Annotated in this window: 54 protein-coding genes (1 of these 54 running past the window's edge); 36 read left to right on the forward strand and 18 right to left on the reverse strand. The window is 61.2% G+C overall.

From position 1 onward, the window contains the following. The 5 genes from ACTRWK_RS13585 to ACTRWK_RS13605 all read left to right on the forward strand — a co-directional run. Window positions 1-91: the 3' portion of an acyl-CoA dehydrogenase family protein gene (locus ACTRWK_RS13585; RefSeq protein ID WP_005851934.1), read on the forward strand. It extends 1,115 nt beyond the left edge of the window; the window shows 91 of its 1,206 coding nt (coding positions 1,116-1,206); its start codon lies beyond the left edge, outside the window; it ends in the stop codon at window positions 89-91. Then, a complete protein-coding gene (locus ACTRWK_RS13590; protein WP_037943574.1) occupies window positions 88-1,221 on the forward strand; it encodes an acyl-CoA dehydrogenase family protein in 1,134 nt (377 codons plus the stop codon). The genes ACTRWK_RS13585 and ACTRWK_RS13590 overlap by 4 nt, the downstream gene beginning before the upstream one ends. Beyond that, window positions 1,172-1,630: a PaaI family thioesterase gene (locus tag ACTRWK_RS13595; RefSeq protein WP_235208512.1), complete on the forward strand. Its 459-nt coding sequence runs from the start codon at window positions 1,172-1,174 to the stop codon at window positions 1,628-1,630. The genes ACTRWK_RS13590 and ACTRWK_RS13595 overlap by 50 nt, the downstream gene beginning before the upstream one ends. Beyond that, the gene (locus ACTRWK_RS13600) at window positions 1,627-2,400 is read left to right on the forward strand and encodes an oxepin-CoA hydrolase, alternative type (protein ID WP_037963500.1); all 774 of its coding nucleotides are present in this window, start codon (window positions 1,627-1,629) and stop codon (window positions 2,398-2,400) included. Before ACTRWK_RS13595 ends, ACTRWK_RS13600 begins: the two co-directional genes overlap by 4 nt. Window positions 2,401-2,484: 84 nt before the next feature. Beyond that, window positions 2,485-3,978 (forward strand): class I adenylate-forming enzyme family protein, encoded by a 1,494-nt coding sequence (locus ACTRWK_RS13605; RefSeq protein WP_462843954.1) that lies wholly within the window; start codon window positions 2,485-2,487, stop codon window positions 3,976-3,978. A 97-nt stretch (window positions 3,979-4,075) separates the two neighbouring features. Here the strand turns inward: ACTRWK_RS13605 and rpe are convergent, their stop codons facing one another. Then, window positions 4,076-4,765: a ribulose-phosphate 3-epimerase gene (gene rpe / locus ACTRWK_RS13610; RefSeq protein WP_005851944.1), complete on the reverse strand. Its 690-nt coding sequence runs from the start codon at window positions 4,763-4,765 to the stop codon at window positions 4,076-4,078. Window positions 4,766-5,006: 241 nt separating this feature from the next. Here rpe and ACTRWK_RS13615 point away from each other — a divergent pair, with 241 nt between their 5' ends. The 5 genes from ACTRWK_RS13615 (at window position 5,007) to ACTRWK_RS13635 (ending at window position 8,914) form a co-directional block, all read left to right on the forward strand. Continuing rightward, window positions 5,007-6,026, forward strand: a complete 1,020-nt coding sequence (locus ACTRWK_RS13615) for an ABC transporter substrate-binding protein (protein ID WP_289081482.1) — start codon at window positions 5,007-5,009, stop codon at window positions 6,024-6,026. A 69-nt stretch (window positions 6,027-6,095) separates the two neighbouring features. After that, window positions 6,096-6,863, forward strand: a complete 768-nt coding sequence (locus tag ACTRWK_RS13620; protein ID WP_289081483.1) for an ABC transporter ATP-binding protein — start codon at window positions 6,096-6,098, stop codon at window positions 6,861-6,863. After that, window positions 6,856-7,662: an ABC transporter permease gene (locus ACTRWK_RS13625; protein ID WP_174226599.1), complete on the forward strand. Its 807-nt coding sequence runs from the start codon at window positions 6,856-6,858 to the stop codon at window positions 7,660-7,662. The genes ACTRWK_RS13620 and ACTRWK_RS13625 overlap by 8 nt, the downstream gene beginning before the upstream one ends. A gap of 67 nt (window positions 7,663-7,729) precedes the next feature. Continuing rightward, window positions 7,730-7,945, forward strand: coding sequence for a hypervirulence associated TUDOR domain-containing protein (locus ACTRWK_RS13630; protein WP_289081484.1), 216 nt, complete (start codon window positions 7,730-7,732; stop codon window positions 7,943-7,945). A gap of 3 nt (window positions 7,946-7,948) precedes the next feature. Beyond that, window positions 7,949-8,914: a DNA topoisomerase IB gene (locus ACTRWK_RS13635; RefSeq protein WP_288960533.1), complete on the forward strand. Its 966-nt coding sequence runs from the start codon at window positions 7,949-7,951 to the stop codon at window positions 8,912-8,914. Between the two features lie 7 nt (window positions 8,915-8,921). Here the strand turns inward: ACTRWK_RS13635 and ACTRWK_RS13640 are convergent, their stop codons facing one another. Together ACTRWK_RS13640 and ACTRWK_RS13645 are read right to left on the reverse strand one after the other, a co-directional pair. After that, window positions 8,922-9,239, reverse strand: a complete 318-nt coding sequence (locus ACTRWK_RS13640) for an ArsR/SmtB family transcription factor (RefSeq protein WP_180829268.1) — start codon at window positions 9,237-9,239, stop codon at window positions 8,922-8,924. An 83-nt stretch (window positions 9,240-9,322) separates the two neighbouring features. Next, window positions 9,323-9,709, reverse strand: coding sequence for a thioredoxin domain-containing protein (locus tag ACTRWK_RS13645; protein ID WP_037943592.1), 387 nt, complete (start codon window positions 9,707-9,709; stop codon window positions 9,323-9,325). Between the two features lie 71 nt (window positions 9,710-9,780). Here ACTRWK_RS13645 and ACTRWK_RS13650 point away from each other — a divergent pair, with 71 nt between their 5' ends. The 14 genes from ACTRWK_RS13650 (at window position 9,781) to ACTRWK_RS13715 (ending at window position 24,058) form a co-directional block, all read left to right on the forward strand. Next, a complete protein-coding gene (locus ACTRWK_RS13650) occupies window positions 9,781-10,521 on the forward strand; it encodes a cytochrome c biogenesis CcdA family protein (protein ID WP_260004978.1) in 741 nt (246 codons plus the stop codon). 18 nt (window positions 10,522-10,539) lie between these two features. Beyond that, window positions 10,540-11,112, forward strand: a complete 573-nt coding sequence (locus tag ACTRWK_RS13655) for a thioredoxin family protein (RefSeq protein WP_260004979.1) — start codon at window positions 10,540-10,542, stop codon at window positions 11,110-11,112. A gap of 119 nt (window positions 11,113-11,231) precedes the next feature. Beyond that, window positions 11,232-11,708: a sulfur oxidation c-type cytochrome SoxX gene (gene soxX / locus ACTRWK_RS13660; RefSeq protein WP_074635260.1), complete on the forward strand. Its 477-nt coding sequence runs from the start codon at window positions 11,232-11,234 to the stop codon at window positions 11,706-11,708. 38 nt (window positions 11,709-11,746) lie between these two features. After that, window positions 11,747-12,166, forward strand: a complete 420-nt coding sequence (soxY, locus tag ACTRWK_RS13665) for a thiosulfate oxidation carrier protein SoxY (RefSeq protein ID WP_037943596.1) — start codon at window positions 11,747-11,749, stop codon at window positions 12,164-12,166. An 18-nt stretch (window positions 12,167-12,184) separates the two neighbouring features. After that, on the forward strand, window positions 12,185-12,514 hold the full coding sequence (gene soxZ / locus ACTRWK_RS13670) for a thiosulfate oxidation carrier complex protein SoxZ (RefSeq protein WP_180828841.1): 330 nt from the start codon (window positions 12,185-12,187) through the stop codon (window positions 12,512-12,514). 27 nt (window positions 12,515-12,541) lie between these two features. Then, entirely contained in the window at window positions 12,542-13,396 is an 855-nt protein-coding gene (soxA, locus tag ACTRWK_RS13675) for a sulfur oxidation c-type cytochrome SoxA (RefSeq protein WP_289081485.1), read from the forward strand. Window positions 13,397-13,492: 96 nt separating this feature from the next. After that, a complete protein-coding gene (gene soxB / locus ACTRWK_RS13680; protein WP_289081486.1) occupies window positions 13,493-15,196 on the forward strand; it encodes a thiosulfohydrolase SoxB in 1,704 nt (567 codons plus the stop codon). A gap of 24 nt (window positions 15,197-15,220) precedes the next feature. Further along, on the forward strand, window positions 15,221-16,483 hold the full coding sequence (gene soxC, locus ACTRWK_RS13685; RefSeq protein ID WP_289081487.1) for a sulfite dehydrogenase: 1,263 nt from the start codon (window positions 15,221-15,223) through the stop codon (window positions 16,481-16,483). Then, a complete protein-coding gene (locus ACTRWK_RS13690) occupies window positions 16,467-17,492 on the forward strand; it encodes a c-type cytochrome (protein WP_289081488.1) in 1,026 nt (341 codons plus the stop codon). Before soxC ends, ACTRWK_RS13690 begins: the two co-directional genes overlap by 17 nt. A 72-nt stretch (window positions 17,493-17,564) precedes the next feature. Further along, complete coding sequence (locus tag ACTRWK_RS13695) at window positions 17,565-18,002, forward strand: DUF302 domain-containing protein (protein ID WP_005851974.1); 438 nt, start codon at window positions 17,565-17,567, stop codon at window positions 18,000-18,002. Window positions 18,003-18,185: 183 nt separating this feature from the next. Next, window positions 18,186-19,070, forward strand: coding sequence for an MBL fold metallo-hydrolase (locus tag ACTRWK_RS13700; RefSeq protein WP_051577563.1), 885 nt, complete (start codon window positions 18,186-18,188; stop codon window positions 19,068-19,070). Between the two features lie 4 nt (window positions 19,071-19,074). Next, a complete protein-coding gene (locus tag ACTRWK_RS13705) occupies window positions 19,075-20,802 on the forward strand; it encodes a SulP family inorganic anion transporter (RefSeq protein ID WP_289081489.1) in 1,728 nt (575 codons plus the stop codon). Between the two features lie 101 nt (window positions 20,803-20,903). Then, complete coding sequence (locus ACTRWK_RS13710) at window positions 20,904-22,472, forward strand: class I adenylate-forming enzyme family protein (RefSeq protein ID WP_462843955.1); 1,569 nt, start codon at window positions 20,904-20,906, stop codon at window positions 22,470-22,472. 14 nt (window positions 22,473-22,486) lie between these two features. After that, the gene (locus tag ACTRWK_RS13715; protein WP_235183754.1) at window positions 22,487-24,058 is read left to right on the forward strand and encodes an acetolactate synthase large subunit; all 1,572 of its coding nucleotides are present in this window, start codon (window positions 22,487-22,489) and stop codon (window positions 24,056-24,058) included. 83 nt (window positions 24,059-24,141) lie between these two features. Here the strand turns inward: ACTRWK_RS13715 and ACTRWK_RS13720 are convergent, their stop codons facing one another. The 5 genes from ACTRWK_RS13720 to ACTRWK_RS13740 all read right to left on the reverse strand — a co-directional run bounded on the left by ACTRWK_RS13720 (window position 24,142) and on the right by ACTRWK_RS13740 (window position 31,467). Beyond that, window positions 24,142-26,580, reverse strand: coding sequence for a mechanosensitive ion channel domain-containing protein (locus ACTRWK_RS13720; RefSeq protein ID WP_289081491.1), 2,439 nt, complete (start codon window positions 26,578-26,580; stop codon window positions 24,142-24,144). Between the two features lie 161 nt (window positions 26,581-26,741). Further along, on the reverse strand, window positions 26,742-27,998 hold the full coding sequence (locus ACTRWK_RS13725; protein WP_289081492.1) for an OpgC family protein: 1,257 nt from the start codon (window positions 27,996-27,998) through the stop codon (window positions 26,742-26,744). Further along, window positions 27,973-29,751 carry a glucans biosynthesis glucosyltransferase MdoH gene (gene mdoH / locus ACTRWK_RS13730; protein WP_462843956.1) on the reverse strand — a complete coding sequence of 593 codons (1,779 nt, stop codon included), beginning with the start codon at window positions 29,749-29,751 and terminating at the stop codon, window positions 27,973-27,975. The genes ACTRWK_RS13725 and mdoH overlap by 26 nt, the downstream gene beginning before the upstream one ends. Then, window positions 29,744-29,896, reverse strand: a complete 153-nt coding sequence (locus ACTRWK_RS13735) for a hypothetical protein (RefSeq protein WP_217621267.1) — start codon at window positions 29,894-29,896, stop codon at window positions 29,744-29,746. The genes mdoH and ACTRWK_RS13735 overlap by 8 nt, the downstream gene beginning before the upstream one ends. Before the next feature lie 8 nt (window positions 29,897-29,904). After that, window positions 29,905-31,467, reverse strand: a complete 1,563-nt coding sequence (locus tag ACTRWK_RS13740) for an OpgD/OpgG family glucan biosynthesis protein (RefSeq protein WP_289081501.1) — start codon at window positions 31,465-31,467, stop codon at window positions 29,905-29,907. Between the two features lie 361 nt (window positions 31,468-31,828). On the opposite strand from ACTRWK_RS13740, the gene nhaC reads away from it, so the two are divergent. Continuing rightward, window positions 31,829-33,322, forward strand: a complete 1,494-nt coding sequence (gene nhaC / locus ACTRWK_RS13745; RefSeq protein WP_037944945.1) for a Na+/H+ antiporter NhaC — start codon at window positions 31,829-31,831, stop codon at window positions 33,320-33,322. 65 nt (window positions 33,323-33,387) lie between these two features. On the opposite strand, the gene ACTRWK_RS13750 is transcribed toward nhaC, so the two are convergent. The 4 genes from ACTRWK_RS13750 to doeA form a co-directional block, all read right to left on the reverse strand. Then, window positions 33,388-34,995 carry a class I adenylate-forming enzyme family protein gene (locus ACTRWK_RS13750; protein ID WP_289081494.1) on the reverse strand — a complete coding sequence of 536 codons (1,608 nt, stop codon included), beginning with the start codon at window positions 34,993-34,995 and terminating at the stop codon, window positions 33,388-33,390. Window positions 34,996-35,133: 138 nt separating this feature from the next. Then, on the reverse strand, window positions 35,134-36,507 hold the full coding sequence (locus ACTRWK_RS13755) for an aspartate aminotransferase family protein (RefSeq protein WP_005851997.1): 1,374 nt from the start codon (window positions 36,505-36,507) through the stop codon (window positions 35,134-35,136). A gap of 27 nt (window positions 36,508-36,534) precedes the next feature. After that, window positions 36,535-37,527 (reverse strand): N(2)-acetyl-L-2,4-diaminobutanoate deacetylase DoeB, encoded by a 993-nt coding sequence (gene doeB / locus ACTRWK_RS13760; RefSeq protein ID WP_289081495.1) that lies wholly within the window; start codon window positions 37,525-37,527, stop codon window positions 36,535-36,537. Window positions 37,528-37,531: 4 nt separating this feature from the next. Further along, window positions 37,532-38,707, reverse strand: a complete 1,176-nt coding sequence (gene doeA / locus ACTRWK_RS13765; RefSeq protein ID WP_005852001.1) for an ectoine hydrolase DoeA — start codon at window positions 38,705-38,707, stop codon at window positions 37,532-37,534. Window positions 38,708-38,825: 118 nt separating this feature from the next. Between doeA and ACTRWK_RS13770 the strand changes: the two genes are divergently transcribed. Continuing rightward, window positions 38,826-39,281: an Lrp/AsnC family transcriptional regulator gene (locus ACTRWK_RS13770; RefSeq protein WP_005852003.1), complete on the forward strand. Its 456-nt coding sequence runs from the start codon at window positions 38,826-38,828 to the stop codon at window positions 39,279-39,281. 21 nt (window positions 39,282-39,302) lie between these two features. On the opposite strand, the gene ACTRWK_RS13775 is transcribed toward ACTRWK_RS13770, so the two are convergent. Further along, a complete protein-coding gene (locus ACTRWK_RS13775; RefSeq protein ID WP_005852005.1) occupies window positions 39,303-39,743 on the reverse strand; it encodes a PACE efflux transporter in 441 nt (146 codons plus the stop codon). 279 nt (window positions 39,744-40,022) lie between these two features. On the opposite strand from ACTRWK_RS13775, the gene ACTRWK_RS13780 reads away from it, so the two are divergent. From ACTRWK_RS13780 to ACTRWK_RS13795, 4 genes are all read left to right on the forward strand, one after another. Further along, a complete protein-coding gene (locus ACTRWK_RS13780) occupies window positions 40,023-41,540 on the forward strand; it encodes an ATPase domain-containing protein (RefSeq protein ID WP_289081496.1) in 1,518 nt (505 codons plus the stop codon). Window positions 41,541-41,548: 8 nt separating this feature from the next. Next, complete coding sequence (locus ACTRWK_RS13785) at window positions 41,549-43,006, forward strand: sensor histidine kinase (protein WP_037943620.1); 1,458 nt, start codon at window positions 41,549-41,551, stop codon at window positions 43,004-43,006. 48 nt (window positions 43,007-43,054) lie between these two features. After that, a complete protein-coding gene (locus ACTRWK_RS13790; protein ID WP_037943624.1) occupies window positions 43,055-43,435 on the forward strand; it encodes a response regulator in 381 nt (126 codons plus the stop codon). Window positions 43,436-43,563: 128 nt separating this feature from the next. After that, window positions 43,564-45,234, forward strand: coding sequence for a mechanosensitive ion channel family protein (locus tag ACTRWK_RS13795; protein ID WP_235183756.1), 1,671 nt, complete (start codon window positions 43,564-43,566; stop codon window positions 45,232-45,234). Window positions 45,235-45,339: 105 nt separating this feature from the next. Here ACTRWK_RS13795 and ACTRWK_RS13800 read toward each other — a convergent pair whose 3' ends face one another. Continuing rightward, a complete protein-coding gene (locus tag ACTRWK_RS13800) occupies window positions 45,340-45,834 on the reverse strand; it encodes a ferritin-like domain-containing protein (protein WP_005852015.1) in 495 nt (164 codons plus the stop codon). A gap of 316 nt (window positions 45,835-46,150) precedes the next feature. Here ACTRWK_RS13800 and ACTRWK_RS13805 point away from each other — a divergent pair, with 316 nt between their 5' ends. Genes ACTRWK_RS13805 through ACTRWK_RS13815 form a run of 3 tightly spaced genes read left to right on the forward strand, consistent with a single transcriptional unit; the run spans window position 46,151 to window position 48,319 of the window. Continuing rightward, window positions 46,151-46,711 (forward strand): hypothetical protein, encoded by a 561-nt coding sequence (locus tag ACTRWK_RS13805; RefSeq protein ID WP_037943625.1) that lies wholly within the window; start codon window positions 46,151-46,153, stop codon window positions 46,709-46,711. Then, window positions 46,708-47,106: a phage holin family protein gene (locus ACTRWK_RS13810; protein WP_005852019.1), complete on the forward strand. Its 399-nt coding sequence runs from the start codon at window positions 46,708-46,710 to the stop codon at window positions 47,104-47,106. The genes ACTRWK_RS13805 and ACTRWK_RS13810 overlap by 4 nt, the downstream gene beginning before the upstream one ends. Beyond that, complete coding sequence (locus tag ACTRWK_RS13815) at window positions 47,096-48,319, forward strand: DUF3618 domain-containing protein (protein WP_462843957.1); 1,224 nt, start codon at window positions 47,096-47,098, stop codon at window positions 48,317-48,319. The genes ACTRWK_RS13810 and ACTRWK_RS13815 overlap by 11 nt, the downstream gene beginning before the upstream one ends. A gap of 235 nt (window positions 48,320-48,554) precedes the next feature. Here the strand turns inward: ACTRWK_RS13815 and ACTRWK_RS13820 are convergent, their stop codons facing one another. From ACTRWK_RS13820 to ACTRWK_RS13835, 4 genes are read right to left on the reverse strand one after another with little or no spacing between them, the layout of a single operon-like run. Continuing rightward, on the reverse strand, window positions 48,555-50,765 hold the full coding sequence (locus ACTRWK_RS13820; RefSeq protein WP_462843958.1) for a xanthine dehydrogenase family protein molybdopterin-binding subunit: 2,211 nt from the start codon (window positions 50,763-50,765) through the stop codon (window positions 48,555-48,557). Next, window positions 50,762-51,736: an FAD binding domain-containing protein gene (locus ACTRWK_RS13825; RefSeq protein ID WP_462843959.1), complete on the reverse strand. Its 975-nt coding sequence runs from the start codon at window positions 51,734-51,736 to the stop codon at window positions 50,762-50,764. Before ACTRWK_RS13825 ends, ACTRWK_RS13820 begins: the two co-directional genes overlap by 4 nt. Further along, complete coding sequence (locus ACTRWK_RS13830; protein ID WP_462843960.1) at window positions 51,733-52,239, reverse strand: 2Fe-2S iron-sulfur cluster-binding protein; 507 nt, start codon at window positions 52,237-52,239, stop codon at window positions 51,733-51,735. Before ACTRWK_RS13830 ends, ACTRWK_RS13825 begins: the two co-directional genes overlap by 4 nt. Before the next feature lie 55 nt (window positions 52,240-52,294). Further along, window positions 52,295-53,236, reverse strand: coding sequence for a LysR substrate-binding domain-containing protein (locus ACTRWK_RS13835; protein ID WP_184582982.1), 942 nt, complete (start codon window positions 53,234-53,236; stop codon window positions 52,295-52,297). A 117-nt stretch (window positions 53,237-53,353) separates the two neighbouring features. Here ACTRWK_RS13835 and ACTRWK_RS13840 point away from each other — a divergent pair, with 117 nt between their 5' ends. The 3 genes from ACTRWK_RS13840 to ACTRWK_RS13850 all read left to right on the forward strand — a co-directional run bounded on the left by ACTRWK_RS13840 (window position 53,354) and on the right by ACTRWK_RS13850 (window position 55,205). Further along, window positions 53,354-54,058, forward strand: a complete 705-nt coding sequence (locus tag ACTRWK_RS13840; RefSeq protein WP_289081499.1) for an SDR family oxidoreductase — start codon at window positions 53,354-53,356, stop codon at window positions 54,056-54,058. Further along, window positions 54,048-54,296: a DUF6552 family protein gene (locus ACTRWK_RS13845; RefSeq protein WP_009826291.1), complete on the forward strand. Its 249-nt coding sequence runs from the start codon at window positions 54,048-54,050 to the stop codon at window positions 54,294-54,296. The genes ACTRWK_RS13840 and ACTRWK_RS13845 overlap by 11 nt, the downstream gene beginning before the upstream one ends. Window positions 54,297-54,869: 573 nt before the next feature. Continuing rightward, window positions 54,870-55,205 (forward strand): hypothetical protein, encoded by a 336-nt coding sequence (locus ACTRWK_RS13850; RefSeq protein WP_051843929.1) that lies wholly within the window; start codon window positions 54,870-54,872, stop codon window positions 55,203-55,205. Window positions 55,206-55,457: the final 252 nt, after the last annotated feature.

The following is a 55,457-nucleotide window of genomic DNA, read 5'->3' on the forward strand; positions in this document are numbered from 1 at the left end:
TTTCAACAACCGTAAACTGTCGATCTTTGGCGGCTCGAACGAAATCCAGCGCCAGATCATTGCCAAAACAACGATGGGAGGTGGAGCATGAACTTCGACCTGACAGAAGAACGCCAAATGCTGCAAGACAGTCTGCGCCGTTTCCTGCGCGACAAATACGATACAGCAGCCCGCAACAAGATCCTTGAAAGCGACACCGGCTTTTCCGCCGACATCTGGAACGGTCTGGCCGAACTGGGCGTCATCGGCGCGCTGTTCACTGAAGATCAGGGCGGCTTTGGCGGCGCTGGTTTCGACATCGCCGTCGTGTTCGAGGAACTGGGCCGCGCTGGCGTGGTCGAACCCTTCCTTGATACCGCTATTCTGGGCGGCGGTCTGATTGCCGACCTGGGCAATGAAGACCAGCAGGCCCACGTCGAAGAACTGATCGGTGGCGCGTTGCAGGTGGCTTTTGCCCACGGCGAACCTACCAGCCGCTATGACCTGAACCAGGTGACTTCTACAGCCAAGGTCGATGGCGACAACGTGGTGCTGAACGGCCGCAAGGCGGTTGTGGTCAACGCTGAAAACGCCGACATGCTGATCGTTTCTGCCCGCGAAAGCGGCGAGGCAGGCGACGAAAACGGGATCTCGCTGTTCCTCGTGCCGGCAGATACCAAGGGCATCACGCTGCAAGGCTATGCGCTGCTGGCCGGTGGTCGTGCCGCCGAAGTCACGCTGGATGATGTGTCCGTCCCTGCCTCTGCCCGTCTGGGTGAAGCGGGCAAGGCGTTCAAGGCGATCGAGGCGCGCGTCGCTGCGGCCAATGTCGCGATCTGTGCGGAAACACTGGGTGCGATGGAAACGGCAACCCGCCTGACCCGCGAATACCTGATGACCCGCAAGCAGTTCGGCAAGCCCATCGGCACGTTCCAGGCGCTCGCGCACCGCATGTCCGACCTGTTGATCGAGATGGAGCAGGCGCGCTCTGCGGTGATCGTAGCCGCGGGTAACCTCGAAGCGGAGTACAAAGCGCGCGAGACGCATATCTCTGCCGCCAAGAACCTGCTGGGTCGCGCGGGCCGTCTGGTTGCCGAAGACAGCATCCAGATGCACGGCGGTATCGCCATGACGCAAGAATACGAACTGGCCCACATCGCCAAGCGTATCATCATGGCAGACCACCGCTTTGGTGACACAGACCACCATCTGGAGCGTTTCATTGCCCTTGCAGCAGCCTGACGAAAGCCAGCTGATCCGGGACGAGACCGGTACCCAAACCCTGGTCGGATATGTCGTCGACATATCCGATCCGGCCCACGGGCGCTGCTTTCTTGATCTGGGTCCGCAACACTTTAACCGCCATGGGGTTCTTCATGGCGGTATTGCCGCCACATTGCTGGATAACGCCTGTGGCATGACCGGATCGCTGAGCGTGGATCCCACCGGCCAGCACCCGTTCCTCACGATCTCGCTGACGACGCAGTTTCTGGCTGCGGGCCAACCCGGACGCGTGACCGCGACCGGCACGATCAAGGGCGGTGGTCGCAGCCTGCTGTATATCGACGCTGAACTCGTCCACGAAGACGGTACGGTCATTGCGACATCCACAGGCGTGTTCAAGCGCGTCCCACAGGAGAAACTGAAATGAGCGCTCGGATCGAAGACAAGGGTGACCGGATCGTCATCTGGAACGGAAACGCGCATAAGCGGGGGGCCCTGTCGCCCGAGCTTTACGCCTGCATCGGCCAAGCGATTGAAATGGCCGCCGAGCCGCGTATCCGTGCCGTGATCCTCACCTCCGAAGGGGATTTCTTTTGCGCGGGCGGCGATCTGAATGTCCTGATTGCCCGCCGCGACATGCCCAAAGATGAACGTCGGGGCAAGATCAACGAATTGCACAGCCTGATCCGCGCGATCCGGTCCTGTCCGGTGCCGGTGATCGCCGCCGTCGAAGGCGGTGCCGCGGGCGCGGGGCTGTCTTTCGCGCTGGCCTGCGATCTGATCGTTGCCGCCGCCGGTGCCAAGTTCACCGCTGCTTACGTCAAGGCGGGGCTGGTGCCCGACGGGGGGCTGACCGCCTCGCTCGCGCGTGCGCTGCCGCGGCAGCTCGCGATGGAGATGTGCTTGCTGGCGCAGCCCGTCACCGTTGAACGCATGCATGATCTGGGCGTGGTAAATGCCGTCACCGACAAGGGCGGCGCGTTCGAGGCCGCGATGGCGCTTGCCGACCGTTTGGCCGCAGGCCCCCGCGAAGCCCAAGGGGTGATCCGCGGGCTGGTCGCACAGGGCTATGACGTGTCCGAGGCCGACCAGCTTGAAGCGGAATGTGACGCCATGGCCCATGCCACTGGCGCAGATGAAGCCGCCGAAGGCATCGCCGCTTTCCTCGAGAAGCGCACACCGAATTACGGCGGCTGACCCTCGGCCACCGATCTATTGACCCAACCCGCAGCCAGACGCGCTGACCGGGTTCTGAAAGACTGCGGGGAGGCAGAGAATATAATGGTACGTGTAGAGCAATTTCTGGCGGATCAAGTGGCCGCACGCGGGGACGCGCCCGCGCTGAGCGACAGCACAGGGGTACGCTGGACGTACAAGATGTTCGACAAGGCAAGCGACGACATCGCGCAGGCGCTCAAGGATGCCGGTGTGCAGCCCAACGACCGCGTGTTGATGCTGTCGGAAAACTGTGCCGCCGCCGTGGCCACTGTGTTTGGCACGTGGAAAGCCGGCGCCGTCATCATCCCCGTCAACGCACGCCAAAGCGCGGGCGAGATCCAGCGGATCATTGACCACGCGGCGCCTGCTGCTGTGCTGATGACCTGCCACGCCTCACCGGATGCGACAGCCCATGCGGAACGGCTGGATGCCGCAGAGATCACCGGTGCCTTCGGCGCGATGCATCTGGCCACCCCGATCTCCAGCAACCCTGATGGGGATCTGAGCGATGTGGCGGTGCTGCTGTATACCACCGGCACAACGGGCGACCCCAAGGGCGTCATGCTGACCCATGCCAACGTGCGCTTTGGCGGCAATGCCTCGGCGACGCTGCGGGGGATCAATCCGGGCGATGTGGTCTATGGCGTGTTGCCCCTGACCCATGTTTTCGGGCTGTGTTCTGTCATGACCGCGTCCTGCTGCGCCGGAGCCGAAATCCGGCTGGAGGCGCGTTTCTCGGCTGAAAAGCTCTATACCGCGCTGACCACGGGGGTGAACTTCCTGTCGGCCGTGCCGCAGATGCACGCGCTGCTGATGCAATACACGAAAGAGCAAGGGCTGACGCAGCTCAACTCCGAAACGCTGCGCTATGTATCTTCGGGGGCGGCACCGCTGGACCCCACGTGGAAGCGCAAGGCCGAAGCCTTTTACGGCGTCGCGATCCAGAACGGCTATGGCATGACGGAATCCACCGCCGGTATCTCGGCCACCAGTAACCCACTGGGATCGCCTGATATCTCGGTCGGTCCGTCCTTGCCCGGTGTCGAGACCAAGATTGATGATACCGTCGAAGGCGGCAGCAATGGCAAGGGCGAGGTCCTGACCCGTGGGGCCCACGTCATGAAGGGCTACTACAAGAACCCCGAGGAAACCGCCAAAGTCCTCGGCCAGGATGGCTGGTTGCGCACCGGCGATCTGGGGACGTTCGACGAACACGGTCATCTGCATATTCTGGGCCGCTCGAAAGAGCTGATCATCCACGGCGGGTTCAATGTCTACCCGCCGGAGGTAGAGGCCGCGATCAACGATCACCCGCAGGTCATTCAGGCCGCCGTGGTGGGCCGGTCCACCGGCAATGACGAAGAGGTGCTGGCCTTCGTCCAGATCGCCGAGGGCGACACGCTGGACCCGCAAGACCTGAAGGCCTTCGTCAAGGATCGGCTCACTGGCTATAAGCGCCCCAGCCAGTTTATTATCGGAACGGCCCTGCCTGCGGCCCCCACGGGCAAGATCCTCAAGCACAAGCTGATCGAGACATTCAAGGATCAGCTGGCCTGATTGGATCCTGATTGGTCCCTGTGGGGTGTTAAGGAAAAGGCCGGTCCCCCGTGGTGGGGGCCGGCCTTTTGCTTTGTCGCTGGTGTGCGGCTGGCGCTTAGACGTAGACGCCTTCTGCAGCGGCGCGGATAGCGCGGATGTTTTCGCCGTAGGGGGCGGGGTTGCTGACAGACCCGCCACGGAACACCGCGGAGCCTGCGACCAGCACATCAGCCCCCGCCTGCGCCACGCTGGAAGCGGTGTTGACGTCCACACCGCCGTCAATTTCGATATGCACCGGGCGGTCGCCGATCATCGCGCGCAGGGTGCGGATCTTGTCGCTCATGTCGATGAACTTCTGCCCGCCGAAACCGGGGTTCACGGTCATCACACAGACCAGATCGGCAACGTCCAGCAGATGCTCTACCGCTGCGGCAGGCGTGCCGGGGTTCAGCGCGACACCGGCCTTGGCACCGGCACCGCGGATCGCTTGCAGCGTGCGGTGGATATGGGGGCCGGCTTCGACATGGGCCGTGATCACATCGGCACCGGCTTTGGCGAAGGCATCAATGTAGGGATCCACGGGTGCGATCATCAGATGCACGTCCATCACGCCCTTGATATGGGGGCGGATCGCGGCGCAGGTGGTCGGGCCAAAGCTGATGTTCGGGACGAAATGCCCGTCCATTACATCGACATGTACCCAGTCCGCACCCTGCGCTTCGATGGCTTCGCACTCTGCCCCGAAATTGGCAAAGTCGGCAGCAAGGATGGAGGGGGCGATTTTGATCGAACGGTCGAAGGTCATGGGATCGGGCCTTTTGTGAAAGGGAGGGGGCTGATGCAGCGGTGACGCCCATATAGGCAATGTCGCGCGCGCTGGCAATCTGGGGAGCCTTCGGCGAGGATTTAGGGCCATTTGGAAGCGGGCGAGGCTGGGTGCCACAGGCGGTGACGCTTCGTTCTTGAGGGTGGTTTTCGGGGGGCGTGCGCTTGACACTACGTCATGCCACGACCCATTGTGCGCGCAAATTCAAGGGGAGGATATCATGACCACATTCAACCGCCGCCAGACATTGGCGACCATGGGGGCCGCTGCCGCGGTCGGGCTTGCAGCACCGGCTGTTGCGCAGGGCAAAAAGATCACTCTGGGCGCGCTGCGCTTTACCAGCCATTCCGGCACATTCGTGGCCTATCAGCGCGAGTATTTCAAGCAGGCCGGTCTGGATGTCGAGCTCAAGTTCTTTCAGGCCGCCCAACCGATGGCCGTGGCGATTGCCAGCGGGGATGTCGACTATGCCGTGACCGCGATCTCGGGCGGGCTGGTGTCGCTGGCGGATAAGGGTGCGATCAAGGTGATCGGCGGTGCCTTGTCTGAAGAGAAAGGCATTGACGGGCAGAAGTTTCTGGCCTCGGACGCGGCCTATCAGGCGGGTGTGACCGCGCCTGCGATGCTGGACGGGAAGAGCTTTGGCATGACCACGGCGGGATCGTCGTTCCATTATATGGGGTCAAAGATGGCGCAGGCCGAAGGGATCGAGCTGTCGTTCAAGCCGTTGCAGAAGGTGGGTGCCATCATCGGGGCGCTGAAGACCGGCCAGATTGATGGCTGGTCCATCGTGCCCCATATCGCCAAGCCACTGGCGGGCTCGGGTGCCGTGCATATCATCGGGAACGTGTCCGATTATCTGCCCGACTATCAGGTCACCACGGTCTTTACCTCGACCAAGAACGCGACCGACGAAAAGCAGCAGACGCAGGATTACCTTGCGGCCTATGCCAAGGGGGCGGCTGACTACAACGCAGCGATGATCGAACAGACCGCCGGTGCGGAAGGCGTGGCCGAGATGGTCAAGCTGATCCACAACTACGTCTACACCGACAAAACGCTCGAGGCCGCGACGCCGGGGATTGTCAACGGCACCATGCGTCTGAACGAGGCGGCCGCGTTGAACGTCGCCTCTGTGCGTGACCAGCTGAGCTGGTTCCAGTCCGAGGGGCTGGTGGATGCGGATATCACGCTGGAGACGTTGATCGACACGTCTTTCGTCGACACCATCGGCGCCTGATCGCGCCATCTATACCAACGACAGGTCGGGCAGGCTTTGCCCGGCCTTTGATATTTCAGGACGTTTCTCATGGATCTTAGGTTAGCGGGAGTCAGCCATACCTATGGCGAGACCGAAGTGCTGCGCGATATCAACCTTGATATCCCGTCAGGGCAGATTGTCTGCATCGTCGGGCCTTCGGGCTGTGGCAAGTCGACCCTGCTGCGGATGCTGGGCGGGCTGGAGCAGCCGACTTCGGGCGAGGTGCTGCAACTGGGCACGCCCCCAGCCGGCTGTCTGAACCCGCTCACCTACGTGTTTCAGGATTTCGCCTTGCTGCCCTGGCGCAGCGTGCGCGGCAATGTGGCGCTGGTGCTGGAGGATCACGGGCTGGACGCCTCCGCGCGGGCGCAAATCATCGACGATGTGCTGGCCCGTACCAAGCTGACCGAATTTGCTGATGCCCTGCCCAAACAGCTTTCGGGCGGCATGAAACAACGGGTGGCCATTGCACGCGCCTTGGCGGTGAACCCTGCGGTGATGTTGATGGACGAACCGCTCAGCGCGCTGGACAGCCAGACGCGCGAGCTGTTGATGGACGATCTGATCAGCCTGTGGACCCGCCAGCCTTTCACCGCCGTCTATGTTACCCACAATCTGGCAGAGGCCGTACGGCTGGGGCACAGAATCGTGGTGCTATCTCGCCGCCCCGGGCAGATCCGCGAAGTGGTCGAGCTGACCACCCCGCTGGCAGAGCGTGCCTATGGCGATGCCGCCCTTGAGGCGCAACAACAACATTTGTGGGGGCTGATGCGCGAAGAAGCCGCCGCCGCCGATGCGGAGTTGATCCATGTCTGATGCAGCACATACAAACAGCCGCCCCGTCGCCTTTCGTGGTGGCGGTTTTGCCCCCAAGCAACGACGGGGCATGGGGGTCTTGGTCTTTGTCCTGCTGATCCTGCTGGCCGAATGGGGCACGCGCAGCGGCTTTATCTCTAACCTGACATTGCCGCGCCCCTCGGATGTGGCGATGACCTTTGTCGAGCTGTGGCAATCGGGGATGCTGTTCAAACACCTGGCCCCCTCGCTCAGCCGCTTGGCTGTGGGGGCGACGCTCGGGGCTTTGGTTGGTGTCGGCGTCGGGGTGATGATCGGGCTGTTCAGCTATGTGCGTGCCGGGCTGGTGCCCCTGGTTGCGGCGCTGTTCCCGATCCCCAAGATTGCGCTTTTGCCATTGTTCGTGATCTGGTTCGGCATTGACGAGGGCAGTAAATACGCGCTGATCGCCTTTGGGACATTCACGCCGACGGTTGTGGCGACCTATGCGGCGGTGGACAATGTGGACCGCGGATTGATCCGCATGGGGCAGAGCTTTGGTCTGTCGTGGTGGTCGATCGTGCGCAAGATCGTACTGCCGGGGGCGATGCCGGGCATCCTGTCGGGGCTGCGCATCTCGTTGGCGATTGCAATCATCCTGTTGGTGGCCGCTGAAATGCTGGGCGCGGAATATGGCATCGGGGCTTATATCCTTGAGGCCGGCAGTCTTTATGATCTTGAACGTCTGTTTGCGGGTGTCGTGATCCTGTCGGTGCTTGGGGTTTGCGTGAGCGCCGTGATTGCCGCCATCGAAACCCGCGTGCTGCGCTGGCGGGTCTGACCGGAGGGAACCCGTTTCGGGCATAGATCGTTATCCTTTCACACCAAACAGTGCAGAGGGGACGACGATGTCAGGCATATCCAAGGGCACCGAGGTCAAATGGGACTGGGGGCAGGGCACTGCCAGTGGCAAGGTGACAGAACGCTTTACCAAAAGTGTGACCCGTACGTTGAAGGGCTCCGAGGTCACGCGCAACGGGTCCGATGATGATCCGGCGCTGTTGATCGAGCAAGACGACGGGGATGAGGTGCTCAAGCTGTCGTCGGAAGTCGAGGCCGCCTGACATATGGGCGGCGCGGGGCTGACCTATTATGGCGATGACCGCCCCGGCATTTCGCGTCAGCGGCGCGGGCGCGGGTTTACCTATAAGGCACCGGACGGCACTACCATCGCCCGCGGGGAGGAACGCGCGCGGCTGGAAGCGATGGCGGTGCCGCCCGCCTATGAAGACGTGTGGATGACGCCTTTGGCGAACGGGCATTTGCTGGCCACGGGGCGGGACACCCGCAATCGCAAACAATATCGCTATCATGAAAAATGGTCAGAGGCGCAGGCAGAGACGAAATTCGCAAGCTTGGTGGATTTTGCGCATGCTTTGCCGCGCCTGCGCCGCTTTGTCGCCCGCGATCTGGATCAGCAGGCAGGGGAGCGCAGCTTTGCCTTGGCCAGCGCCGTCACGCTGATCGATCGCGCGTCGCTGCGGGTGGGAAATCCGGACTACACGCGCGAGAATGGCAGCTATGGCACGCTGACCCTGCGGTCGCGCCATGTCAAACTCGACGGGAATGTGATCCGGCTGCGTTATACGGCCAAGGGCGGCAAGAAGGTGCGGCGGCAGATCAACGACCGGACGCTGGCCAAAACGCTGGAGAAAATTAACGACCTGCCGGGGGCGGAGCTGCTGACATGGGCCGATGCGCAGGGCGAGGTGCATCAGTTGAACTCAGCCGGATTGAACGCCTATATAGCCGAAGCATCGGGGTGCGACGACTTTACCGCCAAGACGTTCCGCACATGGGCGGGCACCGTGGCCGCCTTCGAGGCCGCCGAGAAAGGGCAGGCCACCATCAAGCAATTGGCCGAAGCCGCTGCCGCACAGTTGAGCAATACGCCAACCGTGGCGCGCAACAGCTATATCCATCCGGCGGTGATCGATCTGGCGGGCGAAGCCCCGCCCGAGATCAAGGTCGGGCGCAAGACCGGGCTATTCGCCTCGGAAGCGCGGCTGCTGACGTATCTGGAGCAGCTCTGAGACGCGTTTACCCGTCGCTGTCCGGTTTGCAGAACATATCATAGACGACTTCCATGATCTTTTGCGGACGGTCATCGGCCAGCCGGTAATAGATCGTTTTGCCGTCGCGGCGTGGCGTTACCAGGCCTTCAAGCCGCAAGCGTGACAGCTGTTGGGATACCGCCGCCTGACGGGCTGACAGTAGCTCTTCCAGCTCGGTGACGGATTTTTCGCCTGCAGAGAGGTGACACAGGATCATCAACCGCCCCTCGTGGCTGATCGCCTTGAGGAAGTTAGAGGCACGTGCGGCGTTTTCGGCCATACGGTCCCGATCGGCTTGGCTCATTTCTGTGTCGGAACCGGGGTTACCCACTGGTTAACATCCTTGGCTGAATAAAAGGGGATTGGCGTGCGCATATCGCAAGGGCGCTAGCTTTTGGCGGGGTCTGGCATCAATTTGGCGTCGGATAGCATTTTTTCCAGAACGCCCCAAAAGAAATCTTCGCCCGGGTAGCCTTCGATGCGCGACACCTCATGGCCGTCGACCATCAACACGAACGTCGGCGTGTAATGCAGGCTGCGGGCAAAGTGCAGATCGGTGGGTTTGTCATCGTTGATATCAACGCGGCGCAATGGGGCTGCCTTGCCCGCTTGGGTCTTGGGATAGATCGGGGCGATCTGGTCATCCCAACGGGCACACCACACGCAGCCCTGTTCCTCGACCATGATCAGCGCGGTCTGGGCCGCTGCGATCACAGGGGAAACCGCAAGGCCTGCGGCCACCGAGAGAGACAAGAAAGCAGTGCGCAACCGCATAGGGAATTCACCTGTTGATTTCAAAATACTTAATGTGAATATGTGAATGGCACAAGATAAAGGCAACCTGCATGCTTGAAATCACCTTTCTGGGCGCGGCATTTGCCGGGCTTTTGTCCTTTTTGTCGCCCTGCATCCTGCCGATCGTGCCCTTTTATCTGAGCTATCTGGCGGGCGTCGGCATGAACCAGATCACGGCAGACGGGCCGGTGGATGCCGCCGTGCGCCGGCGCGCGGTGATCGCGGCGCTGTTCTTCGCGGCGGGAGTTATCACGATTTTTGTCGGGCTGGGGGCGGTGGCCACGACCTTTGGCCAGATCGTGCGTGACTATTTCGATGTTTTGCGACGGGTCGCTGCGGCTGTTATCATTGCGATGGGCCTGCATTTTCTGGGCGTGATCCGTATCGGTTTTCTATATCGCCAGTTTCGTGCGGATGCGGGGAACACGACGGCAACCAGTTTTCTGGGGGCCTATGTGATCGGGCTGGCCTTTGCCTTTGGTTGGACCCCTTGCGTCGGGCCTGTGCTTGCGGCGATCCTGTTCACCGCCGCGGGGGCCGAGACGGCGGGCTCGGGCGCGCTGTTGCTGCTGACCTACGGCGTGGGCATGACCGCGCCTTTCGTGCTGGCGGCGCTGTTCATCGGGCCGTTCATGCGCTGGATGGCGGGGTTCCGGCAACATCTGGGCACGGTAGAAAAGGCGATGGGGGTTCTGCTGCTTGTCTTTGGCCTGCTGATCGCCACCAACTCGATCAACTATATTGCGCAGTGGATGCTTGAAACCTTCCCTGTTTTCAGCGCCATTGGCTAACAACCGGAGGGACTTTTGATGAAGATGATCCGAAACGCTTTGGCCGCGCTGGCGGCTGTCGCTTATATGGTGACTGCGGGCAGTGCCGCGACCTTGGGGGATGACGGTTTGCACAAAACCGCCTGGATGCGCGAGACCTTCAAAGATCTGCGCGACGATCTGGCCGAGGCGACGGACGAGGGCAAGCGGCTGATGGTCATCATCGAACAGCGGGGCTGCATCTACTGCAACAAGATGCACGAAGAGGTTTTCCCCCTGCCCAAGATCGACGCCTACCTGCGCGAGAACTTCTTTGTCGTGCAAATCAACATGTTCGGCGATGTCGAGGTCACCGACTTTGACGGAGAGTCATTGCCCGAGAAGGACATGGTGCGCAAATGGCGTCAGATGTTCACGCCGACGCTGATGTATTTCCCCCAGACCGTAGAGGAAGGGCAGACGGCCGTTGAAGCGGCGGTCGCGACGGTCCCCGGTGCCTTTGGTCCGGCGACGACCTTTCACATGATGAACTGGGTCGTCGACAAGGGATATGAGGGGGACGAGACGTTCCAGAAATATCACGCGCGTATGCTCATTGAAGAGCAGGAATAACGGCGGTAGGATCCGCTAAATGCCGTGCTGTTATAAGAAATTCAATAAATTGAATTTATAGTTGCGTCATTTTGGCGCGGGCAGTAGGGTTTTCAAAATGAATGTCTGTGGGAGGACGCATGAAAGTTTCCGTATTTGCCTTGGTGGCCTCTGTCGGCTTTGCCGCGGCGGCGCATGCGGCCGACGTGGCCCCCGGTGACGTGGTCTATGATGAGTATGGCGCGGTTGAACAATCGCTGACCGGCACTCCCGGTAACCCCGAAGAGGGGGCCAAGATCGTGGGCAGCAAAAAGCTTGGCAACTGCATCGCCTGCCATCAGGTCAGCGCTTTGCCCGATATCCCGTTCCAGGGCGAAATCGGCCCGATGCTGGATGGGGCGGGGGACCGCTGGACCGAGGCTGAATTGCGCGGCATTGTCGCCAACGCGAAGATGCTGTTCGAGGGAACGATGATGCCTGCGTTCTACAAGGACAGCGGCTATATCCGTCCGGGCAAGGGCTATACCGGCAAGGCGGCTGATGACACGCTGGGGCCTATTCTGGCCGCCCAGCAGATCGAGGATGTCGTGGCCTATCTTGCCACGTTGAAAGACTAAGAACCCCACCGAGCGGGATCTGATCAGGAGTGATGATAATGGAATTTACACGACGTAGTGCGATTGCGATGGGGGCAGGTGCCTTTGCCGCACTGTCCCTGCCCAAGCTGGCCGTGGCCGCCGCCGGGGATGACGCGATTGCTGCCTTCACCGGCGGTGCAGAGATGGCTGATACCGGCGTGACCCTGACCGCCCCCGAGATTGCTGAAAACGGCAATACCGTCCCGATCGAGGTCGACGCCCCCGGTGCCACTGAAATCATGGTGCTGGCGCTTGGCAACCCCACGCCGCCTGTGGCGAACTTCAAGTTCGGCCCGCTGGCAGCAACGCAGCACGCCTCCACCCGCATCCGCTTGGCGGGCACGCAGGATGTGGTGGCGATCGCCAAGCTGGCCGACGGCTCTTTCGCCAAGGCGACCAGCACAATCAAAGTAACAATCGGCGGCTGCGGCGGCTAAGGCGAGAGGAAGAAAAACATGGCATCTGGTGTAAAACCCCGCGTCAAAGTCCCCAAGTCAGCAGCGGCTGGCGAAACCATCACGATCAAGACCCTGATCAGCCACAAGATGGAATCCGGCCAGCGCAAGGACAGCGACGGCAACACGATCCCGCGGTCGATCATCAACCGTTTCACCTGCGATTTTAACGGCGAGAATGTGATCGATGTCGCGATGGAGCCCGCGATATCGACCAACCCGTATTTCGAATTCGACGCCACCGTGCCCGAAGCGGGGACATTCACCTTCACGTGGTATGACGATGACGGCGATGTCTACGAGGAAACCAAAGACATCGCGATCGGCTAAGCGTCCGCATCCTTGGGAGGAACAGGAATGAGCAATTTCACAAAAGGTCTGGGCGCGTGCCTTGCTGCGGCGCTGATGTCGACGGGGGCCTTCGCCGATCCCGTGGATGATACGCTGGTGATCAACGAAGAGATCGACATCGTGACCCGCACTGCCGCCCCCGCGCATATGGCGGACGCGGTAGACGAGGTCATGTCGGGCTGGCTGTTTCGCGGCGCCGAGACCCGCGCGATGCAGGCCGATGATTTCGACAACGCCGGTATGATCTTTGTGGAACAGGCCGAAGATGTCTGGAACACCGCCGACGGATCAGAGGGTAAATCCTGCGCGGATTGTCACGGGGCCTCGGCCGAGATGGCAGGCGTGCGTCCGGTTTATCCGAAGTATGTCGACTCCGCGGGCGAGGTGCGCACGCTGGAAATGCAGATCAACGATTGCCGCGAGAACCGCATGGGGGCGGAAAAGTGGAAATACACTGGCGGCGACATGGTGAACATGACGGCGCTGATCTCCTCTGTCTCGCGGGGGATGCCGGTGAACATCGCCATCGACGGTCCGGCCCAATCCACATGGGAGCAGGGCAAAGAGATCTACTATACCCGTTTCGGCCAGCTTGAACTGTCCTGTGCCAATTGCCACGAAGACAATTATGGCAACATGATCCGTGCCGACCACCTGAGCCAGGGCCAGATCAACGGTTTCCCGACCTACCGTCTGAAAAACACCAAGCTGAACGCGGTGCAGGCCCGTTTCAAAGGCTGTGTACGCGACACCCGTGCCGAGACCTTTGACCCCGGCAGCCCCGAGTTTGTCGCGCTTGAGCTGTACGTCGGCTCGCGCGGGAACGGGTTGTCGGTCGAAGGGCCCTCTGTCCGGAACTAACCTGAAAAGACCCGTTTCGCCGATGCGAGGCGGGTCTTTTTATCATATTATTATTCAAATATGCGCATATGAATTGCGCGTCGAAAAGGCCAACCTATGATCTCTCGTCGTGACTTTCTTCAGGCCAGCATGGCTGCAACGGCTTTGTATGGTGCGTCGTCCTTTGGCAACTGGGGCAAGCTCGCCGCGCAGCAGGCGTTGACGCAGGATAAATTGCTTGAATTCGACACCTTCGGGAATGTCAGCCTGATCCACGTGACCGACATCCACGCGCAGTTGAAACCGATCTATTTCCGCGAACCTTCGGTCAACATCGGTGTGGGCGAGAACCGCGGGAAGGTGCCGCATCTGACCGGCGCGGATTTCCGCAAGCTTTACGGGATCGCGGACGGCAGCCCCTCGGCCTATGCGCTGACCTATAACGATTTTTCGGCGCTGGCGCAGGGCTATGGCAAGATGGGCGGTCTGGACCGTGTGGCGAGTGTGGTCAACCAGATCCGCGCGGACCGGCCCGATGCGCTGCTGCTGGATGGCGGCGACACCTGGCACGGCAGCTACACCTGCTACCACACGCAAGGTCAGGACATGGTCAACGTGATGAATGCGCTCAAGCCTGACGCGATGACCTTTCACTGGGAATTCACGCTCGGCTCTGACCGCGTGGCGGAGATCGTCGAGGGGCTGCCCTTTGCCGCCCTGGGGCAGAACATCTTTGACGCCGAATGGGACGAACCGACAGAGCTTTTCCCACCCTACAAGTTCTACGAGACCGGCGGCGTTAAAGTCGCGGTGATCGGGCAGGCTTTCCCCTATATGCCGATCGCCAACCCCGGCTGGATGTTCCCCGAATACTCGTTCGGTATCCGCGATGAACGGATGCAGGAAATGGTGGACGAGGTCCGCGCCAAAGGGGCCGAACTGGTCGTCTGCCTGAGCCACAACGGCTTTGATGTGGACAAGCAGATGGCGGGCGTGGTGTCGGGGATCGACGTGATCCTGTCGGGTCACACCCATGACGCGCTGCCAGAGCCTGTGCTGGTGGGCGAGACGATCATCGTGGCCTCGGGGTCGAACGGCAAATTCGTCAGCCGCGTCGATCTGGACGTGCGCAACGGCCGCATGATGGGCTTCCGCCACAAGCTGATCCCGATCTTCTCTGATGTGATTGCGCCTGATCCGGCGATGAGCGCGCTGATCGACGCACAACGCGCCCCCTATCTTGACCAACTGACAGAGGTGATCGGCACCACCGCCGAAGACACGCTGCTGTACCGGCGCGGCAATTTCAACGGCACCTGGGATGACCTGATCTGCGACGCGCTGCTTTCCGAGCGCGAGGCCGATATCGCGCTGAGCCCCGGTGTGCGGTGGGGGCCGTCGATCCTGCCGGGGCAGGACATCACGCGCGAGGATATCTGGAACGTCACCTCCATGACCTACCCCGAAGCCTACCGGACCGAGATGACTGGTGAATTCCTGCATGTCGTGCTCGAAGATGTGGCCGACAACCTGTTCAACCCTAACCCCTATTACCAGCAGGGCGGTGACATGGTGCGCACAGGCGGGCTTGGCTACCGCATTGACGTGACCCAGCCGCAAGGCAGCCGCATCACTGAACTGACCTTGCTGAAAACCGGTGAACGTATCGATCCGGCCAAGACGTATCAGGTTGCAGGCTGGGCCAGCGTGAACGAAGGCACCGAGGGCCCCGCGATCTGGGACGTGGTCGAAAGCCACATCCGCAAGCAGGGCAGCGTGTCGCTGGACCCCAACACCAGCGTCATCGTCAAGGGCGCGTAACAGGGCAGCATGAAAGGCAAGGCCATGGCACCACGGAAGACAGCGAACAGACGGGCCTTCTTGCGTGGCGCGGCGACTGCTGGACTAGGGGCGATGGCGGCCCGTAGCGCCGCCGCGCAATCGCCCGATCCCTTGATCGTTGAACCGCAACCCTGGGCGCAGGGCTTGGGCGATGGGGTGGATGTCACGCCCTACGGTCTGCCGATCCGGTTCGAGCAGGACGTGGTACGGCGCAATGTGCCTTGGTTGACGGCGGATACCATCAGTTCGATCAACTTCACCCCGATCCACGCGCTGGACGGTACGATCACCCCGCAGGGCTGCGCCTTTGAGCGGCATCACTCGGGCGCGATCGAACTGTCGAAACAGGATTATCGGTTGATGGTGAACGGGCTGGTAGACCGCCCGCTGGTGTTCACCTACGCCGATCTGGAACGTTTCCCGCGCGAAAATCACGTATATTTCTGCGAATGTGCGGCCAATTCGGGCATGGAATGGGCGGGCGCGCAGTTGAACGGGGCACAGTTCACCCATGGCATGATCCATAATATGGAATACACCGGCGTGCCCCTGCGGTTGCTGCTGGAGGAAGCCGGCTATGACCCTGCGGGCAAATGGGTCTATGTCGAGGGTGCCGATGCTTCGTCGAACGGGCGGTCGATCCCGATGGAGAAGGCGCTCGACGATGTGCTTGTCGCGTTCAAAGCGAATGGCGAGGCGCTGCGCAAGGAACACGGCTACCCCGTGCGGCTGGTCGTGCCGGGGTGGGAGGGCAACCTCTGGGTCAAATGGCTCCGCCGGATAGAGGTCACGGACGCGCCCGTCGAAAGCCGTGAGGAAACGTCGAAATACACCGATACGCTGGCCGATGGCACCAGCCGCAAATGGACGTGGGCGATGGACGCAAAATCCGTCATCACCGCACCAAGCCCGCAATCGCCGGTGCCCCATGGGGCGGGGCCTTTGGTGATCACCGGGCTGGCATGGTCGGGGCGCGGTGCGATCACCCGCGTGGATGTGTCGACCGATGGTGGCGCAAGCTGGAAAACCGCGCGACTGGCCCAAAAGGGCACGCCGATGGCGCTCAGCCGCTTTTACCTCGATGTGCAGTGGGACGGCACAGAGATGCTGCTGCAATCTCGCGCGATGGATGACACGGGCTATGTCCAGCCGACGAAAACGCAACTGCGCGCGGTGCGGGGGCTGAACTCTGTCTACCACAACAACGGCATCCAAACATGGTGGCTGCACGCGGACGGGAGCGTTGAAAATGTCGAAGTTTCTTAACACCATTGCTGCGTGCGTCACCGCTACGGCCACAGCTTTGCCCTTGGCGGCGGCCCCCTTCGGTCTGGGCCGCGCCGCGCTGCCGGAAGAGATCGCGGCCTGGGATGTGGATGTGCTGCCCGATGGGCGCGGTCTGCCCGAGGGGCAGGGCGATGTGCTGACGGGCGAAGCGATTTTTACCGACAAATGCGCAGCCTGCCACGGGGACTTTGCCGAAGGCCGCGGGAACTGGCCTGCGCTCGCGGGCGGTCAGGACACGCTGGCGGATGCCGATCCGGTCAAGACGGTCGGGTCCTATTGGCCGCATCTGTCCACAAGCTTCGACTATATCCGCCGATCCATGCCCTATGGCGATGCGGGAACGCTGACGGCGGATGAGGTCTATGCCATCGTGGCGTATATCCTGTATTCCAACGATCTGGTGGCAGAGGAATTTACCCTGTCCAAAAATAACTTCACCGCGGTCCAGATGCCCAATGCCGACGGTTTCCTTCGCGATGATCGCGACACTATGGAATTGCCGCGCTGGCAGGTCGATCCGTGTATGGAGGACTGCAAGGAAAGCGTGAAAGTTACCATGCGCGCGCTGTCGCTGGATGTAACACCCAAGGACGCCGCCCCCGCGCCTGTGCCGCAAGAAACGCCCGTTGCCGATGTCGAGGCGGTGTCAGAACCTGCTGCCGACCCTGCCTTGCTCGCCGACGGAGAGTTGGTGTTCCGCAAATGCAAAGCCTGCCATCAGCTGGGCAAACGCGCCAAAAACCGCGCGGGCCCGGTCCTGAACGGGATCGTTGGTGCGCCTGCCGGTGGGGTCGAGGGGTTCAAATACTCGCGCGCCCTGATGGCGCAGGCAGAGGATGGGCTGATCTGGACACCCCAGACGCTGGACGCCTTTCTGGCAGCACCGCGCAGCTTTATGAAGGGCACCAAGATGGGGTTTTCCGGCTTGAAAAGCGATGCCGAGATCAAGGCGGTGATCGCCTATCTCAACAGCTTTCCCGCCCCGTGACGGTGCGCATGATTGGCGACGTACGGCGAGGGTGATAGGATAGGCCTGCGCCCGTTTGTGAAAGGACCAAGGATGAGACCGTTACAGATTGCCGCAGCACTTTGCCTTTGTGCCGCGCCGCTCGCCGCTCAGGATCAGGCCGTGACCTACGCCTATGACGGTAGCTTTGACGATGCGACCTTCGCGGTCGAGAACGCGATTGTCGGCAAGGGGCTGGTGATCGACCACGTCAGCCACACGGGCGAGATGCTGGCCCGTACCGCCAGCGATGTCGGCAGCGATGTCGAGATTTTTCGCGCGGCGGATGTGTTTCTATTCTGCTCTGCCGTGGTGTCGCGCAAGGTGATGGAGGCGGACCCGATGAACATCGCCCATTGTCCCTACAGCATCTTTGTCACCGACATCGACGGCGCGGTCTCTGTCGGGTATCCGACCTACCCGGACGGCCCCATGCAAGAGGTGCAGGCCCTGCTGGACGAGATCACGCAAAGCGCGCTGGACGGGTTCTGAATGCTGCCGCTGTTGCGTAGAGCAGGCGACAGGCACAGGACGCTTTGTCGCGGGGGCTATGGCGGTCGGGCAGCACAATCCGCTTCCTTGAAAAAGAATTCCATAGTATGAATATGTTCGACTCGACGACGGGGCGCAGGCTTCAGATGTCGGGCGAAAAAAGCGCAAACGGAGCAGGTGACCATGACTGAATACCCCGTGAATATGGATGTCATCCCCGATGTCTCGGGCCACTTTGATCCGGTGACCAATACGATCAGCTATATCGTGCGGGATCCGAACTCCAACGCCTGTGCGATCATCGATTCCGTGATGGATATCGACTATGCCGCCGGACGGATCACCTATGACCACGCGGACAAGCTCATCGCCGAGGTCGAAGCGCAGGGGCTCGCGCTGGAGTGGATCATCGAGACACACGTCCATGCCGACCACCTGTCCGCCGCGCCCTATATCCAGCAAAAGCTGGGCGGCAAGATCGGCGTCGGAGAGCAGATCATGACCGTGCAGGACACTTTTGGGAAAGTGTTCAACGAGGGGACGGAATTCCAGCGCGACGGGTCGCAGTTCGACGCCTTGTTCAAGGATGGCGACCGCTACCGCGTCGGGGGCATGGAATGTTTTGCTATCTACACCCCCGGTCACACGCCCGCCTGCATGGTGCATGTCATGGGCAACGCTGCCTTCACGGGCGATACGCTGTTCATGCCCGACGGCGGCTCTGCTCGCGCGGATTTCCCCGGCGGCGACGCCGGAGAGCTGTATGACAGCATCCAGAAGGTCTTGTCCCTGCCGGACGACATGCGCCTGTTCATGTGCCACGACTACGGGCCCAATGGGCGCGATATCCAGTGGGAAACCACCGTGGGCGAAGAGAAGGCGCATAACATCCATGTGGGCGGCGGCAAAACGCGCGAGGAATTCATCGCCTTTCGCACCGAACGCGACGCGCAGCTGTCGATGCCGAAGCTGATCATCCCGTCGCTTCAGGTCAACATGCGCGCCGGGCATATGCCGCGTGACAAAGACGGGAACCTGATGCTCAAGGTGCCGGTGAACGGGTTGTAATCAGGTGCGTATCCCTGCCGCTGCCCGCCGCTATCTGCCCGTCCTCGACTGGGGGCGCGACTATGACAGGGCGGCCTTGTCCAATGATCTGATCGCGGCGGTGATCGTCACGATCATGTTGATCCCGCAATCGCTGGCCTATGCGCTGCTGGCGGGGCTGCCGCCCGAAGCGGGGCTCTATGCATCGATCGTGCCGATCCTGCTTTATGCCGTCTTTGGCACCAGTCGCGCGTTGGCGGTGGGGCCGGTGGCGGTGGTGTCGCTGATGACCGCGGCCGCCTTGGGCAATATCGCCGATCAGGGGACGATGGGCTATGCCGTCGCCGCGCTGACGCTGGCCTTGCTGTCTGGGGTGATGCTGCTGGTGATGGGCGTTTTCAAACTGGGGTTTCTGGCGAATTTCCTGTCTCACCCCGTGATCTCGGGCTTTATCACCGCCTCTGGCGTGATCATCGCCGCCAGCCAGATCAAGCATATTCTGGGCATTGATGCCTCTGGCGGCAATCTGGCAGAGCTGCTGATGTCGATCTGGGGCAATCTGGGCACGGTGAACGGGGCGACGGTGGTGATTGGCGTGTCCGCGACGCTGTTTCTGTTCTGGGTGCGCAAGGGGCTGAAACCTTTCCTGCGCGCGCGTGGCGTTGGCCCACGGGCGGCGGATGTGGCGACCAAGGCGGGGCCCGTGGCGGCGGTGGTTGTCACCACATTGGCGGTCTGGACCTTCGATCTTGCGGGGCAGGGCGTCAAGATTGTGGGTGCCGTGCCGCAAAGCCTGCCGCCGCTGACGCTGCCGGACCTGTCATTCGATCTGATGGGCAGCCTGCTGCTGCCGGCTTTTCTGATCTCTGTCATCGGGTTTGTTGAATCCATCTCTGTCGCGCAAACGCTTGCCGCGAAACGGCGTCAGCGGATCAATCCGGATCAAGAGCTGATCGGTCTGGGGGCGGCCAATATCGGCGCGGCCTTTACGGGGGGCTATCCGGTCACGGGGGGCTTTGCGCGGTCTGTGGTGAACTTTGACGCAGGGGCGCAGACACCGGCGGCGGGGGCCTATACCGCCGTGGGGCTGGCCGTGGCCGCACTGGCGCTGACGCCGCTGGTCTTCTTTCTGCCGCAAGCGACCTTGGCTGCGACGATCATCGTGGCCGTGCTGACACTGGTGGATTTCTCGATCCTGAAAAAGGCATGGGGCTATTCCAAATCAGATTTCGCTGCCGTGCTGTCCACCATGCTGATCACCTTGGGCAGCGGGGTCGAATTGGGGGTGACCTGCGGGGTGGTGCTGTCGATCTTTCTGCATCTCTATAAAACCACCAAACCGCATATTGCCGAAGTCGGGCTGGTCCCGGGCACCGAACACTTCCGCAATATCAACCGCCACGAGGTTGAGACCTGCCCCACGGTGCTGACCCTGCGCATCGACGAGAGCCTGTATTTCGCCAACGCGCGGTTCCTGGAGGATTGCATCTACGACCGGCTGGCGGGCAACACGTGTCTGCGCCATGTCGTGCTGATGTGCTCTGCCATCAACGAGATCGACTTTAGCGCGCTGGAATCGCTTGAAGCGATCAACGCGCGGCTGCGTGACATGGGGATCAAACTGCACCTATCCGAGGTCAAAGGCCCCGTCATGGACCGTCTGAAAAAGCAGCATTTCATCTCGGATTTGACAGGCAGCGTGTTCCTGTCCCAGCATGCAGCCTATGTCGCCTTGGGAAAAGCTGCCGCATAGTCACCCATCGTTTGCAAGTTTCTGTTTGATCGTTACAACTGCTGTCAGGGGCTGCGGAACGGCGTTCCGCAGCGGGGAGAGAACTATTTCAGGACAGTGATATGATACCGATCAATCCGCCGGCACCGGCGACGACACCCACGAAAACCATCGTCGAGGTCGTGCGCGACAACGCCAAAGCACATCCGGAAAAACTTGCGCTGGTCTGTGACGGGCAAACCGTCAGCTGGGGGGCATTCGACCAGCGCATCAACAAGATCGCCAATCTGCTGCTGTCGCTGGGGGTGAGCAAGGGTGACAACATCGCGATCATCTCGCCCAACTCCATCCCCTATGCAGAGCTGTTTATGGGCATCCTGCGGGCAGGGGCCTGCGTGACGCCGCTGTCGACGATGGCGTCCCCCGATGCGCTGCAAAAGATGCTGACCGACTGCGGCGCGCGCGCGATCTTTGTCGCGGCGCAATACCTGGAACTGGTCGATGACTTTATCGCTGATCTGGATCTGGCGCGCTTTGCCATTGATTTCGACCACCCCGCGTTTCAGCCTTATGGCGCTGCGGTTGACGGGGCTTCGGACTCCGACCCCGAAATCCAGATCGAGATGTCGGATGCGTTCAACCTGATCTATTCCTCGGGCACGACCGGCACGCCCAAGGGCATCTTGCACAATCACTGGATGCGGTCGGCGCAGATGGACCGCGTGTCGCCCAACGGATATGACGATAACGCCCGCACGCTGCTGTCGACGCCGCTGTATTCCAACACAACGATCGTGTCCTTCTTGCCGACGCTTTATGGCGGCTCGACCGTCTATCTGATGCCGAAGTTCGACGCCCGCGGGTACCTCGAGATCGTGCAGCGTGAAAAGATCACCCACACGATGCTGGTGCCTGTGCAATACAAACGTATCATGGACGTGGCTGACTTTGACGCCTTCGACCTGTCATCGATGCAGGTGAAATTCTCTACCTCCGCGCCGCTGCGGGCCGAGGTCAAGGCGGATGTGCTGGCGCGCTTCCCCGGCAAGCTGCTGGAATACTACGGTCTGACCGAAGGCGGCGGGGTCACGGTGCTGAATTCTGCCGAACATCCCGACAAGCTGCATACGGTGGGCCAGCCTGCGCCGGGCAATGAAATCCGCCTGATTGACGAAACGGGCAAAGAGGTTCCCAAGGGCACCGTGGGCGAAATTTGCGGTCGCGGGCCGACGATGATGGCGGGGTATTTCGGGCGCGATGACCTGACGGCTGACTACATCTGGCGCGACGCAGCGGGCAACGTCTTCTTCCGCTCGGGTGATATGGGCCGTTTTGACGAGGACGGCTTTTTGATCCTGTCGGACCGCAAGAAAGATATGATCATCTCGGGCGGGTTGAACATCTATGCCGACGATCTTGAACTGGTGTTGTTGGCCGACCCCGATGTGACGGATGCCGCCGTGATCGGCGTGCCCTCTGACGCTTGGGGCGAAACGCCTTACGGGTTGGTGGTGCTGCGCGAGGGGGCGACGCGTTCGGGCGATGATATCTGCGCTGACGCCAACGCCAAACTGGGTAAAAGCCAGCGTCTGTCGGCGGTGGAACTGCGCGAAGAACTGCCGCGCAGCTCTATCGGGAAGATCCTCAAGAAAGAATTGCGCGCGCCCTTCTGGGCGGCGGTTTCTGCGTGAACAAGGAAGATGACATGAGCGACCAAGACGATACAGACCAGATGAACGGGGCCGATAGCCTTGTGCAGACGCTGCTCGATAGTGGGCTTGATACCTGTTTCACTAATCCCGGCACGTCGGAAATGCACTTTGTTGCCGCGCTGGATCACGTGCCCGGCATGCGGTCGATCCTTGTCCTGCAAGAGGGCGTGGCGACGGGGGCGGCGGATGGGTACTACCGTATGGCCGGCAAGCCCGCCTGCACCCTGCTGCACCTTGGGCCAGGGCTCGCCAACGGGTTGTCGAACCTGCACAACGCGAAAAAGGCAGGCTCGGGCGTGGTGAATATTGTCGGCGAACATGCGGTCACGCATATCGAGCTGGACGCGCCGCTGACCTCTGACATCGAAGGGATCGCGCGGCCCGTGTCCCATTGGGTGCATACATCCATGTCGGCGGCGGATGTGGGCGCGGATGCCGCCCGTGCGGTGCAGGCGGCAAATGTGGCACCGGGGCAGGTGGCGACGCTGATGCTGCCCAGTGACACCGCCTGGAACGAAGGCGGCGCTGTCGCGCCCGCGCTAGAGCCTGCACAGCGCCCTGCCTTCGACGCGGCGGCGTTGGAGGAAGCCGTCGCCGCGCTGTCCGGCCCCGACAGCCTGCTGCTGTTGGGCGGTGCCGCGCTCAGCGCCGAGATGCTTGAGATTGCGGGGCGGATCGCGGCCAAGACGGGCTGCAAACTGCTAAGCGAATGGGCCAATGCGCGGCAGGAACGCGGGGCAGGGCGTGTGGTGGTCAACCGCGTGCCCTATCCCATCGATCAGGCGCTAGAGACGCTGGCCCCGTTCAAGCGCATCGTTCTGCTGGGCGCACGCGCACCCATCGGTTTTTTCGCCTATCCGAACAAGCCCGCGATCCTGACCGCCGAGGGCACGCAGATCACCAACCTCTGCACCACCGCGCAGGATATCGCGGGGGCGCTGGAAGCGCTGTGCGGCAATGTGGGTGCGGCGGACACTCCGCCCGCCCATGTGGCCGAAGCCGCCACCCCCGACAAACCCAGCGGCCCGTTGGAGCCGGGCGGCATCGCGCAAGCCCTAGCGCGCACCATCCCCGAGGATGCGATTGTCATCGACGAGGCGATCACCACAGGCCGCGCGTTCTTCCCCGCAACAGCAGGGGCCCCCAAGCACACTTGGGTGAACAACTGCGGCGGGTCCATCGGCTATGGCATGCCCGTGGCGATCGGGGCGGCCGTGGCCTGCCCTGACCGCAAGGTGATGGCGCTGATCGGGGATGGCAGCGCGATGTACACGGTGCAAGCGCTTTGGACGATGGCGCGAGAGGGGCTGGACATCACCATCGTGATCTTCGCCAACCGCGTCTACAAGATCCTGCGCGGCGAGCTGACCAATGTCGGCGTCAGCAATGCGGGCCCCAAGGCGATGGATATGCTGTCGCTTGACCAGCCGACGCTGGAATTTGCACAGATGGCAAAGTCGATGGGGGTAGAGGCGACGCAAGTCACAGATTGCGAAGCGCTTGAGCTCGCGATCGAGACAGGGTTGGCGCATAAAGGTCCGTATCTGATCGAAGCGGTGATGTAGCGCCTGCGCCAACTACCCGACACGAAAAGGCCCCCGATCAGCGTTGATCGGGGGCCTTTTTCTATTTCAGTCATCCGCGTCTGTTAGCGGTCTGCACCACCGTCGCCGTCGGCATCATCGCTGTCCGGCACATCGTCTGCCTCGATCGGCTTGGACACGGTTTTGGTCGGCGGCAGGCCTGTGTCCTGCGCGGCGGGGCCTTCGATCTTGAACGGCTGGGTGGTGCCGTCCTTGTTCTCGCCCAGCCAGATGGTCTGCTGCGGGAAGGGGATCTCGATCCCGCGCTCGTCAAAGACCGTCTTGAGGTAGCCGTTGTACATACGCCCGATGCCCCATTGCTTGCCGGGATCGGTCTTGATCCGCACGCGTAGCACCACGGCGCTGTCACCAAGGGATTGCACGCCGAACCATTCCAGCTCTCCCATGATGCTATTGGCGATCTCTGGCTCGTTCTCCATCATGCGGTCGAAGGCGTCGAACATGGCCTGCTTGGCCTCTTCGACATTCTCGCGGTAGGCGATGCCCATGTCACAGACCGTGTAGGAGAAGCCGCGCATATAGTTGCTGACCACATCAACGGTAGAGAAGGGGATCATGTGGAATGCGCCTTGCACATCGCGCAGCGAGACAGAGCGCACCGACAGCTTTTCGACGGTGCCAGTGGTGCCGCCCACGGTGATCACATCGCCCACGTTGATGACATTCTCGAACTGAATGAACACACCGGTGATGATGTCTTGCACCATCTTCTGCGCGCCGAAACCAATCGCCAGACCCAAGACCCCGGCAGAGGCAAGCAGTGGCCCGATATCCAGCCCGATCTCGCTCAGCACGAACATCAGTGTGAGGATGATCAGCGTAATGGTCGCCGCGTTGCGCAGCAAGGTCAGCAGGGTGGTTTCCCGCGAGGTTGGCACAGCCCCGTATTCAGGGTTCAGCTTGTAGTCGACAAAGGATGTCAGCGCGAGCCAGATGCCGAAGGCCACCGTCAGGATTAACCCGACAGAGATCAGCGCCTTGGTCACCGCCAGCCCGACCTGCCCCTCAAGCCAGCTGCGCATGTCGATCGTGCCGATTACGTCCAGCGTAAAGAACAGCACGCAGACCAGCAGGAACAGCCGCAAGGCGCTGAAGGCGCGGGGGACAAAGGTGTTGATGCGACGTTCCAGCAGCGGCAGCTTGGCGTTCACGTCCTCGGGCAGTGAAATGCCGCGGTGCACGGCCTGAGCCAACCAGCCGGACAGCAGGGCGGCGATGATGATCGCGGCAAGGATCTTGCCCGACCCGACAATCGCGTTCAGCGTGACCTCGGCGGGCTGGGTCATGACCACGATGAACATCACCGCGATATAGGCCAGCGCGAACCAGTGCCAGATGCCTGCCAACCCGTGCAGCGTGCGCGCGATAAAGCCGCGGCGCGCCTTTGCGATGGTGGCCGGATCGACACCCTCGGCGGCTTGCGCCTCGCTGGGGTCGGCCTCGCTTTGCAGCCAGCGGGTGACGGCCTTGCGACGGCGCAGCACGATGTAGACAAAATACAGCAGCACCAGAACCGACAGAAGGGCCGACACGCCAGCGCCCGCGGCCGTGTTGACGCTTTGGTTGACGATTGGCACGACCAGCAGTTGCCCGTAGCCCAGAACACTGACCACGATGCTCAGATAGCGGGTCAGCGCCGCGGCGGCCTTGTCACCGACGGGCACCAGACGCAGGCCCGACGCAACCGGCGACAGGAACGACCGGATGACGACTTTGGTCATTTCGACCAGCAGGAAGGCGTTCAGATACATCGACTGGCGGATGCCGATCTGCCCGACTTCGCCAACGGCGAGGATGGTGATCAGATAACCAGCGGCCCAAGCCACGACCACGATAAAGGCGTCCAGCAGGTTCGACCCCAGAAACAGCCCGATAGAGCGGAAGAGGCCCACATGTTCAGCCGTGCGCCCCATGCGCGCATACAGCCCCCGCGCAAGGTAGCGCAGCACCACAAAGAGCGCGACGGTGATCGCAATGACCGCAAGCAGGCCGGGGATCGCTTCCAGCAATACGGTCAGCTCCGCACCGCTGAGGCCAGAGAAAACCTTGCCGCCGCGTTCGAACCCGTTCCAGAAAGAGGTGAGCGTGCTTACCGTGTCTTGGCCGATCTGCTGGGTGATCAGGGCGATTTGTCGCCCGACCGATACCCCTTCGGCATCCGCGGCTTCGGTGATCGTTTCAATCGCGGGGTTTGCATCACCCGCGGGGGCGCCCGAGGCATCCAGCGACTTTTCAAGGTCCGCGATCAGCGCCGCGCGGGCGTCATCGTCCTTAAGCACTTCAAGCAGGGTATCCAGCGGTGCCTTCGCCTCTGCCTCGGGTGTCGTTTCGGTTGTTTCCGTGTCGGAAGACCCGCCACCGGTGAACAGCGATTGCGCCTGCGCCGCGAAGGGGGCGAGCGTCAGGAAGAGTGCCACCACAAGCCCCGTCAGTACGTAGAGCCACCCTTGGGTTGGCATCGCGATCTTTCCGGTTTTTGACATGGGGGCCTCTTTCAACACACTAAATTACACTACGAGATAGGGGAACATTCCCTATTTCCACTGTTTTTCGCTTATGGGCGGTCTTGGACGTAAAGAAAACCCGATGGCAGGGCAAGTCTGCGCATCGGGCGGTCTTTCGGTCATGGCACTAACGGGCTTGTTTACGCTGTGGAACTGCCGGTGATCACCTCGGCGCGCGGGGCCTCGGCTTTGGTCGGGGCGGGCTGCTTTGGCTGCGGCTGTTTGCGTGCGGCTTCGGCCAGCAGGGCGGCGGCATAGCACACAGCGATGGCGGCCAGCGGCAGGGTCCACGGCAGGGCGGTGACCGTAGGTTCGACATCCATCATGATCTGTCCGGCCAGTGCAAGGATCGTCCCTAGTCCAAAGACCAGCAGGCCGTGGCTGCCCATCAGACGCAAGGGGGCGGCATAGCGGTGTGCGCAGATGCGGGTCACCACGGGAAGGCACGAAAGCACATAGACCAGCGCGAGGATATGCACCAAGCGCGGCAGCGCGAGCATCGACTTGTTGTGCGTCGTGATGTTGCTGGGAAGGCCAAGCCCGCCAAGCTGCGCCATCTTGTGATTCATGAACGATCCCAGACCGGGCACGTAGCGCCAGGCAAAGATAAACAGCAACAGACCAAGCGCCAGCTTGAACAGGATCGGAGAGTTGCGGACCAACCGTTCGTCCTTGCGATGACGCACGCCAATGGCAAGGCCGATGACAAAGATGAACTGCCAGGTGAGCGGGTTGAAGAACCAGCCGCCGCCACCGGGGTGGTTCGGGATGGTCAGTCGGGTGGCTCCTGCATAAAGCCAGAACGCCCCCGCAACGGCCAAGGTCGTGCGCGGCGCGTAAAGCACAGCGGCGATCAGCGCAGGGCCTGCCAGCAGCAAGACGGTATAGGACGGCAGAATATTCACATAGCCGATCTGGTATCCCAGCGTGACCAGCCCCGCCATCGCGGCACCGGTCTGGTCATACAAAAGGGCGAGGTTGTGCATCACGCGAAATTCCGAGCGCATAAACGTATCTGCCGCCCAGGCATAAAGACCGATGGCCGCGACCGTCAGCACGATATGCACGATATAAAGCTGCCACGCCCGTCGCCACAGCGGGGCCATCGCATCCCAAAGACGCAGCTCGCCCGACATCCAGCGGCCAATGGCAGGGGAATAGGCGATGCCCGCCGCGATGCCCGACATGATAAAGAACGCCTCTGCCGCGTCGGAGAACCCGATATTGCGGATGGTCAGATGCTCCCACGGGTTGCCGGGCATGTGGTCGATGATGATCATGATCAGCGCCAGCCCGCGAAACGCATCGATGCGCGGATCGCGGGCGCGGCGCGGCAGGTCGACCCCGCGCCGGATGGGAATAAGCTGCGCGTCAGGCCGGTTGGACGATTGTGTCATGCGACGATCCTTCTGGGGCGGCACCCGATCTCAGGTTGTCGCGATATGCTGCAATGACGGCGGGCGTGGCCCGTTCTTGCGGCGTGGTAAAGACTTGGCCGGTGCTCTCGTGCGAGGTCACGGCGATCAACAGCGGCGCGATGGACATGGGCAGCGTCACCGGCAAGAGCCAGAAGATCAGGTTCGGCACCCAAAGATAGACGGCAACAGTGACCGCGACCCCGAACAGCGATACCCAACGGCTGGCACGCCAGCTTTCGGCGAGGGTAAGCCGCCCTTCGCCGCGTGCGGTTGCAGGCCAGCCGCCATCCTTGCCCGCAAAGACCTCGGCGACGGCGCGGCTTTGATACATCAGCATCACGGGCGCAATCAGCGCGGTCAGCAGGATTTCAGACAGGACAGAGCCAAGCGCGCGCAGCGCCCCGCCGAACCCCTTGGCGCGGCCCGTTGCAGCCGCTTCGCCAAAGATCGCGAGCTTGGGCAGCAACAACAGCCCACCGATCCCAAAGGCAAGCGCCACGATCTGGAAGGTCTTGTCGTCGGGGAAGACGGGGAAAAGCTGATAGGCGTTGGGGAAATAATCAGGGCTGGCATTGGTCGCAGCGGCCAGCAGCGACACGATCAGGAAGGCCCCCCAAGCGACCGATACCAGATAGGCCATGATCCCCTGGACAAAGACGAACCGGCTCCACCCGTGCAGGCCGGGGGCACCGACCAGACGCATGTGTTGCAGGTTGCCCTGACACCAGCGGCGATCACGGCGCGCAAAGGCGAGCAGATTGTCGGGGCCTTCCTCGAAGGAACCGGCGATGCGGGGGTCCATCTCGACGCGCCAGCCGCCGCGTACCAGCAGGGCGGCTTCGACATAATCATGGCTTAGGATGGTGCCGCCGAAAGGGGCGGGGCCGCTGAGCTCTGGCAGGCCGCAGCATTGCGACAGGGCGCGCACACGGGCGATGGCATTATGCCCCCAGAAGGGGCCCGCGCGCCCCTGCATACGGGCCAGACCGCGTGCAAAAACCGGCGAATGAAAGCTGGCAGAGAATTGCATCGCGCGGCCAAACAGCGACCCCGCGCCAAAGATCTTGGGCAGGGTTTGCAGCAGGCCAAGGCTCGGATCTGCCTCCATCCGTGCGACAAGATGGCGGATCGTGTCGCCCTCCATCAGGCTGTCGGCGTCAAGGATCACGACGTATTCATAGGCCCCGCCGGATTTGCGGATGAAATCCTCGACGTTGCCCGCCTTGCGGCCATAACGCTCTGTTCGGTTGCGGTAGTAGACCGGGTTCGCAGCGCTTTCATTGCCCAACAGCGTGGCCAGCGCCGCGCGCTCTGCGATCAGGGCGTCGGGGTCAAAGGTGTCGGACAGAATGGCGAAATCGACGGGTACGTTCGCGGCCTGCATGGATTGGCGCATTGCCATAATGCGCGCGCAAACCTCGGTCGGGTTTTCGTTGCAGATCGGCACAAGGATCGCCGTCGGGGGGAAATCCGCGTTGCTCAGGTCCATATCAGGGAGGGGATCGAAAGAAGGCACGCCCAAAAACGCCTGCCCCGCCCCCCAGGCCAACCAAGCCGTCGTAAGCGCGATAAGCGCCACGGCGAAGCCGTCCCAGATATCAAATCCGGTATTAAGCCCTGCCTGCGCCAGCGTCGCGGCTGCCGCTGTTGCGCATAGCAAGGCAAAGCAAATGGCACCAACGCGGCTGACCCGCGTGGCACCATCGCGTAAATAAGAGGGCATGTCAGGCATTACGCATGAAGATGCGGCTCACCACCTCGAACAGGGAGGGGCGAGCATCATGCTCTAGCACCTGCCGCGGCATATCCAGCGGGGCAGGGCGAGGCGCATAACGGTCAAAGTCGGTCATTTGTTCGGTGGTCGCAGGTGATGTCACAGACGTATTCATTCTTTCAGCCATTGGTATACCCAAGTCTCGGTCAAGCTACGGTCGCCCGCGACCAGATTGGCGCGCAGTTCAACCGTTGCATCAGTTTCGGCGACGACCTCTAGAACCAGTCGCCACATGTGATCGTGGCCGTCGATCTGCTGCAGTACTTGTCCTGCAACTGTGCCGCCGGCGATGTTTACATTGGCTTCAACAACGTTCTCGGCGTTTGGTTCCCCTAAAGTTGCACCTTCGAAGTCGATGACAAACTTTCGGCGATCATTGCGCGGTTTTACGCCCGCGATGCCCCCATTTCCGGCAAGAGTGCGCGATACTTGGGCAAGTGTCGAAGACGCGCCGGGCGGGTTCATCCCCCAGTTCAGACGGTAGGAAATGCTTTTGCTATCCCCCGCCGCGAACCCGTTCTTGTAGGTCCAGAAGGCGACAATGTTGTCGTTCCCCTCCAGATCCGACGGGATCTCGATCAAGCGGACCATGCCTTCGCCCCAGTCCCCTTTTGGTTCGACCATCAGCGTCGGGCGCAGCTCGTAGTGGGCTTCGGCGTCCAGATAGTCGTCAAAGGCACGGTGGCGCTGCACAAGGCCAAAGGATTTCGGCGATTGCGCCCCAAAGTATGAATTGGCGAGCTTGGGCGGGTTGTTCAGCACGCGGAACAGCGTGTCTTGGCCGGTGTTGACCACCAGCGCCTCGCTGTCGTGGACGCGGGCACGGTAATCGTCAAAGCCACCCTGATCGTTCAGGCCGAACAGATACATCGATGTTAGCGGCGCGACGCCCAGTTGCTGCACGTCCTGGCGGAAGAACAGTTCGGTGGTCACATCCATCGTGGTGGTGGCACCGGGGGTCACAGTGAACTTGTAGGCCCCCACGACCGACTGGCTTTCCAGCAGGGCGTAAAAGGTCATCTTCGTCTCGCCGGGTGCGGGACGCTGCAGCCAGAAGGCGCTAAAGCGGGGGAATTCCTCGGGTTCGGAGGTGGCAGTGTTCACCGCAAGCCCGCGCGCGCTCAGGCCATAGCGGTTGCCCGCCCCCAAGGCACGGAAGTAGCTCGCCCCGAGGAAAGACACGATCTCGTCGAACTGCTGCGGATCGTTCAGCGGCGCATTCATGCGGAAGCCCGCGACGCCGGGCAGTTCGGTACCGGTCGGGATCTTTTCAAGCGCTTTGGACTGGTAGATGAAATCATCCGAGGTAAAGCCAAGCGGCTGCGCCTTGTCATTGACGATCTCGTAGAGCGACACGGTGCCGTCAAACAGCCAGCCGGGGTGATAGGCATGTACCACCGCCTGCGCCGCAGGGCCTTTCCAGATCGCGCTGTCCTCGCGGAAACGGATGTTGCGGTAATCGTCATAGTCCAGCGTGGTAAAAGGCTCGCCCAGTTGCGTCGGCGCGGTGTACTCTTCACCCGCGAGGCTGCGTGCCCGTTCGATCAGAATATCAAAGGAAAAAGGCTCCGCCGTATCACTGGCCTGCGCCCAAGCAGCAGTGTCTTGCAAACCGGTTGTAGCAGCGAAAGCCAAAGTTGCCCCCCCTGCGCGCAATACTGACCGGCGAGACATCGGGCGGGAGCGAGACAAATGATGCATCAAAAATGATTCCTGTTCGTTGCTGCATTGCAGAATTCATATAATTACGCGGGAAGTTCAATAACATGAAGCATGATGCGCAAAATTTTGCTGCACAGTGCGGGGTTTACGCGAAAATCGCGAAATCAGCGCGGCATCATCCGGCAATATTTGCAAAGACATAGCGCCTCTGAGTGCAGGTTTTGTCTAGCCTCTTTGAAATACAGCGGAAAATTGCCGGAAATTGCGTTCAATCGCCCTAGAATAAGATTGGTTGGCATCACAGGCCCGCAATGCCACCCTAAAGGGAATCTGTGTGTGTATCAGTAAACAAGAATACAAAAACGAGGACAAAATGGACAATAAAGACCTTCCATCGCTCCCGCTGGCGCTGCTGCCCGTCGTTCTGACGCTTGGCCTTCTGGCGCTGCAACTTTTCTACTATGGCGACTTCACGCCGCATATTCCCCTCATCCTCGGATTGGCCATCACGTCCCTGCTGGGTGTGTTTCGCGGTCAGACGTGGATGGACATCCGCGAAGGCGTGTTCCACGTGATCCACGTGTCGATGCCGTCACTGGCGGTGTTGATCGTGGTCGGCATGATCGTCGGCGTCTGGATCGCGTCGGGCACGGTGCCTACGCTGATCTATTACGGGCTGACCTTGCTGACCCCGTCGATTTTTCTGGCAGCCGCGATGATCCTCTGTGCAGTGGTTTCCCTGTCGTTGGGGACCAGCTGGGGCACAGTCGGCACCATTGGTCTGGCGCTGATGGGGATCGGTGCGGGTTTCGGTATCCCGGCCTATTGGACCGCCGGTGCGGTCGTGTCGGGCGCGTTCTTTGGCGATAAGGTATCGCCGCTGTCGGACACCACGAACCTCGCGCCTGCGGTGACGGGCACGAATGTATTCGACCACATCAAGAACATGCTGCCCACGACCGTCCCTGCGATGATCATCGCGCTGGTGATCTATGTGGTCGTCGGCTTCATGCTGATCGAAGAGGGTGCAGGCGACGTCAGCAGTATCAATCAGATCACAACCGGTCTGGAGGAACGCTTTAGCCTCGGGATCATCCCGTTGACGCCTGCCTTGATCGTGATTGTGCTGGCGCTGATGAAAAAGCCGCCGCTGCCGTCGCTGTTTGCCGGTGTTCTGGCCGGTGGGCTGGTGGCGATCTTCTGGCAGGGTGCGGGGCTGCATGACGTGTTCGCCTTTGCGCAGTCTGGCTATTCCATCGACACGGGCATCGCCGACATCGACAGCCTGCTGAACGCGGGCGGCATCCAGTCGATGATGTGGACCATTTCGCTGATGTTGATTGCCTTGGGCTTTGGCGGCGCGCTAGAGCGCACCGGCTGTCTGGAGGCGATCATTCTGGCGATCGTCAGCCGCGTGAAAAGCTTTGGCGCGGTACAAAGCTCGGCCATCGGGACGGCCTTTGCGACCAATATGGTTGCGGGTGATCCTTATATCTCTATCGCGCTGCCGGGGCGTATGTACGCGCCCTTGTACCGCGGGATGGGCTATTCGACCCTGAACCTCAGCCGCGCGGTGGAAGAGGGCGGCACGCTGATGAGCCCGCTGATCCCGTGGAACGCCGGTGGTGCCTTTGTGATCTCGGCTTTGGGGCTGGGGGTCATGGACGGTAACCTGACCAACCTGCTGTATATCCCGCTGGCCTTTGCCTGCTGGACGGCACCGCTGATCGGTGTGTTCTATGCGGTGACCGGTCTGTTCTCGCCCAAAGCGACGGACGAAGATCGCGCCGAATGGGACAAATCCGGCGAAGACATCATGGACCTTGGCGACCATGAGCTCGCCTACGAGCAACCGGCCGCGACCTGATCGCGCCTGAACCGACACAGATGAAAGCCGCAGCGCCTATGAGCGCTGCGGCTTTTTTCATGCCCTCAGGCCTGCGCCTTCAGCCTGTCGCGAAGCGTGTTCTTGACGATCTTGCCATTGGCGTTGCGCGGCAGGGGATCGGGGTCGAACGTCGCGAAATCGGGGGCTTTGTAGTCCGCCATCTTTGTGCGTGCGAAAGCCTTGATCGCATCAAGATCCAGCGCGGTATCCGTGGTGTGGATGAACACATGCATCTTCTCCCCCAGCACCGGATCAGGGCAGCCGATGGCGGCACATTCGATCACGGAGGGGTGGGCGGTCAGGGCGTTCTCGACCTCGGCGCTGTAGATGTTATAGCCGCCGCGAATGATCATATCCTTGCGGCGGTCGTGCAGACAGATGAACCCTTCGGCATCGCGTGACCCCATGTCGCCGCTTTTCCAGTAGCCATCGTGAAACTCGGAGGCAGTGCGGTCTGGGTTGTCCCAATAGCCGGGCACGGTCATCGCGCCCTTGATCCAAAGCTCCCCATGGGTGCCGTCGGGCACGTCGTTGCCCTGAGGATCGACAATGCGGATGTCGGCGCAGGGCACGGCGATGCCGATGCTATCCGCGCGTTTGGTGCCGAACCCCATCGGCAGGATCGTCACGGCAGAGGTAAGCTCCGTCGCGCCATAGGCGTTCATCAGGCAGAGGTTCGGCAGCTTTTCCGACAGCTCGGTGATGGTGGATTGCGGCATCGGCGCGCCGCCGTAGCCCCCGATCCGCCAGTGTTGCAGGTCGTAGTCATCGACGTTGCAGCGCAGCAGGAACAGGTTGTACATCGCTGGCACCATCAGCGTCTGTGTGACTTTCTCGTCGGCGGTCAGCGACAGGAATTCATGGGCACCGAAGACCTCCATCATCACGGTGCAGCCTGCGGTTTGCAGCATAGTAAAGACGGTGGCGACCAGCCCGGTCACATGGCTTGCGGGCACGCCCAGCAGCGACCGTTCACCGGCCCCCAGCTCCATGCAAAGCTCGAAATGCATCGCGGAATGGACGATGTTCAGATGGGTCAGCGTCGCCCCTTTGGGCTGGCCTGTGGTGCCCGAGGTATAGAGGATCACCGCGATGTCATCCTCGTGCAGCGGCACGGCGTCGGTCAGCGGGGTCTGCGCGGGCAGCGTGTCAAACGCGTCGGACCCCGCCGCTGTGCCGCCAACGCAAAAGCGGTGGGTCAGCCCGGGCAGATCGGTGGGTGCGGGCAGGCGGTCGGCGACATCCATGCCATGCACGGCGATCTTGGCCCCGCATTGACGCAGGATAAACGCCAGCTCTGGCGTGCCTTCGCGGATGTTGATCGGCACGGCAATCGCGCCAAGCCGCAGACAGCCCATCATTGTCGCGATGAACTCCCAGCGGTTCGACAGCAGCAGCGCAACGCGGTCGCCCTTTTCGACCCCACGGGCGCGCAGCCCTGCGGCGATGCGGCCCACGTGCAAGTCAAGCTCGGTATAGGACAGTCTGGTCTCGCCGCTGACCACGGCCTCTTGATCGGGGGCGCGGGCAAGGGCCGCGGCGAGCATGGCGTTCAGGTCGGCGGGGCGATCCTTGAAGCATTTGATCTCGCGACCGTCAAAATGGGTTTCTGTTTGTATGCGATCCGTGATCGCCTGTGACCAATGTGGCATCTGCGCTCCTCCCGTAGCTTGGGGTAGTCATTGCGCAAACAATCAGGGGCTGCAACGCCCAAGCGCCGTGTTAGCGCCCGCATTACGCCCCACCTGTGGGGGCCGGTTCGCCCTGCGAAACAAGGCGAACCGGGGCGTTTATCCCAGCACGGTTTTTACCGCATCCGCGGTCGCGGCGACGACGGTATCGACCTCTGCGCGGGTGATGCAGAAGGGCGGGGCAAAGCCGGTGATGTCGCCTTGGGGCATGGCGCGGGCGATCACGCCGCGTTCCAGCATCGCGGCAGAGATCGCGGCCCCCACCTTGGCAGCAGGATCAAGCGGCGTGGCGTCTGCCTTGTCGGCCACATATTCCACCGCGCACAGCAGCCCTTCGCCACGGATGTCCCCCACATTTGGATGATCGCCAAGCGCCTCTTTCATCGAGGCGTTCAGATATCCGCCCACCTCGGCCGCGTTGCTGACAAGGTTCAGGTCGTCGATGAGCTTGAGGTTCGCGACACCCGCCGCGGCACAGATCGGATGCGCCGAATAGGTCCAGCCGTGACCGATGGGGCCGTTCTCGTCCGTGCCCTGTTCCAGCACTTTCCACATCCGGTCCGATACGATCGACCCCGACAGCGGCGCATAGGCCGAGGTCAGACCCTTGGCAATGGTGATCAGATCGGGTTTCAGCCCATAGTGTTCCGACCCGAACATCGTCCCCAGACGGCCAAAGCCGGTCACGACCTCATCCGCGATCAGCAGGATGTCGTGGCGGTTCAGCACCTCTTGGATCGCGTCCCAATATCCGGCGGGCGGGGGCACGATGCCGCCGGTCCCCAATACGGGTTCCCCGATAAAGGCCGCGATGGTGTCCGGCCCTTCGGCTTGGATCAACGCTTCAAGCGCGTTGGCGCATTGCGCGGTAAATTCCGCCTCAGTCTGGGTGCGGTCCTTGCGGCGGTAGTAATAGGGCGCGTCCGTGTGGATCACGGGGTTCATCGGCAGGTCGAATTTATCGTGGAACAGCGACAGGCCGGTCAGCGATCCGGTCATCAGCCCCGACCCGTGGTAGCCGCGCCAGCGCGAGATGATTTTCTTTTTCTGCGGGCGACCAAGGATGTTGTTGTAGTACCAGACGAGCTTGATGTTCGTCTCGTTCGCGTCCGAGCCGGACAGACCGAAATAGACCTTGGACATATGCGCCGGTGCGCGGTCCATGATCATCTTGGCCAGCGTGATAGACGTCTCTGTCCCGTGACCCACATAGGAATGGTAATAGGCCAGCTGATGCGCCTGTTCGGCGATGGCGTCGGCGACTTCGGTCCGGCCATAGCCTGCGTTCACGCAATAGAGCCCGGCAAAGGCGTCCAGCATCCGGTTGCCATCGCGGTCCTCGATATGGACGCCCGACGCCCCTGTGATCACCCGCGTCGCGGATTCACCCCGCGCATGCTGTGCTAAATGCGTAGAGGGATGGAAAAAGTTTTCGCGGTCCCATGTGGCGAGTTGATCATCATTGCGAAGCATAGGTCAGGCTTTCTGTTTAGGAGAGTTTCAAGTGAGTTCGGTGGCCAACACGGCAAGGCAATCGCCCGGCTGTGCCAGTCCGGGGTGGTGGCGGGCGATCACGATGCCCCCCATCTGGGCGCGGATCTCACGCGGGGGCAGGCCCGTATGCTGGCTGTCCCATAGACGCGCGATCAGGTCGCCTTCGGCCACTGTGTCGCCAAGGGTGACGTTGAAATCGACCAGCCCACCGTGGTTGGTGACGTGAAAACAACGGTCGTCGTCTTGCGACAGCATGCGCGATGGCGCAGTGACGGGCTGGCCTTGCAGGATACCGGCGTGGATCAGCAGATTGCGCACCCCTTTGCGTGCGATCTGCGCGGTTTCAGGCGTGGCAGTGCCGCCGCCACCCAATTCGGTGGTGACGAATGTCTTGCCCATCGTCTCTGCCGCGTCGTCATACATGCCAAGCGCGTCGATCTCGCGCATCTCGACACTGAAAGGCGCGTTGAACGCATCGCGCGCGGCGCGGCAGCGGGCCTGTTGGTCAGGGTCGTCCAGCGTGTGACAGGCGGCGAAGGGCAGAAAATCCAGCGTTTTGCCGCCCGAATGGAAATCAAGCACGACATCCGCCATCGGCAGCAGCACCCGTTGAAAGTAATCCGCAATCTTCTGGGTGGGGGTGCCATCGGGGCGGCCGGGGAAGCTGCGGTTCATGTTCACCCCGTCCAGCGGAGACACCCGCGTCCCCGCTATAAAGGCGGGGTGGTTCATGAAGGGGAGGATGATCACGCGACCCGTGACATCCTTGGCCTGCAAGGTCTGGGCGAGCTCGACCAAGGCCAGCGGCCCTTCGTATTCGTCGCCGTGGTTGCCTCCGGTCAGCAAGGCAGAGGGGCCGTCGCCGTTTTTCACTTGGGTCACCGGAATCTGGATCGCCCCCCAAGCGCTGTCATTGCGGCTGTAGGGCAGGCGCAGATAGCCGTGCTGCACGCCGTCGCACTCGAAATCGATGGTGGCCGAAATAGGATTGTCCCGCATGGCGCTATTCCTTGATCACAAGCGCACGCGGGGTGGTGCACAGGCATTCGACACCGGTTTGCGTGATGACAATCGGCTCTGTGATCTCGATCCCGCCGTCGTCAAGCCAAAGGGCGGGCATAAAGTGGAAGGTCATGCCGGGTTCCAGCACGGTGGTATCTCCTGCGCGGAACGACATGGTGCGTTCGCCCCAGTCCGGAGGGTAGGACAGGCCGATCGCATAGCCGCAGCGGCTGTCTTTCTCGAACCCGCGGTTGCGCAGGGTGGTGTTGAAGGCGCGGGCGATGTCTTCGCAGCGGTTGCCGGGTTTGGCCTGCTCTAGCCCGGCATCAATCGCTTCGAGCACGGCATTCTCTGCATGCAGATACTTCTGCGGAGGCTTGCCCAAGAACAAGGTACGCGACTGTGGACATTGATAGCGTCGGTGCGCGCCCGCGATTTCAAAGAACGTGCCTTCGTTGTTGCGCAGGGGGGCATCGTCCCATGTGATATGCGGCGCGGTGGCATCTAGACCCGAGGGCGTCATGGGCACGCAGGCGGGGTAGTCGCCCCAATGCCCTTCGGCCCCGCTGACGGAGGCGTGATAGATATCCGCGATCAAATCGTTCTTGCGCATCCCGACCTCGGCCTTTTCGCGGATCACCTCGTGCATCCGTTCAACGATCCGCGCGGCGCGGCGCATATATTCAAGCTCGGTCGGGGATTTCACCGCACGTTGCCAGTTCACCAGCGCCGTGGCGTTCTGGATATTGACGCCCGGCAGCCGCGTTTGCAGCGTCAAGAATGCCGAAGCGGTAAAGTAATAGTTGTCCAGTTCGAACCCGATGCGCGCGTTTTCTAGCCCGCGGTCCGCGATGAGACGGGCGAGATCCTCCATCGGGTGTTTGTCGGGGTTCTGGACGTAGGTGTCATCATAGCCGACGATATTGTCATCATCCAGATAGGTGGTGCGCTGGGCACCGGCGCTGTCCATGGCGCGACCCCACCAGACGGGCTGGCCTTCGTGGGTCAGCAGCACGCCTTGATGCACGTAGAACGACCACCCGTCATAGCCCGCCAACCACGCCATATTGGACGGATCGGTGACAAACAGCGCGTCCAGCCCGCGGTTAGCCATTTCGGCGCGTGTTTTCGCCAGACGTGCTGCATATTCGTGCTGTGTAAAAGAATGGTCGATCATGTGGGGATTCCTGCCAGGGTATTGTGCGAGTTTAGCTTTTTCGCGCTGTGCATTTATGCGAATAATGCGGCTACGCGGGTAAAAGCTGCAAACTTTTGTAAGATATGGGGAATTTAGGATGATTGACGCGATAGACCGGAAAATCCTGCATCACGTGCAACGCGACAATCTGCTCACCAGCGCGCGCCTTTCCGAACTGGTCGGGCTGTCGCAAACCTCGGTCCAGCGGCGCCTTGCGCGGTTGCGTGCGACCAAGGCGATCGAGGCCGATATCGCCGTCGTCTCGCCCGAGGCCGTGGGCCGTCCCCTGACCATGCTCATCGCGGTGGAACTGGCGCGGGAACGGTCCGATATCATCGACCGTTTCAAGCGGGCGGTGCGGGAACGGGCAGAAGTGATGAGCGCCTACTACGTGACCGGAGAGACTGACTTTATGCTGATCGTCAGCGCCAAGGACATGCAGGATTACGAGGCGTTCACCCGCGATTTTTTCTACAACAACCCCGATATCAAAGGGTTCAAAACCACCGTGGTGATGGACCGGATCAAGGCGTCATTCACCTTGCCGGTCTGATCACCACGATGGGTTGGTGGGCTAGGCGCTTTCCGCCTGCTTTTGCGACCATTCGGGCAGCGGAAAAAGCGTGTCGTAGATCAGGTTAAACACGTAGGAATAAACGAGGTAGAATGCCGCCAGTGCGATATCCAGCACGAAGGCATCCCACAGGCTGATCCCCAGATACCACGCGATGAAGGGCAGCAGAACCATCAGCAGCCCCGCCTCGAACGCCAGCGCGTGCAGCACCCGGACGATGCGCGATTTCAGGGTGGTTCCAGTCAGCCGTTGTAAGGCCAAGTCGAAAAGCACGTTATAGCCAAGGTTCCAAAGCGTCGCGAGCGTGGCGCTGACAATGCCCACGACACCAAAGTCATGTAGGGGCACGTTAAACAGGATCGCGCCTGCGGGGATCACAAGGATCAGCGCGATAACTTCAAAACTGATGGCGTGGCGAAGACGGTCAAATGCAGAGCGCATGTTATACCTCATTGAAGGGCCGGGTCGTCCCGACAGTTTTCCATTCAGGGGAGGTCGTCCTCACACTGCAATAGGTGGCAAAGCCGCGCGGGTTTTTCAAGAGCAATCGGGCCACCGCCCCTTTACCGAACAGTCCCGCGGGTTATCCGGCACTCTGGCGTTCTATCGATACAAATCGATTTGCTTGAATATTCATCATTGAGTAAAATACGGCGGATACATGGGCCCACTGCTGGAGTAAGGGCACCGTAAGAGTATGATACGAGTGGGGTGCAAGTAATGGGCGATCGTACCGCTGGGGCGGCGCAGACGCGGCTGTCGACAGGGACGTCTGGTTTGGATGATGTGCTGTGTGGCGGGTTGACCCCGCATCGGCTGTATCTTGTCGAGGGGACGCCGGGGTCCGGCAAAACAACGCTTGCGTTGAAGTTCCTGATGAATGGTCGCGAAAATGGTGAGCGCGGGCTTTATATCACGCTTTCCGAAACGGTTGATGAGCTCACCGCTGTCGCACAGTCCCACTCCTGGACGCTAGACGATATTGATCTGTACGAGCTGGTCGCGGAAGATGAGTACAGCTCTGATCGGGAGCAATCCTTGCTGCACCCAAGCGAAGTCGAACTCGGGGAGACCGTGCGTGGTATCATCAATCTGGTGGAAGAGAATAATCCGACCCGTGTCGTTCTCGACAGCCTGTCAGAGCTGCGCTTGCTGGCGCAGAACCCGCTGCGCTACCGTCGGCAAATCCTGGCGCTAAAGCACTTCTTTGCGCGGCGTAATTGCACGGTCTTGATGCTGGACGACCGCACGGCTGAACCGGGGGATCTACAGCTTCACTCCATCGCGCATGGCGTCGTCTCGCTTGAACAATTGGCCAATGATTTCGGGTCGGAACGGCGCCGGTTGCGTGTGATCAAGATGCGCGGCCTGAAGTATCACGGCGGCTATCACGATTTTACCATCGAAAAGGGTGGGTTGTGCGTCTACCCGCGCCTGATCGCGGCGGATCATGCGCGCGATTTTTCGGCTGATGCGGTGACAACGGGGCTGGACGAACTCGACGCTTTGCTGGGCGGGGGGCTTGTGCCCGGTACCAACGCGCTGCTGGCCGGTCCTGCTGGTGTGGGCAAGACAACGACGGCGGTGCGCTGCATGCTGGCCGCGTTGAACCGAGGCGAGAAAGCCGCGTATTTCCTGTTCGACGAGCGGCTGTCGACGTTGCTTACCCGCTCGCGGGCGCTTGGCATGGACGTGCAGCCGTTCATCGACAACGGGCAGTTGGAAATCCGGCAGATCGATCCGGCGGAACTGTCGCCCGGTGAATTCGCCAGCGCGGTGCGCACGACGGTCGAAAAGGACGGGGTAAGCGTTGTCGCGATCGACAGCCTCAACGCCTATTTGCACGCCATGCCAAGTGACAATTTCCTTGTGCTACAGATGCATGAACTGCTCAGCTATCTCGCGCAGCAGGGCGTGGTGTCGCTGATGATCCTTGGGCAACATGGTGTCACAGGGGAACTGCGGACCGACATCGATATCAGCTATCTTGCGGATACCGTCATGATGCTGCGGTTTTTCGAGGCCGAAGGCGAAGTGCGCAAATCCATCGCGGTGATCAAGACCCGTACGTCTGACCATGAACGCAGCATCCGTGAGTTCAAGATCGACGCGACTGGTATCGTGATCGGCGAACCTATCCGCAGTTTCTCGGGCGTGTTGTCGGGGACGCCGGTGTTCACGCAGCGCACAGACGCGCTTTTGCAGCTCGATCCTCAAACCAGCGACGGTACAAAGTGACACCACAAATGGCATCGTCATCCGAACCAGAGACCCCGGATGATGCGCTTTTGGTCTCTGTCGGTATTCTCGCGCCACGTGGACGGGATGCGGCTGTCGCCGGGCAGTTGCTCGACCAGCATGATATTGCATCGACATCCGTCGCCTCCCTTGGGGAGCTTGCGGGCCTCGTCGGGCGGCAAATCGGCGCGATTTTGGTGACCGAAGAGGCGCTGGCAGGCGTCGGGGTCGATACCTTGCAAGAGGCGCTGGCCGCGCAGCCCCCGTGGTCGGATGTCCCGTTTATCGTGCTGGCCAATGGCACGTCCTCCAGCCGTAGCAACCACGCGGCGGCAAGGATTGACCAGCTGAGCAACGCGGTGCTCTTGTCGCGCCCTTTGCACGCAGAGGAGCTGGTACGCTCGGTTCGCTCCGCGCTCAAGGCGCGGCGGCGGCAGCATGAGGCGCGCAAACATCTGGAGCAGCTTGAACTGCGGGAACGTCAGCTGTTCGAGAGTGAGGCCAAGTTCCACGCGATTGCGAATTCGGTCGATCAGATGATCTGGTCCACTTTGCCGGACGGGTTTCACGATTATTACAACGACCGCTGGTATGAATTCACCGGTGTGCCCGAAGGATCGACTGACGGCGAGGGCTGGAACGGCATGTTCCATCCCGACGATCAGGAAAAAGCCTGGGCGCGTTGGGGTCACAGTCTTGAGACCGGCGAGCACTATGAAATCGAATATCGCCTGCGGCACCGCACGGGGCAGTATCGGTGGGTGCTGGGGCGTGCCCAGCCTGTGCGCGACGAGGCCGGACGGATCACGCGCTGGTATGGCACCTGCACGGATATACACGAGATCAAGGTCGCCGAAGAACAGCGGCAGCTGATGCTGGGCGAGATGAACCATCGGGTGAAAAATACCCTTGCGATGGTCAATGTCATGGTGTCGCAGACGCTGCGTCAGTCCGAAAACCTGAAGGATGCACAGGTCGCTATCCAGTCGCGTATCGGCATGATGGCGCAGGCGCATGACCGTTTGATCAAGGCCGCATGGGCACAGACCCGTATCCTCGAGGTGATCGAGGCCGCGTTGGCCCCTCATCGGACGGGTGAGGGACGGTTCGCGATAGAGGGGCCGGATGTGCCGATCGGGTCCAAACAGGCGCTGGCCTTGACGATGGCGCTGCACGAACTGTCGACCAACGCCACGAAATACGGCGCTTTGTCCGGTGACGGGGACGACGGCAAGATTGCGGTGCGGTGGAAGGTCGCTCGGGCAAGCGATGGCGCAGAGGTGTTTCACCTCAGCTGGACCGAAAGCGGCGGCCCATTGGTCACACCGCCAAGCCGCAAGGGCTTTGGCAGCCGGATGATAGAACAAGCGCTCGCCGGATATTTTAACGGATCGGCGGAACTAAACTACGCGCCAGAGGGTTTGAGCTTTATGCTACAAGCTCCACTGGCAGGTTTGACGATCTAAGAATGGTGCTCTGCAAGCCCATTGATCATTAATGAAAGCTGTCCAAACGTGGATTATCAGAACCTACCCGCCGTGCTGATCGTAGAAGATGAACCGCTGATCCGTATGGGGGCCGTCGATATGATCGAAGAGGCCGGCTTTAAGACCTATGAAGCCGGATCGGCCGACGAAGCCATCGAAGTGATGCAGACGCAATCTGATATTGGCATCCTGTTCACCGATATAGATATGCCCGGCACCATGAACGGGCTCAAACTGGCGGCCTATGTGCGCACGACCTGGCCTCCGGTGGTGATCATGATCGCGTCGGGCGTGATCGAACTTGACGAAGCGGATGTGCCAAGCGGGGCTGCCTTTGTGCCCAAGCCCTATGCCACGAACCATGTGACCAAGATGTTGCACGAAGCCACAGGGCAGGTGGGGGCCTGATCTTGCGGTCAGGTGCGCCTGGCGGCACGAATTGCCCAGATCAAAACTGGTAGAATGCGGCAGCTGCGCTAGCTCAGTCACAACACCGACATGTCACGTGATTTCGTGACGCCGGAATGGAGAGTGATTTGAGCAAACTACGATACCTCGCGGGTCTGATGGCTACCCTTTTGATCTTTGCGGCACCGCTTTGGGCGCAGGAGGAAGAGGAAGCCTGCGATACCGCCCGCTGGTATTGCGTCGAGGCATTGAACAGCGGTCTGCCCGCGGTCACGCCGGAAATCGACCGCGAAACACCCCGTGCGACGATGGAAAGCCTTGTGCGGGCCGTGCGCCGCGATGATTGGGTCGGTGCCGCGCATCTGCTTGACCTGTCCGATATCCAGCAGGATCGCCAGCAGGACGTGGGGACATCGCTGATCCGACAGCTTGAAACCGTGATCAGCCGGAAAACTGTGATCAACTGGGACAACCTGCTGGACCGGCCCGATGCGCTGGATGCGACATCCACCTCTGACAAGGCGATGGCGGGCACGCCGCGCAAATCGCTGTTGCTGTGGACGCTTGATATGGACGACTACCCCGCGTCCATCCGCCTAAACCGGATCAAGCCCGAAGGGGGCGACCCTGTCTGGGTGTTCTCGCGCCATACGGTGCAGAATATTCCGCGGCTCTACACCCGCTACGGGCCCGGTCGGCTTGAAACCATGCTGCCCGATGTGCTGACAGAAAACACGGTCGTTGATCTTGCGCTGTGGGAACTCATCGGCCTGCCGGTGCTGATCGCGCTGGCGATTTACGTGGCGCGACTGGTCTGGTTGCTGACAGGGTGGATCGCGGAGCGTGTGCCGTCGCAGCTGGCGCGGCAGATATTCCGATCGGTACGCGGGCCCGCCTGCGTGGGTGTGTCGACCCTGTTTGTGATGGTGGTCGAGGCCAAGATTTTCTCTTTCTCGGCAGAGCTTACGACAGTGTTGGTCCCGACCGCATGGCTGGGGCTGATAGGGGCGGGGTTGTGGTTTGTGGTCAATTGCGTCGAGGTTATCCTGGATCACCTGACGCAGGTCGAGGAAACCGACCTGACCCTCAAGGAAGAGGTGCACAAACGTACCACCGCAACGCGCATCTCGGCGGCGCGTCGGGTCTTTGTTGTGGCTGTCGTGCTGGTTGGCGGCGGTATATTCCTGTCGCAGACCAATGTGTTTCAGAACCTCGGGCTGACGTTGCTAGGGACGGCTGGGGCGGTCACCCTTGTCTTGGGCTTCGCCGCGCGCAGCATTTTAAGCAATATCATGTCGTCGTTGCAGATCGCCTTGAACGGATCAGCCAAGATCGGCGACCGTATCGTGTTCAACGACGCGCTATGCCACGTGGAGCGGATCCATTTCACCTATGTGCAGCTGCGCGACTGGGATGGCACGCGGCTGGTCGTGCCGGTGACCGAATTCGTCTCTACCCCGTTCAAGAACTGGACCATGCAGGAGCCGGAAATGTTGCGCATCGTTAAGATCAAACTGTCTCACACCGCAGATGTGGATGCGTTGCGCGACGCATTCGACAAGGTGATCGACGCGCTGGACGAGAAATACGTGGGCAATCGAGATGACGTATGCGTGCGGGTGGCGGGGCAGGATGTGTTGGGCAAGGACGTCTGGTTCCTCGTGCCCTGTGCCGACCCCAACACCTCTTGGGAGGCCGCCTGCGACGCGCGTGAAGGCATCATGGCAGAGATCCACAAGCTCGCCGAGAAAGAGGGGGTCGATTACTTCCCCCAAGCGACCGCGGCAGAAGCGAGCTGACGCCGCGACACGGTTCTTCGAGGTAGGCAGACATGAGAAAAGCCCCGCTGATCCAGCGGGGCTTTTGCACATTGGTTGGGGGCTAACGCCCCAACTGTCGCAAACTTAGGCTGCGGCTTTATTCACGCCACCTGTCGCGATGTCGGTCATGCGGCGGTCACCGTCATAGGTCTGATCCAGACATTCCTGCAGGATGGCACCATCTTCGTCTTTGCCCAGACGGTTGGCAAAGGCGACAAGGCAGCCGTATCCGGCCAGCGCGTAATGCACCATGCGCTGATACTGTGTGATGATCATGGCGTCGCGTACGTCGTCGTCGCCGAAATCTTCTTCCAGCGCGTGGGCCTTCGCCTCGGCCACAAGCCCTTCCATCCCTTTGCAGTGTTCACCCGTGGGCGAAATACCGTGGGCGTTGCATATCTCGGCAATCTTTTCCATGCCGTCGCTGATGCCGTTCGATCCGGCGATCAGGGCTTCGGAAAGCTCTTTATCCTTGGCGGCACGGCCTAGGGCGACGACCACATCCAGCGACTGTTTGTTCGCGCTGTACAGGTCTTGGAGTTGGTCATGGTACACGTCTTTAAGGCTGTTCATCGGCATATCGATCTCCTTTGCGATGTGATTTGTATTCCCTGACCAACGCGGCGATGCGCCAATGCGTTCCACGCTGTCTGCGTGCGCGGCGGCTTCGCGCGTGCCTTTATATGCACCCTAAAATCACACCTGTTCCGACGCGAGTTTTATCGCCCCCAACGTCGGAAGCGCGGAACGAAATTCAACTCTGACGGTTGGGTCTTCAATAACAGGAACGTGACAAAAAAGGAGAAATTGAATGCATGGAATTTTCTACCTCATCGGCCTGATCGTGGTCGTTCTCGCCGTTCTCAACCTCATCGCCTAACAAAAGGAGCGCATCATGACTGATACTAAAAATAGCAATCCTGCCGGCGCGCAGGACCTGAATGAAAAAGTAAAAGCCACCGCCGCCTCCGCTACGGATGAAGCCAAAGCGCGGGCGAAAGACGTGGCCGACACCGTTGCCTCCGATGCCGCACGCTATGCGGATGAGGCCAAAGGTGCCGCCGCGAGCGAAGTCAGAGGCGTGGCCAGCGCATTGCGCACCGCCGCCGACGAACTGCGCAGCGGGTCGCCACAAGAACGCACCTTTAGCCAGCTTGCAGACGGGCTTGCGGATGCTTCTGACTCCATGCGCGACAAGGATCTCGGCGAGATGGTCGGCGCGGTATCTGACTTTGCCAAACGCAACCCCTTCGTCTTTCTGGGCGGTGCTGCCTTGGTCGGCTTTGCCGCGACACGGTTTGCCAAAGCGTCGAACACTGGCGCACGCGGCGAACGCTATGCCTACGAGGGCCGCGAGATGGAACGCCCCGCACCTGCAGAGCGCGCGCATAACCTAGATACAGGTGATGTCGCCAGCCCCGCCGTAAACACCACACCGAAAGGGAGCACAGTATGACCACCGATCCCAATAAATCCACCGGCAGCCTGCTGAGCGATGCGCTGACCCACGTCAGTTCGCTGGTCCGCAGCGAGGTCGATCTGGCCCGTGCCGAAGTAAACGAAAATCTGAAATCTGCGGGTGCGGCCATCGGTCTGATCGTCGGCGCTGTCGTCGTTGCCCTGACCGCTTTGAACGTGCTGTCCGCGGCATTGGTTGCAGCCCTCACCGAAGCAGGCATCCCTGCGGGGTGGTCGGCCCTGATCGTCGGCGTTGCCTTTGCACTGATCGCCTATGTGATGGTCAACAAAGGGACCAATGCGCTGAAACTCAGCAGCTTGGCACCGACCCGCACCACCAAAAACGTAAAACGTGACGCGCAAGCCGTGAAGGAGGTTTACGATGACAAGTAATAACCGCAGCCCCGAAGAAATCGAACGCGAGATCGAGCGCGAGCGCGCCGGATTGACCAGCACGCTGGACGATCTGCAAGACAAGTTCTCGGTCGAAACCATCGCCCGCCAATTCTCGGATCAGTTCCGCGAACACGGGGGCGACATCGGCCGCTCTGTCACCGATGCGGTAAAGCGCAATCCGATTGCGCTGGCGCTGACCGGTGTTGGCCTCGCGTGGTTGATGGCCGGCGACAAGATGCCAGGCCGCGACCGCTATGTCTCGCGCGATGATCGCGATTATCGCGACACCCGCGGGCATGCAAACTATTACGGTGTCCGTCACGACGACCACGACCTACCGGTCAGCGCAGAACAGCATGGCGTCGTTCCCGTGGGCCAGCGTCGTGATCTGGGGCCACAGCCCGGCGATCCGTCCAAGCCATATTACTCGGGCGATGTTGCGCGGACGGGTGATGTGCCAACTTGGGCGCTTACAGAAGATGACGATCAGCCCGGTATCGCACAGCGTGCAGGCGACGCGGCATCGCGCGCCGGTGACCGTGTCTCGGGCGCGGCGTCCAGCGTAGCGGGGTCCGCCCAAAACGCGGGCTCGGCCGTGGCAGACAAAGCCAAGGGCGCAGCAGGTGCGGTATCGGATGCTGGTCATTCCGTCGCATCGGGGGCGCGCGACTTTGCATCCTCGGCCTCCGAACGCGCAGCGCAGTTGCGCCGCCGTCTGGCCGAGGGCACCGAAGACCTGTCAGAGCAAGCCCGCGAGCGCGTCATTGCCGCGCGTGAAAGCGCCGTTCGTGCCCGTGCGACAGCCGCCTCCTATAGCCGCGAAGGTCGGGATCGTGCCGTCGATATGTACGAAGAACAGCCCCTGATCGCCGGTGCGCTTGCGCTCGCCGTTGGAGCCGCCATCGGGGCCGCACTGCCCCGCAGCCGGACCGAGGACCGCTACATGGGTCAGCACAGCGACCAGTTGATGGCCGACGCTGAACGTATCTTCGCCGAAGAAAAGGCAAAGCTCGGCAAGGTTGCTCAGGCGGCCTCTGACGAGGCGAAGAAGGTGTTGCGAGAAACCAAAGAGGACGCGGACGCCGCGGCCCCGGGTGATACAGCAGCAGACGCGATTGTCGAGAAGGCCAAAGCCTCTGGCCAACGTGTTGTCGACGCTGCCGAAGCCGAGGCCGATAAACAGGGTGTCGGAGACGTCAAGAAGTCCTGATAATGCCGGTATAGCTGATAAAAGCCCGCGCTTCATCGCGCGGGCTTTTTTGTGTCTTGTTGCTGGCGGTGAGGGCGGTAGGAACCGCAGATGCCCGACGTGCTGAGATTGGCCGGTGCACAGTCCGCGGGTCGCTTTTCTTGCTGGGGCGGGTCCAGTCGTGATGCAAAAGCCCACAAAAAAAACCGGCGCAAGCTTTCGCCGCGCCGGTTGCTTTGTTTGCGGATGCAGCCGGTTACATCTCTGGAAGGCCCGACAGGATCTTGTCCATCGTCGCGGGCAGGTCACGCACCCGCACACCGCAGGCGTCGTAGATCGCATTGATGATGGATGCGCCTGCGCCGCAGATACCCAGCTCTCCGATGCCTTTGGCCTGCATGGGGTTCGCCCAAGGGTCACGTTCCTGCACGAAGTTCACGGTCAGCTGTGGCACATCAAGGTTTACCGGCACGTGGTATTCAGCCAGATCGTTGTTCACCAGATGGCCGTCGCGTTTGTCAAACATTAGCTCTTCGGTCAGCGCCATGCCGATGCCAAAGGTCATGCCGCCCAGACATTGCGAGCGCGCAGTCTTGGCGTTCAGGATGCGACCGGCGGCGAAGCTGCCGTGCATCCGGCGCACGCGCGTCTCGCCGGTGACGCTGTTCACGCCAACCTCGGCAAAGAAAGCACCGAAGGTGGCTTGGCGGCGGTCGGTCTGGGTGTCACCCTTCTTGATCGTGCCCTTGACCGTGAGCGGGCCATCCTTCGTGAATTCCGGCAGATCGGCGCGACGGTTGTTGGCGGTGGCGACACCATCTTGCAGGGTCAGGTCGCGTTCCTCTACGCCCATAGCCTCGGCGATCTTTTTGCGCAGGGCTTCGCAGGCGACAAAAACCGACCCGCCCGAGGACGCAGCACCCCAGCTGCCACCGGATCCGGCGGCTTTGGGCAGGCTGCTGTCGCCCAAACGCACCGTCACACGGTCCGAAGGCACGCCCAGCATTTCGCCCGCAATCTGGGTGAGGATCGCATAGGTGCCCGTGCCGATGTCGGTCATATCGGTTTCAACCAGCAGGCTACCGTCCTGATTCAGCGTCACGCGGGCGTGGCTTTCGCCAAGCATATTGACGCGAGTGGCAGAGGCCATGCCGTAGCCGATCAGCCATTCACCGTCCGTCTTGCCGACCTCGCGGCTGTCCCAGCCAAAGGTCTTGGCCCCATCATCCAACGCCTCGGCCAATTTGTGGGACGAGAATGCGCGCCCGTCTGACGGGTCGACATCCGGAATGTTGCGTTTGCGCAATTCGACAGGGTCGATGCCACTTGCGACCGCCAGTTCGTCCATCGCGATTTCAAGCGCGGTGATCCCGACCGCTTCCCCCGGCGCGCGGACAGAGCCTGCACACATGCGGTTGATCCGCTTGATGTGCATCCCGATCTCGCGGTTCTCACCACGGTAAAGAAATGGCGTGGCCTGGGCTACCGGCTCTGCAAAGCTTTCGTCCATCAGTTGCGACACGGTGGAATCGTGCCCGATGCCGGTCATGCGCCCGTCTGCATCCGCGGCGAGCTTGATGTGCTGCACGGTCTCGGATCGACGCATTGTGGCTTCTAGCACCTGCTGCCGCGTCAATACGACAGCCACCGGTGCCCCCAGCTCGCGCGCGGCGAGCGCCGCGGCCACGGCTTCGTGGCTGATCCCCAGTTTGGAGCCGAAGCCACCCCCCACGAACGGGGCCAGAATATGGACATTCTCTGGGTCGATCCCAAGGGCGTCGGCCAGTTCATTCACATTGTATTTGAGCATCTGGTACGACCCGCGCAGGGTCAGCTTGTCGCCGTCCCATTGCGCGATCGCGGCGTGGGGTTCCATCGCCGACGAGCTATGCCCGCCTGTGCGATAGGTTTCGTCCACGGTATAGGCGGCTTGCGACAGGGCGGCGTCCAGATCACCTTGGGACGATTGCTTTTCCTTCGGTGTCTCGATCTCTGCCGTTTCCAGGTCGGTGACCGCATCGTCGGGCGTGATCTGAAGCTCGACCATATGGGCCGCGTGGCGGGCCTGCTCGAACGTATCGGCGACCACCAAACCCACGGGCTGACCGACATAGGAAATCTTGCCGTCCGGCTGCACCGGCGCTTCGTTCGCGGTGCCTTGTGCGGGATTGCGCAGGAAGGTCTTACCGTGGAACACGCCGCGCACCCCATCCAGCTTGCCGATCGCCTCGGCGTTCAGGCCGGTGACCTGACCGCCCGCGACAGGGGCGCGCACCAAAACGCCGGTCAACATGCCCGTGGGCTGATCCTCATGCGCATAGGTGGCCCGGCCTGATACTTTCAGCGGGCCGTCAGGGCGGTCCATGCCGGTGTGGATCAACCCCTGAACCGTGGCATCCAGCCGGTTGCGGTCATCGGGTTCATCCATCGTCAGTTCGGCGGTCGAAATATTGCTACCGTCGGTCATTGCTGTACCCCCGTGAGTTCCTTGAGTGTGGCGATAAGCGTGCGTCGGGCCAGCGGCACCTTGAACGCATTGCCTTCTTTCGGTGCGGCCTCCGTGACCAGAATATCAGCGGCTTTGCCAAACACCTCGCGCGAGGGGTCGTGCCCGATCAACGCGTCCTCGACCGCCGGATCGCGCCAAGGCATTGAGCCGATACCGCCGCAGGCAATTGCGGCTTGGGTGATCTTGCCATCCGTCACCTTGATCCGCGCCGCGACCGATACCATCGCAAAGGCGTAGGACGCGCGGTCGCGTACCTTGCGGTAGGTCTGGCGACCCTCGGCGGGGGCGGGGAGGATCACGGCGGTGATCAACTCTCCCGGTTGCAAGACGGTTTCGACGGCGGGGTCGGTGGGGATCAGATAAAAGTCGGACAGCGGCACAGTGCGGGTCACACCATCGGTGGTCTCGATCTCGACCTCGGCCCCTAACATCTGCATGGCCACCGCCATATCGCTGGGGTGGCTGGCGATACATTTGTCGGTCACACCAAGGATCGCGTGCAGACGGTTCGCCCCCTCCATCGCACCACAGCCTGAGCCGGGGTCGCGCTTGTTACAGGGCTGATCGGTGTCGTAGAAATAGTAGCAGCGGGTACGTTGCAGCAGGTTGCCACCCGTGGTCGCCTTGTTGCGCAGCTGGCCGGACGCGCCCGCCAGCAGGGCGGCGGAGAGTGCGGCATAATCCGACCGTACCGTCATATCCGCCGCCAGATCAGAATTGGTGACCAAAGCACCGATGCGCAGCCCGCCGTCGCGGGTTGGGGTGATTTGTTTGAGGTCCAAACGCGAGATATCGACCAGCCGGTCGGGGGTCATCACCTCTAGCTTCATAAGGTCCAGTAGATTGGTGCCCCCGGCGATGATCGTGGCATCTGGGGTGCCGGTGACATCGCTATTGGCGCCGGCGCGGACGTAATTGAACTGTTTCATGACTGCCCCTTCGCCGTTTCGCGGATCGCATCGACAATGTTGGGGTAGGCGGCGCAGCGACAGATATTGCCGGACATCCGCTCTGATATCTCGCCGTCGGTCAGCTCGGGCGAGGCGGTCAGGCTGCCGGATACGTTAGAAGGCCAGCCGGCTTTGAACTCTTCGAGCATGGCGGTGGCTGAGCAGATCTGACCCGGTGTGCAATAGCCGCACTGGAAACCGTCGTGTTTGACAAAGTTCTGCTGCATGTCGGACAGGTTGCGTTCGTCGCCCAGACCCTCGATCGTGGTGATCTCGTCGCCGTCGTGCATACAGGCGAGCGTCAGGCAGGAATTGATGCGGCGGCCGTTGACCATGACGGTGCAGGCGCCGCATTGGCCGTGGTCGCAGCCCTTTTTGGTGCCGGTGAGGTTCAGGTGATTGCGCAGCGCATCCAGCAGCGACGTGCGGGTGTCGGCGTCAAGACTATGGTCTTCGCCGTTAACGGTCAGTGTCGTCTTCATGAGAAGGGGGCCCTTTGTCTTGTGACATCTATGAAGAAGAACCCCCGCCAGCGGGTCAGGGTTCCGCTATGGGAAGGTTGCTTTCGTCGTTTGGAGTTAGGGCGGCCTCTGCCACGTCGTCGCGGGCGCGGCCCAGTAGCCAGTCGCGGACATGGGCGGCACCGCTTGGGGAGCCTTGCCGTGGGGACAAAAGGTAAAACCCGCTACCACCGCTCAATGCGCCTTCGATCGGTTGCACCAGCCGTTTCGCACGCAGATCACGCTGGACAAGAAACCGGTTGGCAAGGGCGATCCCCTGACCGGCAAGCGCCGCATCAAGGCTAAGCGTCGTTTGGTTGAACCGCAGACCGCGCGCCGTCGGGAGATCGCGCCCAAACACCGTTTTGATGAACTGCGGCCAAAGATCGTGCGTGTCATGCAGCAGTGTCGCCTCCGCGATACCTGCCGCGTCCATCGGCGTGTTCAGCGCTTCTGCCAAATGGGGGGCGCAGACGGCGACGATCTGCTGCTCGAACAACAGATCAGCGCGCAGGCTCGCCCCGAATGGCGGATTGCCCTGCCGCACGGCAAGGTCGATCCCATCCGCGTGAAAGCTGGACACTCTTTCGGTCGCGGTGATGCGCAGATCAATGCCGGGGTGGGCTTGGGTAAACGCTGCCAGTCGGGGGATCAGCCATTTCGACGCAAAGGTGGGGGTGACACTGATCGTGACGTGGGACGGCGCGGTGCGCAGCGCATCTGTTGCATCGGCCATTTGATCGAAGGCGCGGGCAATCGCGATGTGATAGGCGCGCCCCTCTTCGGTAAAGGCCAGCCCGCGCGGCTCTCTGAGAAAGAGACGCAGGTTCAGATGGTCTTCGAGCCCGCGCACCTGTTGGGCCACGGCACCTTGGGTCACGCCCAATTCATCAGCTGCGGCGCGAAAGGTAAGATGGCGGCCCGCAGCTGCAAAGGCGCGCAGCCCGTTCAGAGGGGGGAGGTCGTTCGAGGTCGGCACAGTAGAAATCCTATCGTCATGCAGCAGTATGTCTGGCTGGTCGAAGCGTTGCAAAGTGCTTACCTGCGTTGAAGCAGACGCGATAGCGCTGTCTAACACATATAGGAGGCAAACGTCATGAGTGTAGAAAAAGTAGCGTTAATCACAGCGGGCGGCAGCGGCATGGGGGCAGGGGCTGCCAAAAAGCTTGCCGCCGATGGGTTCAAGGTCGCGATCCTGTCGTCCTCTGGCAAAGGCGAAGCACTGGCCAAAGAGCTTGGCGGCTTCGGTGTCACCGGCACCAACCAGTCGGTTGATGATCTGGCGCAATTGGTCGATGGCGCTATGGAACGATGGGGGCGCGTGGATGTGCTGGTGAACTCGGCCGGTCACGGACCCAAGGGCGACATCTTGGAGATGACGGATGACGACTGGCATCAGGGCATGGACGTGTACCTGATGAACGTGATCCGCCCCACGCGACTGGTGACCCCGATCATGGCAGCACAGGGCGGCGGCGCGATCATCAACATCTCTACCTTCGCGGCGTTCGAGCCCGACCCGCTATTCCCCACATCAGGGATTTTCCGCGCGGGGCTTGCAGGGTTCGCCAAGCTTTACGCCGATCAATACGCAGACATGAACATCCGCATGAACAATGTCTTGCCGGGGTTCATCGACAGCCTGCCCGAAACAGACGACCGCCGCGCGCGCATCCCCATGGGCCGGTATGGCACCGAGGCAGAGGTCTCCTCCCTCATCGGGTGGTTGGCGTCCGACCAAGGCGGCTATGTCACCGGTCAGAACTGGCGCATCGACGGAGGGCTGACCCGTGCCGTCTGATCTGATCGCCTTGCGCAGCAGCACCCGACTTGCGTTCTGGATCAAATGGGCCGCATCGATCGTGCAGATCCTCGGCTACGCCGCAACGGGATTCGGCTGGACGCCGTGGAACCTCTATCTGTTCATCGTCGGCGTCATCGGTTGGTTCATCGTGGGCACCCTGTGGAATGACAGGGCGATCATGCTGATCCACCTTGTCGCACTGGGATCGATGATGGTTGGCATGGCCAGCCAATAGCGCGTTTGGCATCGCCCCTGCTGGCCGCATCGCCACCTGAGTATGTGAGGCCGTTGGGGCCATGCCAGCTACACAGACTTCAGAACCCTTCCCAAGGGTTCTTTATGCTGCCGCTCGGCCACCTTGGGTGGCTGGGCACGGCAGCGAATTCGAGGGGGGGCGGGTGCCCCTGATCTCTTTCGGGTGGTTTACCGCGACCAATGCCTATCTCCGGCAGCTCTCATCACCTCTGTCTCCAGTCGAGAACCAAGATTAGCCTGCTTGAGTATCGATCACGCTGGGGCGGAAACGGGGGCAAGGCGAAGGGAGTGAGGCTGGCGAATGCCAGCCTCCAACGGACAGAGACTTTCAGACAGGCGATCTGAGCGCGCAGCGCGAAGAGCTAGAGCAACTTAAAAAACCGTCCTAACCCCATTAAACGCACGTGCGAATTAGCTTCCTCTGGTGTTGCTACCAAATACAAGAGTGATCCACGGAAGTTCGTGTCTAGCGAGTTGGTTGGTGGTAGATTCAATTCATGCTTGTATGAGGGAAATGGCTATGCCTTTCTTCGTTAATGCAAAGGAGGCATTTATGAAAAACATGATTTTAACTGCTGTTACGCTAGTGACATTGGCTGGATGTGTTGCACCTGCGGCGTCGCCAATGGAAGCCGCTGCCAGAAGAGCCGCTGGGGCGGAGATAGTTGCTAGACAATGCGCGGGGTATGCTGGGGGATACTCAAGTGTGAAGACATTGCGAGAGGACGCTAGCAAGAATGTTGCTACTGCACGAAATCTCGGAGCAACGGACGCCGTAATCGCAAAAGCGCGTAACGATATGCAGACCGGATTCAATACAATGGTCGCATTTACCACCCCGCAAGAAGCCTGCAACAAGCTGATCGGTGAGCTCGCGTGGGTGGGATAATGACAACGCGTCATTTATTTAGGTGAAACAATAGAGCTCCGCCGCTGCTACTCAACTGTGGCGGAGCTACCCCTAACATGGGTGAAGTGTTCGCAAAAGGAATCGCAAAGTCGAATTTCTATGACGGCCAGATAATGGACCGGCATCGCTACTTGTCACGGGCTGTGATGTCACAAACTGCTACGAAAACCTGCTACGATCCCAGTCGCGGTGGCATTCGGAAGTGTTTGAATTATCTGAAAAAGGTGGTGT

The organism is Sulfitobacter sp. G5_S2_6_S6 (assembly GCF_054968505.1).

Excerpts from the sequence above, each read along its gene's own strand:
- ACTRWK_RS13590 (WP_037943574.1), top strand. The coding sequence starts at position 88 with ATGAACTTCGACCTGACAGAAGAACGCCAAATGCTGCAAGACAGTCTG.
- ACTRWK_RS13600 (WP_037963500.1), top strand. The coding sequence starts at position 1,627 with ATGAGCGCTCGGATCGAAGACAAGGGTGACCGGATCGTCATCTGGAAC.
- ACTRWK_RS13605 (WP_462843954.1), top strand. The coding sequence starts at position 2,485 with ATGGTACGTGTAGAGCAATTTCTGGCGGATCAAGTGGCCGCACGCGGG.
- rpe (WP_005851944.1), bottom strand. The coding sequence starts at position 4,765 with ATGACCTTCGACCGTTCGATCAAAATCGCCCCCTCCATCCTTGCTGCC.
- ACTRWK_RS13615 (WP_289081482.1), top strand. The coding sequence starts at position 5,007 with ATGACCACATTCAACCGCCGCCAGACATTGGCGACCATGGGGGCCGCT.
- ACTRWK_RS13620 (WP_289081483.1), top strand. The coding sequence starts at position 6,096 with ATGGATCTTAGGTTAGCGGGAGTCAGCCATACCTATGGCGAGACCGAA.
- ACTRWK_RS13625 (WP_174226599.1), top strand. The coding sequence starts at position 6,856 with ATGTCTGATGCAGCACATACAAACAGCCGCCCCGTCGCCTTTCGTGGT.
- ACTRWK_RS13630 (WP_289081484.1), top strand. The coding sequence starts at position 7,730 with ATGTCAGGCATATCCAAGGGCACCGAGGTCAAATGGGACTGGGGGCAG.
- ACTRWK_RS13635 (WP_288960533.1), top strand. The coding sequence starts at position 7,949 with ATGGGCGGCGCGGGGCTGACCTATTATGGCGATGACCGCCCCGGCATT.
- ACTRWK_RS13640 (WP_180829268.1), bottom strand. The coding sequence starts at position 9,239 with ATGAGCCAAGCCGATCGGGACCGTATGGCCGAAAACGCCGCACGTGCC.
- ACTRWK_RS13645 (WP_037943592.1), bottom strand. The coding sequence starts at position 9,709 with ATGCGGTTGCGCACTGCTTTCTTGTCTCTCTCGGTGGCCGCAGGCCTT.
- ACTRWK_RS13650 (WP_260004978.1), top strand. The coding sequence starts at position 9,781 with ATGCTTGAAATCACCTTTCTGGGCGCGGCATTTGCCGGGCTTTTGTCC.
- ACTRWK_RS13655 (WP_260004979.1), top strand. The coding sequence starts at position 10,540 with ATGAAGATGATCCGAAACGCTTTGGCCGCGCTGGCGGCTGTCGCTTAT.
- soxX (WP_074635260.1), top strand. The coding sequence starts at position 11,232 with ATGAAAGTTTCCGTATTTGCCTTGGTGGCCTCTGTCGGCTTTGCCGCG.
- soxY (WP_037943596.1), top strand. The coding sequence starts at position 11,747 with ATGGAATTTACACGACGTAGTGCGATTGCGATGGGGGCAGGTGCCTTT.
- soxZ (WP_180828841.1), top strand. The coding sequence starts at position 12,185 with ATGGCATCTGGTGTAAAACCCCGCGTCAAAGTCCCCAAGTCAGCAGCG.
- soxA (WP_289081485.1), top strand. The coding sequence starts at position 12,542 with ATGAGCAATTTCACAAAAGGTCTGGGCGCGTGCCTTGCTGCGGCGCTG.
- soxB (WP_289081486.1), top strand. The coding sequence starts at position 13,493 with ATGATCTCTCGTCGTGACTTTCTTCAGGCCAGCATGGCTGCAACGGCT.
- soxC (WP_289081487.1), top strand. The coding sequence starts at position 15,221 with ATGGCACCACGGAAGACAGCGAACAGACGGGCCTTCTTGCGTGGCGCG.
- ACTRWK_RS13690 (WP_289081488.1), top strand. The coding sequence starts at position 16,467 with ATGTCGAAGTTTCTTAACACCATTGCTGCGTGCGTCACCGCTACGGCC.
- ACTRWK_RS13695 (WP_005851974.1), top strand. The coding sequence starts at position 17,565 with ATGAGACCGTTACAGATTGCCGCAGCACTTTGCCTTTGTGCCGCGCCG.
- ACTRWK_RS13700 (WP_051577563.1), top strand. The coding sequence starts at position 18,186 with ATGACTGAATACCCCGTGAATATGGATGTCATCCCCGATGTCTCGGGC.
- ACTRWK_RS13710 (WP_462843955.1), top strand. The coding sequence starts at position 20,904 with ATGATACCGATCAATCCGCCGGCACCGGCGACGACACCCACGAAAACC.
- ACTRWK_RS13715 (WP_235183754.1), top strand. The coding sequence starts at position 22,487 with ATGAGCGACCAAGACGATACAGACCAGATGAACGGGGCCGATAGCCTT.
- ACTRWK_RS13720 (WP_289081491.1), bottom strand. The coding sequence starts at position 26,580 with ATGTCAAAAACCGGAAAGATCGCGATGCCAACCCAAGGGTGGCTCTAC.
- ACTRWK_RS13725 (WP_289081492.1), bottom strand. The coding sequence starts at position 27,998 with ATGACACAATCGTCCAACCGGCCTGACGCGCAGCTTATTCCCATCCGG.
- mdoH (WP_462843956.1), bottom strand. The coding sequence starts at position 29,751 with ATGCCTGACATGCCCTCTTATTTACGCGATGGTGCCACGCGGGTCAGC.
- ACTRWK_RS13740 (WP_289081501.1), bottom strand. The coding sequence starts at position 31,467 with ATGTCTCGCCGGTCAGTATTGCGCGCAGGGGGGGCAACTTTGGCTTTC.
- nhaC (WP_037944945.1), top strand. The coding sequence starts at position 31,829 with ATGGACAATAAAGACCTTCCATCGCTCCCGCTGGCGCTGCTGCCCGTC.
- ACTRWK_RS13750 (WP_289081494.1), bottom strand. The coding sequence starts at position 34,995 with ATGCCACATTGGTCACAGGCGATCACGGATCGCATACAAACAGAAACC.
- ACTRWK_RS13755 (WP_005851997.1), bottom strand. The coding sequence starts at position 36,507 with ATGCTTCGCAATGATGATCAACTCGCCACATGGGACCGCGAAAACTTT.
- doeB (WP_289081495.1), bottom strand. The coding sequence starts at position 37,527 with ATGCGGGACAATCCTATTTCGGCCACCATCGATTTCGAGTGCGACGGC.
- doeA (WP_005852001.1), bottom strand. The coding sequence starts at position 38,707 with ATGATCGACCATTCTTTTACACAGCACGAATATGCAGCACGTCTGGCG.
- ACTRWK_RS13770 (WP_005852003.1), top strand. The coding sequence starts at position 38,826 with ATGATTGACGCGATAGACCGGAAAATCCTGCATCACGTGCAACGCGAC.
- ACTRWK_RS13775 (WP_005852005.1), bottom strand. The coding sequence starts at position 39,743 with ATGCGCTCTGCATTTGACCGTCTTCGCCACGCCATCAGTTTTGAAGTT.
- ACTRWK_RS13780 (WP_289081496.1), top strand. The coding sequence starts at position 40,023 with ATGGGCGATCGTACCGCTGGGGCGGCGCAGACGCGGCTGTCGACAGGG.
- ACTRWK_RS13785 (WP_037943620.1), top strand. The coding sequence starts at position 41,549 with ATGGCATCGTCATCCGAACCAGAGACCCCGGATGATGCGCTTTTGGTC.
- ACTRWK_RS13800 (WP_005852015.1), bottom strand. The coding sequence starts at position 45,834 with ATGCCGATGAACAGCCTTAAAGACGTGTACCATGACCAACTCCAAGAC.
- ACTRWK_RS13805 (WP_037943625.1), top strand. The coding sequence starts at position 46,151 with ATGACTGATACTAAAAATAGCAATCCTGCCGGCGCGCAGGACCTGAAT.
- ACTRWK_RS13810 (WP_005852019.1), top strand. The coding sequence starts at position 46,708 with ATGACCACCGATCCCAATAAATCCACCGGCAGCCTGCTGAGCGATGCG.
- ACTRWK_RS13815 (WP_462843957.1), top strand. The coding sequence starts at position 47,096 with ATGACAAGTAATAACCGCAGCCCCGAAGAAATCGAACGCGAGATCGAG.
- ACTRWK_RS13820 (WP_462843958.1), bottom strand. The coding sequence starts at position 50,765 with ATGACCGACGGTAGCAATATTTCGACCGCCGAACTGACGATGGATGAA.
- ACTRWK_RS13825 (WP_462843959.1), bottom strand. The coding sequence starts at position 51,736 with ATGAAACAGTTCAATTACGTCCGCGCCGGCGCCAATAGCGATGTCACC.
- ACTRWK_RS13830 (WP_462843960.1), bottom strand. The coding sequence starts at position 52,239 with ATGAAGACGACACTGACCGTTAACGGCGAAGACCATAGTCTTGACGCC.
- ACTRWK_RS13840 (WP_289081499.1), top strand. The coding sequence starts at position 53,354 with ATGAGTGTAGAAAAAGTAGCGTTAATCACAGCGGGCGGCAGCGGCATG.
- ACTRWK_RS13850 (WP_051843929.1), top strand. The coding sequence starts at position 54,870 with ATGAAAAACATGATTTTAACTGCTGTTACGCTAGTGACATTGGCTGGA.